The sequence below is a fragment of the Xanthomonas sp. NCPPB 1062 genome (assembly GCF_041481705.2).
GTDB lineage: Bacteria > Pseudomonadota > Gammaproteobacteria > Xanthomonadales > Xanthomonadaceae > Xanthomonas > Xanthomonas euvesicatoria.
Window position 1 is genome coordinate 342,453 of sequence record NZ_CM192987.1, and the last position, 57,671, is coordinate 400,123.

The window sequence follows — 57,671 nt, forward strand, 5'->3', positions numbered from 1 at the left end:
GGAGGCAGTCCTGTCGCCATCAAAGAGTTTTTTCGCGGGCTTGTGCTGCAAAAAATGCAACGCGGTACAGGCGCCCCGCTGGCCTGGTGCTGCCGCGGCAGGCATGCCCTTGCGACGACCTCATCCAGCGAATGCGTGCGCGTGCCAGCGGCACCTCGGCCACGGTCTTGCCCGCACCGGTTGGCGGCAACGCCGCGAATGCACCGCAACGCCGTGGGCGCTGCGTCACGCGCAGCCCATGCGCCACACGCCGCGCGAAGGAAAACCTCGGAACGTGCCCATGGGGCGGGGCGGCTGTTAATACGGTTCGGGAGGATCGCACCGCAACTGCGTCAGCTGATCGACTGCATGGCGTTGTTGCGGTCAGGCGCGCCTTCGCGCGCGTGCGGCAGCCAACGGCATGGCGGGGCTGCCTGGCGCCGCTCAACCGCCGTCCGCACATCCAAGGTCGTGCCGTAACGCAGCCACGCACTCGTCCACGAAGGTGCGCACCTTCGACGAGCCGCGGCGGCCTTCGACATGGACCACGTGCACCGGTTCGGGCGCGATTTCGAAGGCATCCAGCACGCTGACCAGCGTTCCGTTTTGCAGGTGTTGGCGGACCTGGTAGGACGGCACTTGCGTGAGGCCCCACCCATCCACTGCGGCAACGATGGCGGCGTTGAATGCGCTGACGCTCAGGCGCGAGGCAACGTCCACCTCATGCGCACGGCCATCCAGACGAAACGCCCACTTGGGCGCGCGTTCGGCCGCGGAGGTGGAAATCGTTGCGTGCTGCGGCAGCCTGTCCGGGTGCTGCGGTATGCCGTGTTCTGCAAGATAGCCGGGCGAGGCACAGACCATGCGACGGACGCTGCCGACCGGGATGGCAGTCAGCGACGAATCGGGCAACGTGCCGATCCGGATCGCCACATCGATGCCTTCCTCCAGCAGCGGCACGACGCGGTCCACCAGCAGTGTCCGTGCGCGCATCGCCGGGTAGCGGCTGAGGAAGTGCGCCACGACAGGTGTGACATGCAGTGCACCGAACATCTGCGGGGCAGTCACGGTGAGCAAGCCGCTGGGGAGCGTATGCAGCCCAGCGGCGCGGCTTTCGACATCCTCCAGCTCGGCCAACAGGCGCCGGCAGTCGCTTGCATACTGCTGGCCTGCCGCGGTGAACCGCATGGTGCGTGTGCTGCGCACCACCAGCAGCACGCCCAGCCGCGCTTCCAGCTGCGCGATGGTGCGCGTGACTGTGGCGGTGGAAATGCCGAGATGGCGTGCGACACCCGCAAAGCTGGTGTGCTCGGCCAGCGCGGCAAACAGCGTCATTTCCTGGATGCGGTCCACCTGCGCCTCGACTTCGACAATCACCTTCGACCGGGCACGCAGCCTAGCAGCCCGATGTGAGCAACCCCTGGATGCCGCATGCGCCATGCAGCGCATGCAAACGCAACAGTGGCCGCGGCATTGCGTGCGATGCAATGCTCAATTGAATCCCAGGGTGGTTCTCGTGCTGGACCGGCGCACCTAGCATGGCCGCCTTTCCACACGCTTTGCCGCACCAGCATGCACGCCGACCCACGCATCAATTCCCACCGGCAACATGCGCCGGCGTTACACGGGCGCCGCTCCATCCTGCGCCTGGGGTGGATTGGCACGGCACTGGCCCTGGGGGCCGGCAGATTGCGTGCAGCCGACACTTCCGGCTCATACACCCCACCACTTGACGGAGGCAGCATGTCCCACGACTCCACCCAGCGCATCAGGTATCGCACCCAGCAGGTTGGCGATGTCCAGGTGTTCTATCGCGAGGCAGGGCGCAAGGACGCACCGGTCCTGTTGCTGTTGCATGGGTTTCCCAGTGCCAGCCACATGTTCCGCGACCTGATGCCGCTGCTGGCAAGCCAATACCGTCTGATCGCCCCGGATCTCCCCGGCTTCGGCATGACCAAGGCACCGCCGCGTGGGCAGTTCGATTACACCTTCGAGGCGCTCTACAAGGTGATCGAAGGCTTTACCGACGCCTTGGGGCTGACGCGTTATGGCCTGTACCTGTTCGACTACGGTGCACCGGTCGGCTTCCGCCTTGCGGCCGCGCATCCGGAACGGGTGAGCGCCATCATCAGCCAGAACGGCAATGCCTACCTGGAGGGGTTCAGCGACCAATGGGACGCCTGGCAAGCCTACTGGCGTGAGCCAAGCGCCGCCAATCGCGAGGCCTGCCGTGCATCGTTGTCGCCGCAGACCATTCGTGAGTGGCAGTACGGTACCGGTGTCGCGCCCGGGGCACTGTCGCCGGATGGCTACATGCTGGATATCGCCTACATGGCGCGCCCGGGCGCCGAAGAAATCCAGCTCGACCTGATTCTGGATTACCGCAGCAACGTGGCAGCGTACCCGGCATTCCAAGCGTATTTTCGTACCCATCAGCCGCCATTGCTGGCCGTGTGGGGCAAGCACGACCCAGCCTTTATCCCGGCCGGCGCGCAGGCCTACCGCAAGGATCTGCCAAAGGCCGAAGTGCACCTGCTGGACACGGGGCACTTTGCACTGGAGACGCATGCGGTGGAGATTGCGCACTCCATCAGTGAGTTCTTGTCGCGTACGCTCGCGCCGTCTGTATGACGCGTGGCCGTGGCCGTGTTGATGCCACTGCATTGCCAACGTGCGCTGAGGTCCAACGGCGCTGCCTGACACAGGATCGCCAAATGCTGCCGTTCTGGAGCGGCCTTGCACTGCCTCGAGATGTGGTTGGTAGTCCAGTGTGAGATGGCGCACACTCACACTGGAGCAGACGGTACGGGGCTTGGAGCACCTAACAAAAACGACTGCGCAGCCGCCAGGCGGGCGCGGCCGGTGCCCGGAACCGGCATGTACCGCGCGTACACTGCGGTTCTGAGCGCCCCGTCCGCGCCCACCTGACGGCGGCGCGCGACGTGCTGTTGGCCGCGCTCAGTCTGCCGACAGCGACCCCAGGGTGAAGCCGGAAACCGCATTGACCTTGCCACGCCACAACACGCCACGGTTGCTTGGCAGCGGCTGGCCGCCCGGTGAGAAGCAACGCGCATCGATCAGGTGGATGAACTGCGGCGGCGTGCTGCTCTGCTGCGCATCGTCTTCGGAATCGTAGATGCTGGCGTGGCTGGCAAACGCGCGACGGATATCTTCTCTTTCATCGGCCGCGCCGGGGTAGGCCGCAGAGAACTCCTGCGCAAATGCCTCGAAATACCGCTTGCCGCTGACCAACTGGCCGGAAATGACGATGCCTTCGACAAACAGCGTGACGCCGAACTGCACGTCCGAGGTGTTGGCAATGCCGACCAGCTTCTGCAGATACCAATCCACGCTCTGGCCATCGAACGCCAGCTTGACGTCTTCCAGCGACGGTTGATGTTGATCTTGGTCTGTCATGTTGCTCTCCTTGAGTGGATTGGACGACGCGTTAGCCGTAACGCAGATGTGGATGGCGCGCCGTTGGCGTGCCTAAGCATGGCACACGGATCGCCAAGGTTGCCGTGGTTGGGTTCGCTACGAAGGCTCCGGCACGACGGTCTTGCGACACATGGACACTTTCACCCGGTGCATGCCCATGGCGCGCATGGGGCGAGCGACCGCAGCGGAACGACCGCCCTAGTCACCACCCCGCCACCACCCCATCGGAGCGCGGATCACTGGCGCCGCTGATCACGCCATCGACCTCACGCACCAAGGCACCGGCATGCCCCATCACCGCGCTGTACGCCGGCAGCAGTTCCACCGCATGCCCGGCGTTGCGCAGGGCTTGCACGACGGCCGGGTCGAAGCGGTCTTCCAGCTTCAACGCCGTGCTGTCTTCGCCCCAGGTGCGGCCGAGCAGCCAGCGCGGTGCGCTGACCGCCTGCTGCAGCGGCATGCCGAAGCGGGCGTAGCGGGAGAACACGGCGGCCTGGGTTTGCGGTTGGCCTTCGCCGCCCATGGTGCCGTAGGCCATCACGCGGCCATCGTCGAAGGTGGCCAGTGCCGGGTTGAGGGTGTGGAAGGGTTTGCGGCCTGGGGCAAGGGCGTTCCAGCCATCGGGGGCGAGGCGAAAGCTGCAGCCTCGGTTCTGCCAGGTGATGCCAGTGCGCGGCAGCACCAGGCCGGAGCCGAATTCGAAGTAGGTGGACTGGATGCAGCTGACCGCGCGGCCGTGCGCGTCGATGGCGCCGAACCAGACGGTGTCGCCTGCTTGCGAGGGCTGTGGCCACGGCAGTGCGGCGCTCATGTCGATGCGTGCGGCGAGCGCATCGAGTGCGGTGCTGTCGTCGAGCAGGGCTTGCGCGTCGAGCGTCATCCAGGCGGGGTCGCCCAGGTGTGCGTCGCGGATCAGGAACGCCTGCTTGCTGGCTTCGATCAGCCCGTGCAGGTGTGCGTAGCTGTCTGCGTCTTCCACCTTCAGGCGATCGAAGAGCGCCAGGATCAACAGCGAGGCGAGCCCCTGCGTGGGGGGCGCGTGGTTGTAGAGGCGCGCGCCCTGGATGACAACCGATAACGGCACGCTGACGTCGGCGCGATGGATCGCCAGGTCGTGTGCGCTGAGCGGGCTGTCCAATGCCTGCAGGTCTGCGGCGATATCGTGTGCGATCGCGCCACGATAGAAACTCTCCAGCCCTTCATCGGCGAGCCGCTGCAGGGTGCGCGCGAGCTGCGCCTGGTGCAGCAGCGCGCCTTCGCCCAGCGGGACGCCGTGCGGCTCGAAGATCTCGGCATAGGCGCCGGGTTGCAGACGCAGTTCTGCGCCCTTGCTGGCGGCGATCTGCGCCCCGCCCAGCGTGACCGGCACGCCGGCGCTGGCGTGATGGATCGCATCGCTCAACAGGCGTTGCAGCGACACGCTGCCGTTTGCCTGCTGCAGGGCCAGCGCCCAGCCGGAGACGGTGCCGGCCACGGTATTGGCCGCGCCTGGCCCGCGCCACGGAACGTGGGCGTGGCCGCGATAGAAATCCAGTGTTGCCGCCTGCGCCGCGCGGCCGCAGGCATCGATGGCATGCACGCGGCCATCGGGTTCGTGGATGAGCCAGAAGCCATCGCCGCCGATGCCGGTCATGTGCGGGTAGACCACCGCCAGGCAGGCGGCGGTGGCCACGACCGCTTCGACGGCATTGCCGCCGTCGCGCAAGACATCGCGCCCGGCCTGTGCGGCCAAGTGGTGCGGTGCGACCACCATGCCGCGGCGCGCGCGCAGGGTATGCACCATCAGCGTGACTCCGGCGGCGGGCTGAAGGCGAGCAGGCCGTCGCGTTCGAGTTGCGCGGCCAGCGCAAACAGGCGGTCTTCACGGCCGGGCGCGGCGATCAGTTGCACGCCCAGTGGCAGGCGCCCGGGACGCGGCAACGGTGCGGCCAGCACCGGGCAGGCGGCCAGGCCGAGTGGCTGGGTAAAAATGCCCAGGTTCGCGCGTGCGGAGACGGGCAAACCGTCGATCTGGATGGTGTCCTGGTCGATGCGTGGCGCCACGCACGGGGTGGCCGGCGCGATGAGCACCTCCACCTGGTCCCACAGCGCGTGCATGGCATCGGCAAACCATTGTGCGAAGCGGTGCGCATCGGCCACCGCGCTGGCGGGCAGCTGCAAGCCGGCGAGCAGGCGGTCGCGGGTGGCCGGGTCGAACTGCGCGCCGTGCGCGGTGAGTGCGCTGCGGTGACGATGCCCGCCTTCGGCAGCGGTCAGGACGAAGGCAGCGGCGCGTGCGCGTTCGGCCTCCGGCAGGTCGATCGACGAAAGGCTGTTGCAGGCGGTGAGCAGGGCCTGCAGCCCGGCCTCCAGATCCGGATCCAGATTGCGTTCAAACCAGCCGCCCAACCGCGCGACACGCAGGTTGCCGGCATGGCACGAAGGCAGCGGCTGCCCGCGCAGTACCTCATGGATGCGGCGCAGGTCGGCCACCGAGGTGGCGAATGGGCCGGCCACGTCCAGTGCGTCGACAAACGGGAACACGCCATCCAGGGGCACGGCGCCGTGCGTGGGGCGCAGGCCGTAGATGCCGCACAGCGCGGCCGGCACGCGGATGGAACCATTGGTGTCCGAGCCAAGCGCGAACGGCACCAGCCCGGCCGCCACCGCAGCCGCCGAGCCGCCCGACGAGCCGCCCGCCAGGTGCTGGAGATCGTGTGGATTGGCGGTGGTGCCGTAATGCGCGTTGACGGTGGCAAAACCGTACGCGAATTCGTCCATGTTGGCGGTACCCACCAGCACGGCCCCGGCGTCGCTGAGCCGTTGCACCACCGCCGCATCGCGGCTGGCCGGCGGGCAGTGCGCACGCACCGCGGCGCCGGCGGTGGTGACCTGCCCGGCGACGTCGAACAGGTCCTTGACCACGAATGGCACGCCGGCCAACGCGCCCCCGTCGCTGCCCCCGGCAAGCGCGGCCTGCACGCGCGCGGCATCAGCCGCGGCACGCGCCGGCAGCAGGCGGGTGATGGCGCACAGGCGGTCGTTGGCCTGGTTGATGCGCGTCAGCGTCTGGGTGGCCAGTCGCGCGGCCAGCGTGGGCTGGCTGCGCGTGGTGCTGACGATGGAGGCAATCTGGCCGCGCGCACCGCCGCCCTCGTGTGCCGTTGCAGGCGGCGCATGGAAGCTGGCCAGCAGCTGCGCGTGCCCACGCAGCACTTCGGTATTGCGATCGACGCCTGCCTGCCATTGCGCGGGGAGTTGCATGGATCACCTGTTGGAAAGCGGGGATTGGGGAGTTGAGATTCGCTTGTCTGCTTGTCTGCTTGTCTGCTTGTCTGCTTGTCTGCTTGTGTGCTTGGCGTACGGGTCGTGCAAACGTGCTGGCTGATGCGTTGAGAGCCGACACGAGGCTGTCGGGATTGCGCGTCACCGTTACAGCGGTCGTTGTGACCGCAGAGACCGTGGACGTGCAGCTTCCGGCATTCGATCTAATCATGCAGCAGCGTCATCGCGCGTCTTTCTGTCTCACGTCCTGATCGAACGGCTCTCCCGCGGAGCGAGAAGGCACGGTTTGCGCGCCACCGGTGCGCGTGCATGGGAGCGTTCGCATCGCAAACGCGGGCTGGGGCGCTGGCGGCGTTGGGCGAGGCTGTCACGGCAGTTGGAGATGTGCCAGGCATTTGTTTCCACATTCCTCACCAGCGACTCTACCGATGCAGCACTGTCATCCGCATATCGAACCTTCATTCGCCCTGCGGGCACCTTGTTCCATCAAGGGGACCGAGGTCCGATGGGAAAAGGGGAAGTGGTAACCCCACTGCCGGTGGTTGCGGCGCGGTGAGGCGGTCGACCAGCAGCTGTTCGAATGCCGGCACGTCCACCGCATGCACCACCGTCTGCGCCTGCTCGCCCAGCCCGGGCTGATACCCCGGTGCCCACGACAAGATGTCGCCGTACCCGGCATCGAAGGCGGTGTTGGTGTCGACGTACAGCGTTTCGGTGCGGGTGGCCAAGTCGGGGCGCAGCCACACGGCCGTGGCCAGTTCGTCCCACATCGGAAAGCCCGGCTCGCGGCGGCGCAGTGCATGGCCAATCGTGGTGTCGGCCGCACTCATGCGCGCCAGCAACTCGGCGGTGAGTTCGGTGGCGGTGGAGGGGTCGACCGGCACCATGGTGATCTGCCGCCACGGCGCGCGCATGACGATGCTGGCCGCTTCCGGGTCCCAGCGGATATTGAATTCGCGTCGCGGCGAATTGACGAACTCGCGTGCGAATTGCTGCGCACTCACGCTGTTGCGTTGCTGCCGTGGATTGAGGCTGCCACCCATATAGACCAGCTCGCGCGCCAACGTGGCAAAGGACGGGTCCAGCGATTGCGCCAGTGCCAGGTTGGTCAACGGGCCGGTTGCGATGATGCTCACCTCGCCCGGGTATTGACGCACCATGCGCAGCATGAACAACGCGGCCGGCTCGTCTGCTGGGCGCACCACGCTGGGATTGCCCAACGCCAGCTCGGGCACCACATCGTGGGCGTGATAGCGCGGCGCGCTTTGCACGGTGTCGCCGTCCACCCAGTGCCTGGTCCATGCGCCTTTCCAGACGAGTTTGCCGTACAGCGCTTCCCAGCGCTCGGTGGCCAACTCGCTGTTGAGCAGCGGATGCACCGGGCCGGGAAGCACTGGAATCTGCGGATGGCCAGCCAGTTCCAGCAGGCGGCAGGTATGCGCCAGCGCCTCATCGCGCCAGATATTGCCGCTGACGGCACTGATGCCCAGCACCTGCACGTCGGGCGATTGCAACAGCAGCAGCTGTGCGGGCGTGAAGCCGTCGATGTCGTCTTCGAGAATGACGCGGCGTCTGGATGAGGGGCGGTGCGGATCGGTCATTGCGTTCTTGTCGTGGAAGGTTGAAGGCGTTGCAACGGCGATGGAGAGAGGCATTTGTAGGAGCGTGCCTGCGCGCGACGGTGCGTACCGGTAAAGTGCGTTCGTGCTCGGGCGCGCTCCTACGTTGCATATGTCATGTCGTTGTCGGTGCTATCTGTGTTGCAGCAATAGCGTGCGCTCGTACTGGGCCAGGTCGGTTTCCAGCTGCCATTGCAACCGCGCCTTTTCGCTGCCCTGGCGGAATGCGCGACAGGCAGCGTCATCGGTTTCGCGCTGCAACGCCGTGGCGCAGGCCTGCGCAACTTTACCGTCGGCATCCCACAGGCTGGTGCCCGGCAGGAAGCTGTAGGTGAGGCCATTGCGGGCCAGCTGTTTGAGCGTGGGGTAGTCGAGGCCTTGTTCCTGCATCGCGCGTTGGTACTCGTGGGTCATGTCCGCACGCGAGACGCCGGCATCGTCGGTGGACAACACCACCGGCACGCCGGCACGCAGATACAGCGCCAGCGGATGCGCCATGCCCTTGACGCCCAGGATCACATCGTTGCTGGTGAGGTTGATCTCCACCGCAACCTGTTCGCGTCGCATGCGTTGCAGCAGTGTCTCCGCATCGTCTTCGTAGGGCAGGTCCACGCCATGACCGATGCGGCGTGCACCGGCATCCACCGCCTGCCGAATATGCGAGCGCAGCTGCGCCGGCGGCACCAGCCCCAGCGCCAGCTCGCCGGCATGCAGCGACAGCGGCACACCGGGATAACGCGTTGCGAAGAAGCGGAACATCGCCATGTGCCGCGCGTAATCGGCCAGCGCCACTGGATTGTCTTCCGGCGCGACGATGTTCAGCGCCACCGCGCGGCTGCCGCCGGCCGCGATCAGCGCATGCGCCAGCGCCATCTGCCCGAACACCATCGGCTGCGGCAGCACGCGCAGCACATACGGAACATAGCGGTACTCGACCGTGCAGCCGGGGCGTGCATCGGCCTGGTCGCAACGCAGTACGCGCCGGACCTGCGCGTCGATGTCGGCAAGATCGCGTTGCGCGGCCTGCACCAGCGGCGCCAGGTCGGGCTGCAACGCACGCAGATTCGCTGCGTCGTCCTCGCCCTTCCACGGCAGTAACTGCATGCGCTTGGCTGCCTGATCCATCTGCGGCGGGTTGGCGATGATTTCCACATACGGCACGCGGTCGCGTGCGGCCTGCTCCAGCACTGCGGCGACGGTGTCGGCAACGCGGGTGCGGACCACCGCGTCGAACTTGCCGAAGGTGCTGAAGAACTGATCGTGGCCGCTGGGGTGCGTTGGGCCTGGCAGGAAGTTGCGCATCGACAGCGAATTCACCATCCGCCCGTACAGCGCGGCATTGCGGGTCGCCAGGCCGCCCGCCGGCTCCTGGCCGGCCCCGCAGGGCGGCGCGCGCAGGCTCAGGTCGTCCAGTTGCACGCAGGCGCCATCGTCGCTGGCCCACTGCAGATAGTCTTCCGCATACACCGAACCGGAGAGGTGGTTATGCAGGTCGCCACCTTTCGGCATGGCCTGCAGCCAGGTGCGTAGCTGTGCCGGCTGCGCGGCCGCCTCACGGAACAACTGCGCCACCTGCAGTTGGCGTTGTTGCGCAGGCGCAGGTGCTGGTGTTGGCCGTGCGTGCACGGCAACGGGCAAGCACGCCCACACGCTCAGGATCAGACAGCGGCGAACAAATGGCATGCAGGAGACTCGTTTGGAGAGACGGTGGCGTGCGACGGCCGGCGGCCCCATAGCTTGCCCACCAGCGCGATCCGAAGCCACCCACGTACGCGCCGGCAAGCAGGCCTGGAACACGTGGAGGCACGCATCATTCCAGCGCATAGCGCAGCACGAACAAGCACGCGATGGCCCAGGTGGCCGGGTGCACCCCACGCCAGCGGCCGCTGCCGAGCCTGAGCGCGGCATAGGTGATGAAGCCGAACGCAAGCCCCGTCGCAATGGAATAGGTCAGCGGCATGGCGAGCATGCAGATGGCGGCCGGCAAGGCGTCGCCCACATCGTCCCACTGGATCTGCGTGCATTCGCGCAGCATCACCGAGGCCAGGTAGATCAGCGCGGGTGCGGTGGCGTAGGCCGGCACCATCGCGGCCAGCGGCGAGAACAGCAGGGCAAGCAAGAACAAGGCGGCAACCACCAGCGCGGTGAGGCCGGTGCGCCCGCCCACCTGCACGCCGGCGGCGCTTTCCACATAGGCAGTGGTGCTGGAGGTGCCGAGCAGCGAGCCGGCCAGGATGGCGGTACTGTCGGCAAGCAGCGCGCGGTCGAACTGGCGGCGCTGCGCGGGCGTGTGCAGCAGGCCGGCGCGTTGCGCCACACCCATCAGCGTGCCGGTGGCGTCGAACATTTCCACCAGCACGAACACCAGCACCACATGCAGCACCGCAGCGAGCGCACCGCCGCCGCCATGGCCGTGCAAGGCGCCGACGATATCCAGCTGCAGCAAGGTGGGCGCCAGGCTTGGCGGCAGCGCCAGGACGCCTTGGTAGCGCACCAGCCCCAACGCCAGCGCCGCGCCGGTCACCGCAAGAATGCCCAGCAACATGGCACCCCGCACGCGGCGCACTTCCAGCACGCCGATCAGCAGCAGCCCGGCCAGCGCAAGCAGCGGCTCGGGCCGGTGCAGATCGCCCAAGGTCAGCAAGGTCTGCGGATGCGCCACCACCAGTCCGGCCTTCTGCAGCCCGATCAAGGCCAGGAACAAGCCAATGCCCGCCGCAATGGCGCTGCGCAAGGTGGACGGAATGCCATCCACCAACCAGCGTCGCGCGCCGGTGGCGGTGAGCAGCAGAAAGAGGCAGCCGGAAACGAACACCAGCCCCAGGGTCTGCTGCCAGCTGTAGCCCAATGTGCCGACCACGCTGAAGGCGAAGAATGCGTTCAGGCCCATGCCGGGCGCCATGCCGATGGGGTAGTTGGCCAGCACGCCCATCAGCAGCGAACCCAGTGCGGCAGCCAGGCAGGTGGCCACGAACACCGCGCCGTGATCCATGCCGGTGGTGGCCAGGATGTCGGGATTGACGAAGACGATGTACGCCATCGTCAGGAAGGTGGTGCCACCGGCCAGCAGTTCGGTGCGCACGCTGCTGCCGTTGGCGGCAAGCGCAAAACCGGGCCAGCGCATCAGCATGCGCTCGGGGCGTACAGCCGGTTGACGGCAGGACAAACGAACATCGGCAGAGATCTCATCGATACGGGGCGGGGTGCGTGGCAGGGCGCGCACGCGGGCGGCCCATCTTGCCCTGTTGCGCTGCGCTTGCCACGGGCATCGGGCACGGATTGCGCTGCAGAAGCGCTCGCACACGGGTGCGCGGAAGCGTTACGCGGCATCGCGCATCGTTGAGGCGCATGCCGCGCCGCCGCTGCACGCATGGCAGCGCACGTGCCGTGGGCGATGGCGCGCTGTGTCGCCTGCCATCGTGAAGGGCAAGCGAGGCGTCAGGCTGCGCGAGGTGACTGCCAACCGCAATTGCGCCGCGACGACCGAGCTCAAAGATCCAGCACCAACCGTGGCGAGCGGCTGCGCGAACAGCACACGGTGATCTGCCGGTTGGCGGCGCGTTCGGCGTCGCTGAGCACGCTGTCGCGATGATCTGGCGTGCCAGTCAGCACGCCGGTCAGGCAGGCGCCGCACATGCCTTGTTCGCACGACAGCGGCACCTCGATACCGGCATCGCGCAGGGCGCTGGCGATGCTGCAATCGGCCGGCACCTGCACCACGCGGCCGCTGGCGGCCAGTTCCACCTCGAACGCGCTGTCGGCATCGTGGGCGAGGCTGGGCGCGGCGGCGGCGAAGTGTTCGCGATGCAGTTGCGCCGCCGTCCAGCCATGCGCCTTTGCCAGCACGGTGAAGTGGTCCATGAACGCCGCCGGCCCGCACAGATACAGCTGGTCGCGCGCACGTGCCTGGCGCAGTTCCTCGGGCACATGCACGCGTGGACTCTGCCCGCCATCGCTCAGGTGCAGGTACACCTGCCCATGCGTAAAGCCTTGTTGCAGCCGCTGCGAAAACGCCACATCCGCATGCCGGCGCGCGTAATAGTGCAGCACGAAGGCCTCGCCGCGCGCTTCCAGCGCCTCGGCCATCGACAGCAGCGGGGTGATGCCGATGCCGGCCGCCAGCAGCACATGGCGCTCGCCGGGGTGCAGCGGAAACAGATTGCGCGGTGTGGAGATGCGCAGGCGGTCGCCGGTTGCGAGCTGTTCGCACAGATGCCGTGAGCCGCCACGAGAGGCGTCTGCCAGCTTGACGCACAGCAGATAGTGGTCGCGCACATGCGGCGCGCTGGCGATCGAATACTGGCGAACCAAGCCATCCGGCAGATGCAGGTCCACATGCGCGCCGGCCTCGAAGGCCGGCAATTGCGCGCCCACCGGTTCCAGCCGGATCGCGCGCTGGCGGTGACCCTGATCGACGACCTCGGCAACGCGCACTTCATGCAGGCTCATGCGGGTGTCCTCGGCCGTCAGCGCAGGAAGAAGTCGCTATAGCCCTGGCTGCGCAGCCCGCGGCGATAGGCGATGGAACTGCGATCGGCGGGAATGTGCACTTCCAGCAGCGGGTCCAGCGGCAAATACTCCGGCCGCTGCGCTTCCACCATGGCGCGGTCTTCTTCGAACACGCGCAGGTTGAAGGCGTGCACGTCTTCCACCGGCAGATGGGTGTCGAAATTGCGCGCGATCGGCACCAGCAGCCGGGTGGCGTGCTTGGACACCGGGCTGGCGGCATTCATGATCACCAACCGCTTGCCCGGTACCGGGAAGTGGATGGTGAGCGTGGCGGTGAAGGGCAGATGCACTTCGAAGTGGCGTAGCCACTGGAAGTCCGGCGCCACGTCGGGCAGCGGCATGTCCACCGAATAGTTGGCCACGGTGCTCAGGTAATCGGCGTTGAAGCCGGTCGGCGTTTCGGTGGTGGTGTAGGCCGGCACTTCGCGCTTGTCCGGCTGTGCGAACGTGGCGGTGTGCACGAAGGCGAAATGCGCCACGTCGATGAATCCTTCCAGCTGCCGCGCGGCGCTGCCGCCGATGTCGAAGGCCGGGCAGACGATCTGCTGGAAGCCGTCCTCGTCCCAACCCGGCATCGGTGGAATCTGCACCTCGGCCTCGCTCACCCCGGCCGGCTTGGCCAGGCACACCCAGATCAGCCCGTAGCGTTCGGCCACCGCATAGGTGTGCAGACGCATCCTGGCCGGGATGTTCTGGCTGGGACTGGCCGGGATATGGTTGCAACGCCCGCCCGCGCCGAAGCGCAGCCCGTGGTAGGCGCACACCACGCCGCCGCCATCGGCCGTGCCCATGCTCAGCGGCACGCCGCGGTGCGGGCAGACGTCGCGCGCGGCCACCAACTCGCTGCCCAGCCGGTACAACACCAGCGGCTCGTCCAGCAGGGTGGCCTTGAACGGCGCTTCGCTCACCTCGCTGCTCAGCGCCACCGCATGCCAGTGCCGGGCCAGGCGCTGCCAATCGGCGGCCTCGAAGGTGCAGTGCAGCGGCAGGGCGGGGACGGCGACATCCATGGGCGGTCTCTGGCGTGGGGCGGGAGCGGTGCCGGATTGACTCTAGGAAGCCGGGGGTGTGTGATCAAACATCGATTTTCAGCCCAGCCATTGCAAAAAATGCAACGCCAACCGAGCCCCGCCGCATGCTGACCTTTTCGCGCTTTACCCGGTATTTCATCGAAGTGGCCCGCTGCGGCAGCATCCGCAAGGCCTCCGAGGTGTTGCACGTGTCGGCGTCGGCGATCGACCGGCAGATCCTCAAGGCCGAAGAAGAACTGGGCGCCCAGCTGTTCGAACGCCTGCCCGGCCGGCTGCGGCTGACCGCTGCCGGCGAGCTGTTGCTGGTGGACGTGCGCGGCTGGGAGAAGGCCTACGCACGCACCCTGGAGCGCTTCGACGAGCTCAAGGGCCTGCGCCGGGGGCATGTGGAGATCGCCATGATCGACGCGCTCAGCGAAGGCGTGGTGCCCGCGGCGGTGGCCGCGCTGGTGCAGGAGTACCCGGGCATCACCTTCAACCTGTCCACCGCGCGCAACCAGCGGGTGATGGAAATGGTGACCTCGGCCGATGTGGATATCGGCCTGCTGCTGGACCCGGTCAGCAGCGTGGACCTGGAGGTGCGCGCGTTTGCGGACATTCCGCTCGGCATTGCGATGCCGGTGGGGCACCCGTTGAGCACCCGTACCGAGCTGCAGCTGAGCGAGACGCTGGAGCACCGTCTGTTGCTGCCGGCCGCCCCGTTGATCGTCGGCGAGCACGCCAAGGTGCTGTACCAGCGCCAGCACATCGACGTGAAGCGGCTCACCCATTGCAACGATGTGCGCACGCTGCGTGGTTTGGTGCGGGCCGGCGCCGGCGTGGGGCTGATGTCGTGGCTGGATGCCGCCCCGGATGTGGCCGACGGGCGCCTGGCATTCGTGCCGTTTCGTCAGCACCTGACCAAACCGATGACGCTGGCGCTATGCGTGGCCCCGCAGCGGCAGCTCTCGCGCTCGGCGCAGCTGGCGATCCAGGCGCTGGCGGCAAAGATCGATGCGATGGCGGTGCCGGCGGTGGGGTGAGTGTGTCGCGCAGGCGGCCCTCATCCCTGCCCTTGCCCCGCAGGGGGAAAGATCGCGCGTTCGTGCAGGCTCGTGGCTGCAGGCACCGCTGACCGCATGCAGATCCCGTTGCGGATGTTCTTTCCCCCGCCTGCGGGAGCAGGTGCCCGCAGGGCGGATGAGCAACCTCACCCAGTACAATCACCCCTGTTCTTTCAGGCGACACCGCAGCATGCAATTGATCGATATCGGCGCCAACCTCACCCATGACGCGTTCGATCGCGATCGCGATGCGGTACTGCAACGCGCACGCGATGCCGGGGTGGCGCAGCTGGTGATTACCGGCGCCAGCCGCGAGCATTCGCCGCTGGCCCTGCAACTAGCGCAGCAACACCCCGGATTCCTGTACGCCACCGCCGGCGTGCATCCGCATCACGCAGTGGAATTCACTGCCGAATGCGAAGCGGAAATGCGCACCCTGCAGGCGCATCCGCAGGTGGTGGCAGTGGGCGAGTGTGGGCTGGATTACTTCCGCGATTTTGCGCCGCGCCCTGCGCAGCACAAGGCCTTCGAACGCCAGCTGCAGTTGGCCGCCGACAACGGCAAGCCGCTGTTCCTGCACCAGCGCGATGCGCATGAGGATTTCATCGCCATCATGCGCAGCTTCGAAGGCCGCCTGGGTGCGGCGGTGGTGCACTGCTTCACCGGCACGCGCGAAGAACTGTTCGCGTATCTGGACCGCGACTACTACATCGGCATCACCGGATGGCTGTGCGATGAGCGCCGCGGTGCGCACCTGCGCGAGCTGGTGCGCAACATTCCGGCCAACCGGTTGATGATCGAAACCGATGCGCCGTACCTGCTGCCGCGCACGCTCAAGCCGATGCCCAAGGACCGCCGCAACGAGCCGATGTTCCTGTCGCACATCGTCCAAGAGCTGGCGCGCGATCGTGGCGAAGATGTCGCGGTGACCGCCGCCAACAGCACGGCCGCGGCGCGTGCGTTCTTCCGCTTGCCGGAGCCTGCCAGCGCCACGAGCGGCTGACAGCATTTCGCAATCGTGCTGCAATCGCGCGCTGTTACCGCAGTGCACGCGTGCCGCACCGAGCCGGCCGTATCTGCCGGCGGTGAGCGCAGTGCTGCTGTGCGCGGCGCTGAGTGGATCGAGCTGCGCGCGGAAGTTTACGCGGCCAGCAATTCCCACCCCTGCGCATCGCGCAGGTGCAGGCCGGGTTCTGGCGCGTCCACGCTGATGCGCAGGCCGTCAGCCCAGGGCAGTTGCCGTTGTTGCGGAAACCACCGCCGGCGCTGGTCGACCACGATCAACAGGCCGTGGTCATCGCCCAAGGCCGCAAAGCCCTCCAGCGGCGGGGCGAACGGTTGCAGGCCGAAGTGATGCGCCAGGCTGCGTGTCACCACCTCGACATTGTTGCTAGGCAGGCCGATTTCGCTCAGGCACAGCAGTTCTTCGCCGCCGAACTGGCCGTCACCGACCGGTGCATCCTGCAAGGCATTGCGCGCGATCAACTCCAGCACTGCGCCATCGGGCCCGGCGAAGTACACCGAGTGCGACTGCCACACGCCGTCCAGGGCGAAATGCTCGCGACCGTGTGCATCGCTCAGCAAGGTGGCGCGTGCGCCAATCCACTGCGCAGCGGCTTGGAAGCGCGACGGGGCCACGTTGAAGGCCAGATGCACGCTGCCCACCGGCCGCTGCGCCTGCACGCATTCCAGTGTGCTCCAGCCGATGCGCACCGCGTTGCCATGGATGGGCAACTGCAGTACATCGCGGTAGAAGCGCAGGGTCAGGTCGGGGTCCAGGCAGGGCAGTACCAGATGACGCAGATGCATGGCGGCAATGTCGTTGGAAAACCGGCATTGAACGACCTCAAGCGCAGTTGAGGTCAAGCGTTTCACTCTGCGCGTCGTAACCGGTGGTGAGTAAGTGCCGGCCTGCGGGCTGACCTGGCTTAGTTTTGCCTGCAATTGCTGGCATCGATCGATTTCAATGTTCACAGCCACTCGTTAGTTGCCCGACAGTTCGCTGCTTCGCAGGCCGGGCCTTCGCATACGCAAGCGGGATTTCCATCGGCGTGGACGCGGCGTGCGCATCATTGCCTATGCTTTAGAAAAGCATGGGAGATGTACAAATGGGAAACTGCCTACGCATACCCTCTGCAAACATGGCGCCCGCGTTGCCGGAGCATGGCACTGCCGAAGCGTCCACCAGCAACCCCATGCCGCATGCAGGAAATATGACGGCTGGGCCGCAGGAGCACACTGCCGTCGAGGGTTGCGCAGGACGCCAGATTGCCGATATGTGGCTGTCATCCCTGGAGCGACCGGCCCGCAGACCCTCCGGGAGTAGGAGCCAACCCACCGCCCAGTCGCGCCCCCAATCGAAGTTGGAAAAGTTGACCGAGCAACGCCAATCGATGCTACAGCGCGCGATCATTCTGGAAGACCAGTGGCGGAGTCTTCAGGAACGCTGCGCGAGAACAGGTGTTGGCGGCCGGCAAGCATTCAATCTCGATATTCTCAAGGGAATCATTGACCGGGACAAACAGGCGTTGGAGCGCATGGGCGGTGAAGGTAGCTATATCGCTGAGCGCCACCTTCACCGAATCGAACGCACACTGCTGGATTTTGAGAAAAAAATCAGCAATCAAAAAAAACTGGAATCGCATCTTGCAAAAGCGAACGATTTCCTGGCCCGGCTGAAGCTGCTGAAAGACGAGCTCTCAAGCCGAGGCGAAAACAAGGGCATCTTGAATGATATCGATTTAAATATAAAAGACTTGGAAGGCATCTTGAATGAACTGACGAGGATTGATGCCAATGGTGCCGGCATCGAATACGACGGCTGCCGTGGGGGTGCCATCGCGTACTTCGATAGTGTCACTATATCGCTTGAAGCGATGCTTCGAAGCCATGATCCAGGCTATTCTGATTATCTGCGGCCTGCGCTGGCCAATGTCCTACAGGATGGTTACTCACCAAGCAGGCGGAAGGCGGTAAGCGATGCTGGGGTGCGCGGTGGCGCCAGCGATGGCATTTCTTGAAGAGCCAGCCCGCAGAGTCTCAATGGTCTCCATAGGACGGCGATTGGTCTTCCAAAGCGCAGCCACGTAACGTCTGCCTCGGTGTTCCCTGTGCGAGTAACAACCTGGCACTTCCCCGACGTCGATGATCTGGGAAACGATGGGTTGCTACTCGAACGATGTCTGCAGTGAGCGCCGGCCCCTCGCGGTCGGTGCATGCTCTCGTCAATGATCAGGGCCCAGGGTCAACATCGTTCCAACGGCATCAAGCAGGAACGTCGCTGTATCGTAGGTCGTGTGGCCAGCGCTAGATCAACTTGGCCAGCGCCCACAAATGCTGCACCAACGGTGTGGTTTCCAGTCCACCCGGCGCGGCGGCCAGGGCCAGTCGCGCCAGCGGCATATGGCCTTCGATATCCAGATAGCGCACGCCGGGTCGCTGCAGCTGCGCGGTGGAGGCGGGAACCACCGAAACGCCCAGCTCGGCGGCCACCAGATTGATGATGGACGACATCTGTGGCGCTTCCTGGGTGATGCGCAAGGTCACGCCGGAGTCGCGGCAGGCGGCGAGGATTTCGTCGTACAGGCTCGAGCCGAAACTGCGCGGAAACAGAATGAAAGGTTCCCCGGCCAGTGCGGCCAACGGCGCGCTGTTGCGCGTGGCCAGGGGGTGCGCGGCGGGGACGGCGATCTTCATCGGCTCGTCGGCAAAGCGCAGCAATTGCAGATCCGGTGGCGTGCTCAGCCCATAGCGCACGAACGCCGCATCCAGACGGCCATCGGCCAGCCCGACCAGCAGGCTGGCGGTATTGGTTTCTTCCAGCAGCAACTCCACCTGCGGCCACTTGCGGCGGAAGTCGCGAATCAAGCGCGGCACCACCGGGCTGAAGGCGGCAGAGGCGGTGAAGCCCAGGCGCAACCGTCCGGATTCGCCACGCGCCACCCGGCGTGCGGTTTCGGCGGCGCGTTCCACATCGGCAAGCACGCGCCGCACCTCGCCCACAAACGCCTCGCCAGCCGGAGTGAGCTCGGCGCCGCTGTGGGTGCGCCGAAACAACGGCGTGCCCAGCTCGCGTTCCAGGGTCTGGATCTGCTGGCTGAGCGGCGGTTGGCCAATGCCCACGCGCGCGGCGGCGCGGGTGAAGTTGCCTTCTTCGGCAACCGCGAGGAAATAGCGCAGGTGGCGCAGCTCCATCCATCTGTTCCAGATATGGCAACTGCCAGCATCATATATTGGACAGGGGGTGGCGGCAGGCGAATACTCCCCTTCCCACGTCACACGTGCACTGCCGTGTCTTCCTCCGATCATCGCCCGGGTTTGTTGCCTGACCCACCCACCCGTTCCGGCCCCGACGCCGACGCACCTGCAGCGGTGCGCATTCGCCTGGCGCTGTTTCTGGCCGGCTTTGCGACCTTTTCGCTGCTGTACAGCGTGCAGCCGCTGCTGCCGGAATTTGCGCGTGCCTTCAAGGTGGACGCAGCGACCGCCTCGCTGCCGTTGTCGCTGGCGACCGGTGCGCTGGCGCTGGCGATTTTTGGTGCTGGCGCAGTGTCGGAAAACCTGGGCCGGCGCGGATTGATGTTCGTGTCGATCGCATTGGCAGCAGGACTCAATCTGATTGCTGCGTTCCTGCCGCACTGGGGCGCGCTGGTGGTGGTGCGTACCTTGTCCGGCATCGCGCTGGGCGGGGTGCCGGCGGTGGCGATGGTGTACCTGGGCGAAGAATTGCCGGCCAGCAAGATGGGGGCGGCCACCGGCCTGTACGTGGCCGGCAATGCCTTTGGCGGCATGAGCGGGCGCATCGTGATGAGCGTGCTGACCGACCACACCGATTGGCGCACCGCACTGGCGGTGTTGAGCGTGTTCGACCTGCTGTGCGCGCTGGCGTTCTTCTGGCTGCTGCCGCCGTCGCGCAATTTCGTGCGCCGGCACGGCATCAACCTGCGCTTCCATCTGCGCGCCTGGGCCGGGCACCTGCGCGATCGCAATCTGCCGTTTCTGTTCGCGCTGCCGTTCCTGTTGATGGGTGTGTTTGTGTGCCTGTACAACTACGCCGGCTTTCGCCTGGGCGGGCCGGAATTCGGCTTGAGCCAGAGCCAGATCGGGATGATCTTCAGCGCCTATGTGTTCGGCATCGTCAGTTCCTCGGTGGCCGGTGCGGCATCGGACCGGTTCGGGCGCGGGCCAGTGGTCACGATCGGCATCGTGCTGTGCGGGCTCGGCGTGGCGCTGACTCTGGCGCACGTGCTGGCGTTGGTGGTGGCCGGCATCGTGGTGGTGACGATCGGGTTCTTCATCGCGCATTCGGCCGCCAGCGCATGGGTGAGCCGGCTCGGTGGTGCGCATCGCAGCCATGCCGCGTCGCTGTATCTGCTGGCGTATTACGCCGGCTCCAGCGTGATCGGCGCGCTCGGCGGCTGGTTCTGGCAACACGGCGGCTGGGCCGCGTTGGTCGGCATGTGCCTGACGTTGTTGATGCTGGCGCTTGCGTCGGCATACGTGCTGCGCCAATGTGCCGACGATGCACGCCCCTACGGCCGGTTTGCCCCGCATCCTGCGCGGGGCGAGTGATGCAGCGCGCCCGACGCTTCTAGCGCGCCCGCTGGCGCCGTGTGGCTTGCGCGGCTGAAGACGTGGCGGCCGTTGCATCCCCGGCTGCCTGCGCCAAGGTTGCCAACAGATGCGCACGCCGCCGCTCCAGATCGGCCAGCTGGCGCTCGATCAGCTGCAGGCGCGCGCGATGCGCCGGCGCGGTTTCCGGGCACATCTGCGCGCCTTCCACCAGGCGCATGCACTCAGGAAAGCCGACAATCTCATCCAGGTTGAAACCTGTTGCAATCAGGCGCTGTATCTGGCGCACCTGTGCGATGCATGCGTGGGGAAAGACCCGGTAGCCGTTGGCGCTGCGCGAGGATGTCAGCAACCCGTGCGCATCGTAATGACGGATCGAACGCACGCTGGCGCCGGTCTGTTGCGCCAGCGCACCAATGCGCAGCAAGGGTTCGGAGCAAGCGGCCATGCGCCAAGCATACGCTGCACGCACGGCTTGACCCTCACATTGGTGTGAGGCTGCACGATCACGGCTCTCATTCGTCTGGAGCTCACCCGATGTCCGTTCGCCTGTTGCCCGGCAGCCTCAGGCTGCCGCTGCGCTACCTGTTGGCGTGTGTGTTGTTGATATGCTCGATGTGGGCGACAGCCAACCCGGGCGACATTGCGGCCGCACGCAGCTATACCGTCACCGCACCCGATGGCGTGCGCCTGGCGGTGCAGGAGCACGGCGCCACCGATGGCACGGCCATCGTCTTCGTGCATGGCCTGCTCGGGAGTCGCATCAATTGGGATGCACAACTGGCCGATGTGCGCCTGCAGCGGTATCGGCTGATTACGTACGATTTGCGCGGGCATGGCGCTTCCGGCAGGCCGGCTGCCGCATCGGCGTATCAAGACGGCATGCGTTGGGCTGACGACCTGGCTGCCGTGTTGAAGGCCGCAAACGCGCGCCAGGCGGTCCTGGTGGGCTGGTCCCTGGGCGGCGCGGTGATCAGCAACTACCTGAGCCGATATGGCGATACCGGGCTTGCCGGCGTGGTGTACGTCGACGGTGTGATCGAACTGCGCGCAGAGCAGCTGGGCGCGCATCCGGCGGTCTATCGCGATCTGGTTTCGCCCGATCTGCGTACGCATCTGCAGGCGGTGCGGGATTTCCTGCGGCTGTGCTTTGCCACCCAACCGCCGGTGCCGGTGTTCGAGACCTTGCTGGCCAACGCATCGCTGGCCTCGTGGGACATGCAGCGTGCCGTGCAAGGCATGTCGATCGATATCGCCGGCCTGCAGCGCACGCGCCTGCCGGTGCTGCTGATGTACGGCGCGCGCGATGCCCTGGTCGCCACCGAGCCGACCGTGGCGCGTGCGCGCCAGCTCCAGCCGCGCGCGCAGACCGTGCTGTATCCGGATGCCGGGCATGCGCCGTTCCTGGAGGACAGTGCGCGTTTCAATCAGGATCTGCTGCGCTTTGTCGAACACTGAACGCGCCGCGCATTGAGCACCGGCAGCCACAACATGCCCCACCGCGGACGGCTCGAAACCACCCGCGCGGCCATGGCGTGATGCTGTACCGTCTGCGTGCCTGCATCCAGGACGGCGCGTTGCGCGTATTCGGTGTACATCTTCACTCGTCGACGACGGTGTGATGTGCACAGCTATGCGCGAACAAGCGCGCCGGTCTGGCGGCCGACACGGCGCCGCGGCGGGCCGGGCACGTGGCGCTGGCGCAACGTGCTCCCATGGCTTTCCGGAACTACCACATGACCGCTGTCCCTGCCCACGACGATCACCCGCTGCAGGACTTCATCGCGCGCCATCGGCGCCTGTTCGTGCTCACCGGTGCCGGCTGCAGCACCGATTCGGGCATTCCCGATTACCGGGACCTGCAAGGCGGCTGGAAGCGTCCACAGCCGGTGACGTTCCAGGCGTTCATGGGCGAGCTATCCACGCGGCAGCGCTACTGGGCGCGCAGCCTGGTCGGCTGGCCGCGCTTCGGCCAGGCACAACCCAATGCCACCCATCACGCGCTCGCTGCGCTGGAAGCGCGCGGCCAGTTGGAAGTGCTGCTCACCCAGAACGTGGACCGCCTGCATCAGGCCGCTGGCAGCCAGGCGGTGATCGATCTGCATGGCCGGCTCGATGTGGTGCGCTGCATGGGCTGCGAGCGCCGCATGCCACGCAGCGAATTTCAACTGTTGCTTGAGCAGGCCAATCCGGGCTGGGCAGCGCTTGAGGCCGCGCAGGCGCCCGATGGCGACGCCGATCTGGACGATGTGGCCTTCGAGCATTTCGTGGTGCCGCCGTGCCCGGTGTGCGGTGGCGTGCTCAAGCCGGATGTGGTGTTCTTCGGCGAGAACGTGCCGCGCGAGCGGGTGGAGCGCGCCTTTGCGCATCTGCACGCTGCCGATGCAGTGCTGGTGGTGGGTTCGTCGTTGATGGTGTACTCGGGCTTTCGCTTCGTGCAGACCGCCGCGCGCAACGGCTTGCCGATCGCCGCGCTCAACTTCGGGCGCACGCGTGCGGACGCGCTGCTGACGTTGAAGGTGGAGCAGTCGTGTGCGCAGGCGCTGGCGTTCCTGCACGGGCCGACGGACCTGCCGCGTGTACGTAGCGTCAATGACGCCGGTGCGCGCTCTGCATGACGCAGTGATCCATCGCAGCGGTTGTGCCGGCGCGCGCGGCGCAGTGCAATAAGCACCCCATGTCAGCTGTGGATGCCGCCTTGAGCCAGTTGTTCTCCCCCATCACCTTCGGTCCGCTCGCGCTCGCCAACCGGATTGTCATTGCGCCGATGTGCCAGTACTCGGCACAGGACGGCCGCGCCAGCGATTGGCACCGCATCCACCTGGGCACCTTGTCGCAATCGGGCGCCGGCTTGCTGATTCTCGAAGCGGCGGCGGTGGTGCCGGAAGGGCGCATCAGTTACGCCGATCTTGGTTTGTACGACGATGCGACCGAGCAGGCCCTGGCCGAGGTGTTGCAATCGGTACGACGCTGGTCGCCGATGCTGATCGGCATCCAGCTGGCGCACGCCGGCCGCAAGGCGTCGACCGATCTGCCGTGGAAAGGCGGGGAGGCCATCGCACCCGATCATGCGCATGGCTGGCAGACCGTGTCTGCATCGGCGCTGCCGTTCCGGCAGGGACAGCCGGCGCCGCAGGCATTGGACGAGGCGGGGATCGATGCCGTGGTGGACGCCTTTGTCGCATCGGCAAAACGTGCCGAACGGCTGGGCCTGGAGTTGATCGAACTGCACGCCGCGCACGGTTATCTGATGCATCAGTTCCTGTCGCCGCTGAGCAACCAGCGCAGCGATGCGTATGGCGGGTCGCTGGAAAACCGCATGCGGCTGACGCTGCGCGTCTTCGATGCGGTGCGTGCGGCAGTGTCCGAAAAAATCGCCGTTGGCGTGCGCATCTCGGCCACCGATTGGGTCCAAGGCGGTTGGGATGTGCAGCAGAGCATCGCCTTGTCGCAGGCGCTGGATGCACGCGGCGCGCATTACATCCACGTCTCCAGCGGCGGGCTTGATCCACGCCAGCAGATTCCGTTGCAGGCGGGCTATCAGATTCCGTTCGCGCAGGAGATTCGCGCGCAGGTGAACACGCCGGTGATTGGCGTAGGCTTGATCACCGAGCCGGCGCAGGCCGAGGCAATTTTGCAGGAAGGCCAGGCCGACGCGATCGCGCTGGCGCGTGGCATCCTGTACGACCCACGCTGGCCGTGGCATGCCGCCGCGGCACTGGGCGCATCGGTCACGCCGGCATTGCAATACCTGCGTTGCGAACCGCGCGATGCGCGGGGCGTGTTCGCCAACTGACTGCACCTGACGTCATACCGAACAAGGACACCGCATGCCGATAGGATTTCTGGGCTTGGGCACGATGGGCCTGCCGATGGCGCACAACCTGCTGCGTGGCGGGTTCGCGTTGAGCGTGTGGAACCGTTCGCCCGAACGCGCCCAGCCGCTGCACGACGCTGGCGCCACGGTGGTGGAGCGACCGCACGATGCCGCGCATGGCCCGCTGCTGTTTTCGATGCTGGCCGACGACAATGCAGTGCGCCAGACCGTGCTGGAGCGTGGCGTACTGGACGCGCTGCCGGCGGGCAGCGTGCACGTCAACATGGCCACCATTTCGGTGGCGCTGGCACACGAGTTGACCGCGCTGCATGCCGAACGTGGCGTGGCCTACGTGGCCGCGCCGGTGCTTGGGCGTGTGGATGTAGCCGAAGCCGGCAAGCTCAATATCCTGGCCGCCGGCGATGAAGCGGCCGTGGCTCGGGTGCAGCCGATGTTCGATGCGCTGGGGCAGAAGACCTGGTACATCGGTCGCGCACCGGAGCAGGCCAATGCAGTGAAGCTGGCCGCCAACTTCTGCCTGGCCAGCGCCATCGGCGCCATGGCCGAAGCCAGTGCGCTGGCACGCGGTCACGGTGTGGATGCCACGCAATTTTTGGGCATGCTCACCAGCACCTTGTTCGCTGCGCCCGCCTACCAGGGCTATGGCCGGCTGATCATGCAGCGCCAATACCTGCCGGCGGGTTTCACCGCCAAGCTGGGCCGCAAGGATGTGGACCTGGCCATCCAGGCCGGCGCCGACAAGCAGGTGCCGATGCCGTTGGGCGAACTGCTGCGCGCAGGGCTGGACGAGGCCATTGCGCATGGCGACGGCAACGCAGACTGGGCGGTCCTGGCGGACGTCTCGGCGCGGCGGGCAGGGCAGGTGGCCTGATCACCTTACGCAACGCGGATTGAGCCCTGCGCAAGGCACTTGGCTTCATGCCACGACGGCCCACCGCTTGCTCACCCAAACATGCAGCGGACCTTCTAAAATGCCGGCTCGTTACAGCCGCCGCTCCAGGGAGGATGCGATGCGACACCTGCAGATCACGCTCGGCTTGGCCGCGCGCGCGCCGCGCGCACGGGCTTGCGCCGGTGGCACGCGATGACCGACGCACCGGTCATCCACCAGGGCCCGGTGGGCCCCGACCATCCCGAGCACCCGGACCACTACCTGTTCGCACAGATCCGCGAAGCGGTCAGCGTGCTGGACGCCGAGTTAGGCAAGCCCGTGGACCAGGCAAGCGAGCGCATGGCCGCGCGCCTGCTGCCGCTGGCCAAGCAGCATGGCTTCGACCAGGTGGACTACGTGGTGCTCAGCCGCCATCTGGGCGAAGTCGGCGAGAACGTGTTCCTGGTGCGTGGCGAGCTGTCCGACCCCGCGCATCTGCGTGCACACATCACCACGCAGGAAGCCATGGAAACATCGGTGGACGCATCGCTTGCGCAGCTGGAGGAGATCAACCGGCGGCTGATGCTGCGTTTGCCGCCGCGCTGAGTGCCGATGCCGGACGTGCGTGGCGGTGCCGCGCATCCGGCATCGGTGCATGCATGGCCCTGCCGGGCGACACGTGATGTTGGCTGCACGTCATCTTGCAGTACGAGCGCAACGCCGCCACGGTCAGAGCGTCAAACATCGGCTGGACGGCACGCCGGTTTTTGCACCCGTTCGCACTGCAAAAGTTACCGACGCAAGCACTGCGTCGGTGATGTCGCGCATTGGCTATCATTGCGCCGATGCGCTCCGACTACATCCTCACCCTGTCCTGTCCCGACCGCACCGGTATCGTCTATCGCGTGACCGGGCTGCTGTTCGACCTGGCCTGCAACATCCTCGACGCACAGCAATTCGGCGACGACGAAAGCGGGCGATTCTTTCTGCGCGTGCATTTCCACAAACCGGCAAAGACCGACATTGCCGCGCTGGAGCAGCGCTTTGCCGTGCTCGCTGGCGAATTTCAGATGACATGGCAACTGCATGACGCACGCCGCCGCGCGCGCCTGCTGGTGCTGGTGAGCAAGCAGGGCCATTGCCTCAACGACCTGTTGTTCCGCATGCACAGCCGGCAATTGCCGGTGGACATCGCTGCGGTGGTCTCCAACCACACCGACTTCGCGCCGTTGGCAGCCTCCTACGGCATCGCCTTCCACCATCTGCCCGTGAGCGCCGACACGCGCGCCGCGCAGGAAGCGCAGCTGCTCGCCCTGGTCGATGATCTGCAGATCGATCTGGTGGTGCTGGCGCGCTACATGCAGATCCTGTCGCCGCAGCTGTGCCGGGCACTGGCCGGGCGCGCGATCAATATCCATCACAGTTTCCTGCCCAGTTTCAAGGGCGCGCAGCCGTATCACCAGGCGCACGCGCGCGGGGTCAAGATCATCGGCGCCACCGCGCACTACGTCACCGAAGATCTGGACGAAGGCCCGATCATCGAGCAGGACGTCGCCCGCGTGGACCACGCCATGACCCCGCGCGACCTGATCCGCCTGGGCAGCGACACCGAATCGCTGGTGCTGGCGCGCGCAGTACGCCGCCACGTCGAACACCGCATCGTGCTCAATGGACATCGCACGGTGGTGTTTCGTTGAGGCGGGGAGTCGGGATTCGGGATTGGGGATTCGCGAAAGCGGCTTGACCGATTGCGTTTCAGCCATGGCGCTACCGCTCTTGCCAATCCCGAATCCCGAATCCCGAATCCCCAATCCCGAATCACGGCTCGAAGCGATACCCCGCGCCATAGACGGAGCGGACCCAGTCCTCGCCGCCGGCGTCGGCGAGCTTGCGGCGTAGATTCTTGACGTGGCTGTCGACAGTGCGGTCGGTGACGATGCGGTGGTCGGCGTAGAGCCGGCCCATCAGTTGCTCGCGCGAGTACACCCGCCCCGGGGCGGCGGCGAGGGTGCGCAGCAGGCGGAACTCGACCTGGGTCAGGTCCAGGGCGCGGCCGTCCACGCTGGCGCGACAGGCATCCTCGTCGATATGCAGGCCCGGTGCCGGTGCGCCGTGGGGGTCGTGGCGATGACGGCGCAACACTGCCTGGACACGCGCCACCACTTCGCGCGGGCTGAACGGCTTGCAGATGTAGTCGTCCGCGCCGATCTCCAGGCCCAGCAGGCGGTCGATTTCCTCCACGCGTGCGGTGACCATGATGACCGGCACCGCGCTTTCCCTGCGCAGGTCGCGGCAGATGTCCAGACCGCCACGGTTGGGCAGCATCAGGTCCAGCAACACCAGGTCCGGCTGCTGCGCGCGGAATGCGCCCAACGCTTGCGCGCCATCGGCGATCCAGTCGTGCGAATAGCCGGCCGCGTGCAGGTACTCGCCCAACACCGCGGCCAGACGCGGTTCGTCCTCGACGATCAGCACATGCCCGATCGGGGACGCGCTGCTCATGCGGCCAGCGCCGGCAAGCGCAGCACCATGCGCAGCCCGCCCAGTGCGGAAGCCTCGGCGTGGATCGAGCCGCCGTGTGCCTCGGCGATGTTGCGACAGATCGCCAGGCCCAGGCCGCTGCCGCCGCTGGCACGATTGCGCGAAGCCTCGGTGCGGTAGAAGCGTTCGAACAACCGCGCGCGCTTGTCTGCATCCACGCCTGGCGCGCTGTCTTCGACCACCAGCTCCAGCACCGCGCCGCGGCGCACGCAGCGCACCTGCACCGTGCCACCGGCGTCGGTGTAGCGCAGCGTGTTTTCCAGCAGGTTGCCCAGCAGTTGCTGCAGACGGCGCTCGTCGCCGTCCAGCTGCAGCGGGCCGGCATCGATCTGCGCCTGCACCTGCAGCTGCGCGGCGGCAAAGCGCGCGTGCAAGCCGTCCAGCACGGTTGCCAGGATGACCGCCAGATCGACGGGAGCGCGCCGATACGCCAGCGCACCGACATCGGTCAGCGACACGTCGTACAGGTCCTCGATCAGCTTGCCCAACTGGCCGACCTGCTGGTGCAGCGACCCCAGCGAGGTGGGTGTCATCGGCCGGATGCCGTCCTGCAGTGCTTCCAGTTCGGCGCGCAGGACCGCCAGCGGCGTGCGCAGCTCGTGCGAGATGTCGGCCATGAAGTCGCGCCGCGCGCGTTCGTTGTGCTCCAACGCTTGCGCCAGCAGGTTGAAATCGCGCGCCAGCTGGCCCAGTTCGTCGCGCGCCGCAGCGTCGATGCGGGTGGCATAGTCGCCCGCAGCGAGCAGGTGGGTGGCCTGGGTCAGGCCACGCAGGCGCCGCAGCAAGGTGCGCGACAACAGCCAGCCGAGCAGCGCGGCGACCAGCAGGCAGGCGCCGCCGATCGCCCACCACGCGCGTTGCTGGGCGGCGTAGAAGCGCGCGTCCGCCGCCGCCAGCGCCTTCTGGAACGGCAGCATCGCCATCCAGCCGACGGTGCGGCCGCCAACCACCACCGGGCGCAGGATGTCGTGGCGGCCGACATCCGGATTGCCGATCACCGGCGTGTAGTCCTGGTCGAGCAGCGCGAAGCGAAACACCGCGCCGGTCTGGTCGGAAATCGGCGGTGCCTCGCGCGGCGGGCCGGGGCCACGCTCCGGGCGCATCAGGACGAACCAGGCATCGGGATTGTCGCGCACGAACTCCCAGCTGCCGTGCCGCGCGTATTCGGCCCTGACCCGTGGCAAGGTCTCTTGCATGCGCTCTACGCCCTGTTCGTTGAGGTAGTCCAGGAACTGGCGTTTGACGAAGGCCTGCACCGCGATGCCGTTGATCAGCAGCACTGCCACGCACGCGGCGAGGATGGCGAGAAACAGCTTGGCGGTGATACCCAGTTTCATCGAAGAGGTGATGCGAAGCGCAGTAACCGCAGCTGCTGCGTATTAGCCGGGTCGGGCCAGGGGAAATCAAGCGAATCGACGCCGCGGCCGGCAATCTCCAAATTTGCTGCACATTCGCGCCGTAGCGTGGCCACATTCGGATAAACCGTGAGTTCGTCGCATGTTGCCCGTCGCTACCCATCGTTTTCGCACTGCGTCCGTGCGCTTGCTGCTGCTCGCCGCCGCGACCACGCTCATGGCCGCGTGTTCTTCCAGGCAGCCGCCGCAGATGCCGCAGACGCAGGTCGGCGTGCAGACGTTGAAGGTGCAGCGGCTGGCCGTGGACCAGACCTTGTCCGGTCGCACCGTGGCCTACGTCACCTCGGACGTGCGCCCGCAGGTCGGCGGCATTTTGCGCAAGCGGCTGTTCACCGAAGGCCAGGACGTCCAGGCCGGGCAGGTGCTGTATGAAATCGATCCGGCCAGCTACCAGGCCGCGTACGACACGGCCAAGGGCGATCTGGCGCAAGCCGAGGCGGCGGTGTTGTCGGCCAGGCCCAAGGCGCAGCGCTACCAGACCCTGGTCGGGCTGGATGCGGTCAGCAAGCAGGACGGCGACGATGCGTTGGCCACGCTGCGCTCGAACCAGGCAGCGGTGGTCGCGGCCAAGGCGTCGTTGCAGACCGCGCGCATCAATCTCGACTACACCCGCATCACCGCGCCGGTGTCCGGCCGCATCGGCACCTCCAGCTACACGCCGGGCGCGCTGGTCAGTGCCGGCCAGAGCGAGGTGCTGGCCACCATCAACCAACTCGACCCGATCTATGTGGACGTGACCCAGTCCAGCGCCCAGCTGCTGCAGTTGCGCCGCCAGCTCGACGCCGGCCAGCTCAAGGCAGTGGATGGCAAGGCCGAGGTGACGCTGCAACTGGAGGACGGCAGCACCTACGCACATAGCGGCACGTTGGAGGTGGTGGATGCCGCGGTCGATACCGCCACCGGCACGGTGAAGCTGCGCGCGGTGGTGCCCAATCCCGAGCGCGTGTTGCTGCCGGGCATGTATGTCACCGCGAAGTTCTCGATGGCGGTGGACGAGCAGGCCATCCTGGTGCCGCAGCAGGCGATCAGCCGCAACAGCAAGGGCCAGGCGGTGGCGATGGTGGTCGGCAGCGACAACAAGGTCGCGCAGCGGGTGCTGACCACCGGCGATGCGATCGGCGACAAGTGGGTGGTGCGCCAGGGATTGAAGGCTGGCGACAAGGTCATCGTGCAGGGCCTGCAGAAGGCGTCGGTCGGCGCCGAGGTCAGGGCCGTGGAAGTGAGCCAGACCGCTGCGGCCGACTCGGCCGCCAACGCGTCGCCATCCACGCAGGGCACCGCCGCGGCGGCGCCCAAGGCCGACTGAGGAACCGCCATGGCCCGCTTCTTCATCGACCGTCCCATCTTCGCCTGGGTCATCGCCATCGTGATCACCCTGGCCGGCGCGCTCTCGATCCTGTCGTTGCCGCTGGAGCAGTATCCCAACATCGCCCCGCCGACGATCAACGTCAGCGCCACCTACACCGGTGCCTCGGCGCAGACCGTGCAGAACTCGGTCACGCAGATCCTCGAGCAGCAGATGACCGGGTTGGACCATCTGCTGTACATGTCTTCCAGCAGCAGTTCCGCCGGCACCGCCTCGATCACCCTGACCTTCGATTCCGGCACCGACCCGGACACCGCCCAGGTGCAGGTGCAGAACAAGGTGTCGCAAGGCGAGGCGATGCTGCCGGAGGCGGTGCAGAGCAATGGCGTGACCGTCACCAAGTCCACCGGCAGCAGTATGTTCATGGTGCTGGCCTTCACCTCCGAAGACGGCAGCATGGACAGCACCGACATCGGCGACTACATGGTGTCCACGCTGCAGGACCCGATCAGCCGGCTCAACGGTGTCGGCGGGGTCAACGTGTTCGGCTCCGAATACTCGATGCGGGTGTGGCTGGATCCGGACAAGCTGCGCACCTATGCGCTGATGCCCGCGGACGTGAGCAACGCGATTTCGGCGCAGAACGCCGACGTCTCCTCCGGCGCGCTGGGCGCGTTGCCGGCGGTGCAGGGTCAGCAGCTCAACGCCACGGTCACCTCGCGCAGCAAGCTCAAGACCCCGGCGCAATTCGAAGCGATCGTGCTGAAGTCGCAGCCCGACGGCGCCACCGTGTATCTGCGCGACGTGGCGCGAGTGGAGCTGGGTTCCAAGTCGTATGCATCCAGTTCCAAGTACAACGGCAAGTCAGCCTCGGGCATGGGACTGGAGCTGGCGACCGGCGCCAATGCGCTGGATGCGGCCAAGGCGGTGGAAGACAAGCTGGAACAGCTCAAGCCGTACTTCCCCACCGGGCTGAAGTACGAGATCGCCTACGACACCACGCCGTTCGTGCGCATTTCCATCGAGGAAGTGGTCAAGACCCTGCTCGAGGCGATCGCGCTGGTGGTGCTGGTGATGTACCTGTTCCTGCAGAACTGGCGCGCCACGCTGGTGCCGGTGATCGCGGTGCCGGTGGTGCTGTTGGGCACCTTCGGCGTGCTCGCCTTGCTCGGCTATTCGATCAATACGCTGACCATGTTCGCGATGGTGCTGGCGATCGGCCTGCTGGTCGATGACGCCATCGTGGTGGTGGAGAATGTCGAGCGCCTGATGAGCGAGGAAGGCATGTCGCCGCGGCAGGCCACCCACACCTCGATGGGGCAGATCTCCGGCGCGCTGGTGGGCATCGCCCTGGTGCTGACCGCGGTGTTCCTGCCGATGGCGTTCTTCGGCGGCGCCACTGGCGAGATCTACCGCCAGTTCTCGGTGACCATCGCCGCGGCGATGCTGCTGTCGCTGCTGGTGGCGCTGACCCTGAGCCCGGCATTGTGCGCCAGCCTGCTCAAGCCGATCGCGCGCGGCGGACACGTCTCGCGCCAGGGCGTGCTCGGGCGCTTCTTCGGCTGGTTCAACGCCCGCTTCGACCGCAGCGCCGAGGGTTACGGCCGCGGCGTGGGCACGTTGATCGGCCATCGCAAACTCGGCGGGCTGGTCTACCTGGCGCTGCTGGTGGTGATGGCGCTGTTGTTCTGGCGCCTGCCCAGTTCGTTCCTGCCCGACGAAGACCAGGGCATGCTGATGGTGATGTTCACCACACCGGCCGGCGCCACGCAGCAGCGCACGCAGCAGTCGATCGATCGGGCCACCGACTTCATCCTCAAGCAACCGGAAGTGGCGGGGATGATGACCATCTCCGGCTTCAGCTTTGCCGGCAGCAGCCAGAACTCGGGCATGGGTTTCATCAAGCTCAAGGATTGGGCGCAGCGCGATGCGCCTGCGCAGGAGATCGCCAACCGCATCACCGGCGCGATGATGGGCGCGCTGCCCGATGCGCAGGTGTTCGCACTGTCGCCGCCGGCGATCAACGGCCTGGGTACCAGTTCCGGTTTCACCCTGCAGTTGCAGGACGTGGCCGGCAAGGGCCACGACGCGCTGGTCACCGCCAGGCAGCAACTGCTGCAACTGGCCAACGCCGACAAGGACCTGACCGCCGTGCGCTTCAACGGCCTGGACGATGCGCCCACCTACCGCGTGCAGATCGACGACGCCAAGGCTGGCGCGCTCGGCCTGGATGCGGCGGACATCAACACCACGCTGGCCACGGTGATGGGCGGCAGCTACGTCAACGATTTCCTCAACAACAACCGGGTCAAGCGCGTGTACGTGCAGGGCGAGCCGAGCGCGCGCATGCTGCCTGCCGACATCGGCCGCTGGTACGTGCGCAACAGCAGTTCGGAGATGGTGCCGTTCTCGGCGTTCTCCAGCAGCGCGTGGGCGTATGCGCCGCAGGTGCTGAGCCGCTTCAACGGCGTAGAGTCGATGGAGATCACCGGCAGCGCTGCCAGTGGCATCAGTTCCGGCGAAGCGATGAACGGCATCGCCGTGCTGGTGGGCAAGATCGGCAAGGACGTGGGTTACGCCTGGTCGAGCATGTCCTACCAGGAGCAGGCTGCCGGCGCGCAGACCTGGATGCTGTACGCGGTGTCGCTGGTGTTCGTGTTCCTGTGCCTGGCCGCCCTCTACGAGAGCTGGTCGATCCCGATCTCGGTGATGCTGGCGGTGCCGGTGGGCATCGTCGGCGCACTGCTGGCAACGTGGCTGCGCGGGCTCTCCAACGACATCTATTTCCAGGTCGGCCTGCTGGCGACGATGGGCCTGGCCGCCAAGAACGGCATCCTGATCGTGGAGTTCGCCAAGGAACTGGAAGAAAAGGGCCAGCCGCTGATCGAAGCGACCTTGCATGCCGCGCGCATGCGCTTGCGCCCGATCGTGATGACCTCGCTGGCGTTCCTGCTCGGCGTGCTGCCGATGGTGGTCAGCAGCGGCGCCGGCTCCGGTGGACGCCATTCGCTGGGCACCGGCGTGCTCGGTGGCACCCTGGTCTCTACGCTGCTGGGCATCTTCTTCGTGCCGTTGTTCTACGTGATGGTGCGCAGCGTGTTTCCGGGCAAGGCGTCTGATCACGCGACAGCCGCTGAGACGTCCGAGGTGGCCCCGTGATGCGCTTTAGCTTTGCAAGTGTGGCAGCGGCCTGCGCCATCGCCTTGAGTGGTTGCGTCAGCATGGCACCGCATTACGCGCGCCCGGATGCGCCGGTGCCCGGGGTGATCGGCGACACCGGCAGCACCGGCAACGCAGGCACCGGTATGCCGAATGCAGCCGCTGTGGATTGGCGGCAGGTGGTGACCGATGCGCGTCTGCAGCAGGTGGTCGCGCTGGCGTTGGACAACAACCGCGACCTGCGTGTGGCAGTGCTCAATATCGAGCAGGCACGCGCGCAGTACCGCATCCAACGTGCGAGCCTGTTTCCCGCCGTCGATGCCACCGTCTCGCATACCGCGCAGCGCGCTGCGGCAGCGACCAGTTTCACCGGCGCCCCGCAGATCATCCGCAGCGCCAGCGGCGAGGTGGGCATCAGCAGCTGGGAGCTGGACCTGTTCGGCCGCATCCGCAGCCTCAAGAACCAGGCCCTGGAAACCTATCTTGCCAGCGAGCAAACCCAGCGCAGCACGCGTCTGAGTCTGGTCGCTGAAGTGGCCAACGACTGGTTGACCGTTGCCGCCGATCAGCAGCGCCTGGCGCTCGCGCAGCAGACCATGGACAGCCAACGCAAGACCTTGCGTCTGACCGAGCTGCAGCACGACAACGGCATCGTCTCCGGTCTGGATCTGGCGCAGATCCAGACCAGCGTGGAAAGCGCGCGCGCTGATGTGGCCAACTACACCACCCAGCTGGCGCAGTCGCGCAACGCCTTGAATCTGGTCGTGGGCACGCCGGTGCCGGCTGCGTTGTTGCCTGCCAGCGATGCGATCGAGACGGGCGTGGCGCTTGCGCCGTTGCCTGCGCAGCTGGAATCGCGGGTGTTGTTGCAGCGCCCGGACGTGCTGTCGGCCGAGCACACGCTCAAGGCCGCCAATGCAGATATCGGCGCAGCACGTGCGGCCTTCTTCCCCACCATCTCGTTGACCGCCAATGCCGGGCGCGGCAGCGATGCGTTATCCAGCCTGTTCGATGGCGACCATACATGGTCGTTCTCGCCCAGCGTGAGCTTGCCGATCTTCCGTGCCGGCGCGTTGAAGGCCGAACTGGATGTGGCCACGTTGGAAAAGGACATCACCATTGCGCAGTACGAATTGGCGATCCAGACCGCCTTCAGTGAAGTGGCCGATGCACTGGCCGAACGCACGCAGCTCGAAGAACGCATGCATGCGCAGCAGGCGATGGTGGACGCCGCACAACGCAGCTTTAGCCTGTCGGATGCGCGCTATCGCCACGGCGTGGACAGTTACCTGGTGACGCTGGATGCGCAGCGCACGCTCTACAGCGCGCAACAGACATTGATCAGCTTGCGGCTGACCGAGGCGAGCAATCGGGTGACCTTGTACAAGGTACTCGGCGGTGGCGCCGATGCGCAGAGCGGCGCGTCTGTGGCGGGTGCGGCGCGTTAGCGTATTGCCCGCACGCTCGTAGGAGCGGCGCAGCCGCGACAGACATTGTCGGTCATGCCTGTCGCGGCTGAAGCCGCTCCTACAACAAACATATTCCGATCAAACTGCACCAGCGTCAGCTTAGGCACTTGGTCAAATCGGCGCTGCACTGGGACGTGCCCGGGACAGCGCCTTGCCCAATCCCTGATCCCGATTCCCTGGCTTTTCAGTAGCCGAATGGCTGATCATCCCGGCCCTCAACGCGCCGCATTCGCATTCATCACCGCGTTGCGATTGGCATCCAGATACTGCGCCGGATCGCGCATGCCGGTGGTGTGGCATTGGCCGGTGGTGTGGCCGCGATTCACGCCACCCGGCAGCTGCGCATTGACCTGCTCCACCGTGCCGTCTTCCGGGTCGTTCAATACCAGGTCCGAGGCAGCGTTGCAGTAGTCGTTGGTGTACCAGTTGGTCTTGGCGAACGAGGTGGTGTAGTAGTTGACCTTGGCGCGTGCATCGGCCGGGATGCCGGCCAGCCAGGCCTTGGCGCCGTCGTAGGTCATGTCGCTATTGGTGCCGCAGCCCACGCCGAACCACGAACCCACCGCGGCCAGCACCCCAGACAGATTGGTGCCTTGATACGGCGTGCCCACCGATTGCATCACTCGCCCACCGGTGGCGTTATCCAGCCCGCTCCAGTAGTAGGTATACAGGTGCAGCGCCGCCATGCCGCCCTGGCTGTGCGCGACCGTGGAGAACGACGACCATTGGCTGGCGAACTGCGCGATTCGCTGCGCGAACTGATCGTTGCTGCGGTTCTGCTTGGCATCCAGGAAGGTCGAGGCGTTGGTGAATTGCGCCTGTGGCCATACGCCGTTGGAGCAATAGCCGTGCACCAGCACCAACTGCGAACCGGCGGCCTGAGGCTGTGCCGTTGTCATCGCAGACGCCAACGCAGTCGGGCGCGGGCCCATGCGCATGCTTTCATCGATTGCCGTGCTGGCGCGCGCGATGCTGGCGCGTCGCAACGCGGGCACCTGCAACGGTAGCGTGGCGGCCTGCACCAGCGGGATGTAATGGTCCGGGTCTTCGATGCGCAGGCTGCGCAGCGTAAACGGCGCACGCGCACCGGCGCGCGCAATCCAGCGTTCGTCCAGGCTTAGCGGGAGCTGGCCTTGTTGCGGCGTCAGCATGCCGCCGATCCAGGCCACCGGGATGTCCTTGCCCTTGGCATCGGTGCCCCAGACCTGGCCGAACACGCGGTAATGCGACGGCGCGTTGCCTCGCGCAGCCACTGGCAGCGCGATCGTCAGCCGCGTGCCCGCTGCAGCACGTGCGCCCAGGGCATTGCCGAGCAGACGTAGCGACGTATCCACCACCGGCACCACATGCTCGCTGGTCCGCACGAACGGCTGGCCGGCCTGGTCATGCCCATGCACGACGACCTGGGCAATCCAGGTACCCTCGCTGGTCGGTTGGAATGTGCCGCCGTACACGCCATCGCCAGCGGCGCCATCGTCGTGCTTGCCGTCGTCGGCCATCGGCAGGCTGCGCACACCGCCTTGCGGATCGATCACACGCAGGCTTGCTTCGTCGATCGTTCCGGCTTGTGCCGTCAGCAGCGTGGCGCCGCGTACATCGTTGCCGCTCAGCAACGCGTTGAGCGTGAGCGACTGGCCAACCTGCTGCTGACGCGTGCGCAGGTACGAAGCAAGCTGCGTGCGCGCATCGCCTTCCATCAGCACGTAGCCACGCTGCGTCACCGGCGAGGACGACTGCAGCGTCAATGACCAGGCGCCGTTGCGCGCCGACTCCACGGCGTAGCGCACGCCGCTGGTGCCGTGCTCGGCGGTGCCCAGCAGCGTGCGCTGCGCTTGCAGCGGCGTCGCCACGGCGGCGGTGCGCACGCCGGCAAGCTGAGGTGCAGCCACTGCCGCCTCCCAGGCCTCATCGCCGGACAGCACCATGAAGCGCAGGTGCCCGTTTTCCACCGGCAAGCTGCCTTGCCAGCGCGCGGATTGACCGGCCGGTGCCAGTTCCACCGGCAGCAATGCACTCTTGGACAGGATCGCCGACTCGGCCGGATCTGGCGCACGCATCTGCGCGAACTCTTCCGGTGGGCCAGCCAATTGTTTGGGCTGCAACTCGGCTGCCGCAAGCGGCGCGCAGAGCAATGAGAGGGAGCACAACAGCGACAACGGCGACGGCTTCGGCATGGCAGATCTCTCCGTGAGCATTGCAGAAGCGATGCCATCGCGCACGGCAACGACATCGGATGCAGCGCCCCCTCGCCGCGATTCGTCGACGGTTATACCGCGCTCTTGTGACAGGTCTGCTGTGCGCTGCAACACTCGCGGTGCCGCGCGCAAGTCGTTAGAAATCAAGCAATGCTGATGGTGATCGGGGTCGCGGACGCGGCGTTGTTTTAGCGAAACGCGTGCAGCGCAGGAACACGCAATTCTCTTTCAACCTCTTGCGATTTAGCTGGAGCGGCCAGATGGCCTTGACCCATGACGCATACGGCGCATTCAGCTGTTCTCATCCTCGTCGGCCTTGCCACGGCTGGATAGCCAGATTAGCAGCGGTGTGACCGTCTCAAGCCCGCGCCGATTCGCACACGGACAGGTTGCTGTCAGGCCTGATCGGCGCGCACGGAACGCATGCGATCTTGCTGCGAAGCACGCGAGCGATAGTGCGCAACCCACTCCACAGACTGGGCGATGCCGCCGAACGGAAACAGGTGCAGGCGGACATCTCCATGGGCTTCTGTCAGGCGGCTGGCGAGGCGATCGACAAAGCGATCCGGCCCCGCGTTGCCGAATAACTTGCCAATGGAAATGCCATAGTTTGAGAGCACCGACGCGCAGGCGCCGACACCGCAGCTTGCCGCATAGCGTGCGAGAACGGCGACACTGGCAGGACCAGGCACGCCCACCCGCACCGGATGCGTCATGCCACGCGCGCGCAACGCTTCCAGCCATGTCACCACGATGTCGGCGTCGAACCCGAACTGCGTCACGATCAGGGGCGCCATGCCGCGCTCCTGGATGCTGCGACACTTGCGTTCCAGCACGTCCCATTGTTCTGTCGTGCGCAGGATCGGATGCCCCTCCGGGTGACCCGCCACGGCGATGGTGCGGATGCCTGAGCGTTCAAACACACCCGTCTCGATCAGCGACACGCTGTCGGGAAACGGTCCCTTCGGAGTGGAGGGATCGCCCGCAATCACCAGGCAGCGTGTGACGCCGGCCTCATCGACCAGGCGCGCGATACATGCCTGCAGTTCCCCGAGCGAGCCGATGCGACGCGCGGAAAGATGGGGCACAGGTTCGAAACCAAGGCTACGCACCATCTGTGCTGCGGCCAGCCGCACCGCCTGGTTTTGGCCTGGCAGGTAGGGGATGAACATGGCGCAGCCAGGCAGGATGCGTGGGGCCGCATTGGTCAGCGCGCCGACGTCCTTGGCGCTGACCTCCAGCGAATAGGCCTCGGTCACGGTGCTCGCGAAGTTCGGCGTGTCGGTAGAAATCACGGGTCTTGCCGTCTTGTCATGATGATCGGGTGGCATCGCCACGACGCACTGATCCAGCGGAAAGGAGCCAAAATCCCCATGTGGTCTCCGCTGGACTGGCGAAAGGCTCAGTCTTCCGGCGCGTCATCGCCGTAGAACTTCACACCGAGTTGAATGCGCTTGCGGCCGCTGTCCACACGATGCCGATTGGTGTCGCGCAGGGAATAGACGCAGCCGCAGTATTCCTGTTGATAGAAGTTCTCGCGCTTGCTGATCTGAATCATGCGCGAGGCGCCACCGCCCTTGCGCCAGTTGTACTCCCAATACATCAAGCCGGGATACCTGGACGCGGCGCGAATGCCGCAGTCGTTGATCTGCTGCATGTTTTTCCAGCGCGAGATGCCCAGCGAACTGGTGATCACCGGAAAGCCGTGCTCGTGGGCATACAGCGCGGTGCGTTCGAAGCGCATGTCAAAGCACATGGTGCAACGCACGCCGCGCTCAGGTTCGTTTTCCATCCCGCGCGCCCGCTCGAACCAGTTGTCCCGATCGTAGTCGGCATCGATGAAGGGCACGCCGAACTGTTCGGCAAAACGCACGTTCTCATCCTTGCGCAACTCGTATTCCTTGCGCGGATGAATGTTGGGGTTGTAGAAAAAGATGGTGTAGTCGATGCCGGAGGCCAACATCGCCTCCATGACCTCGCCAGAGCACGGCGCGCAGCACGAATGCAGCAAGACCTTGGTATGGCCATCAGGCAGCGGAAGTGGCATGCGTTGGGCAGTGGAATCCATCAGTGGGGTCCTTGCGTGTAGGCAGTGGCATTGGCGGGCGCGCGCGCCAGTTCGATGAAGGCGCGCAGGTAATCGATCGCGATGTCCGCCTCGCGCGCGCCCAGATAGATCTGCTTGGGGATGCCGCGCGCACCCAGCCGCACCGGCACCACGTCCATCCTGGCCGCATATTCCTCCACCAGCCAGCGCGGCATGGCGGCCACGCCGCGGCCGCTGGCCACCATCTGCATCATGATGTCGGTGGTTTCGATGGCCTTGTGGCGCCGCGGCGTGACGCCGGCCGGCAACAGGAACTGGCTGTAGATATCCAGGCGCTCAAGATCCACCGGGTAGCTGATCAGCACTTCGCGTGTGAGCTGCTGTGGCTTGACGTAGGCCGCCGACGCCAGCGCATGGCGCTTGGCCACGACCAGTACCTGCTCGTAGTCGAACACCGGCTCGAACCTGAGCCCTGGCTTGAACAGCGGGTCGGGCGTGACCAGCAGATCGATCTCGTAGCCGAACAACGCGCCGATGCCGCCGAACTGGAACTTCTGCTTCACATCCACATCCACATCCGGCCACGTGGCCAGATACGGCGCCACCAGCTTGAGCAGCCACTGGTAGCAGGGATGGCATTCCATGCCGATGCGTAGCGCACCGCGCTCGCCCTGGGCAAACTGCCCCAGCCGCTCTTCGGCCAGATCCAGTTGCGGCAGCACCCGGTTCGCCACCGCCAGCAGGTACTGGCCGGCCTGGGTCAGCCGCAGGCTGCGCCCCTCGCGCAACCAGATGTCGGTGCCCAGCTGCTGTTCCAGCTTCTTCATGCTGTGGCTCAGCGCCGACTGGGTCAGATTCAGCACGCCTGCGGCGGCAGTCAGCGAGCCTTGCTGCTCGACCTGCTGGACGATGGTGAGATGGATGCGCTCGAGCATTCAATGATCCGAATTCATGGATTGTTGAAATAACACCATTTTACTTCATCGAATGCGAGCCCTAGCATCGGGACTCGTCGTTCAGCCGCTGCCGTGCGAACGGGTTCGGACCAAGGCGCGGCCGATGGGTCGGGCCGCAAGCGTCCTGGCGCACTGCACGACGTCCCCACTGCGTAAGGTTGCCCAGCATGACTGTCAAACACCCACTCCGCGTCGTTGCGGTCTCCGGCGGGATGCAACGCCCCTCCAAGGCCGTCGCCCTGGCAGAACACCTGCTGGAGTTAATCGCCGATCAGGTGCCGTGCGAGCGCCATTTGGTCGAACTTGGAGCGTTGGCGCCGCACTTCGCGGGCGCGCTCTGGCGTACCCAAGTGCCCGACACGGTGGAGCAGGCGCTCTGCCTGGTGGAGCAGGCCGACGTGCTGGTGGTGGCAACACCGGTCTACCGCGGCTCCTTCACCGGACTGTTCAAGCATTTCTTCGATTTCATCGATCAGGATGCCTTGATCGACACGCCCGTGCTGCTCGCCGCAACCGGGGGCAGCGACCGCCATGCGTTGGTGATCGACCATCAGCTACGCCCGCTTTTCAGTTTCTTCCAGGCACGCACCCTGCCGCTGGGCGTCTACGCAACCGACCGCGACTTTCTGGACTACCGCGTGCACAACGACGCGCTGGCCGAACGGGCCAGGCTGGCGGTGCAGCGGGCATTGCCGTTGATCGAGCTGACCGGGCATGCACGGTCCATCGCCGCGCCGGGCGTGGCTGCGGCCTGATGGCCCAGCTCGCGGTAGCCAGGGAACCGGATCGGTCGGCAAGCGCGCGCTGATCCACTTCCCGGCCTGCATGCCGCCGGCATGACCCGTTACACAGCGCATGCGCGCGTTCCCATCTTAGAAACAAGGCATCGGTTCGCAATGACTCACGCATTGAATTTCACCATCAAGAGCCTGCGCTTCGATGAGGACTACCGTCCCTCGGCCACGACGCGCAACACGACCAATTTCGCCAACCTGGCCAGGGGTCAGCGACGTCAGGAAAACCTGCGTAACACGCTGGCGATGATCGACAACCGCTGCAACGAGCTGGCGCACTGGGATAACCCCGACCGCGACCGTTATGCGGTGGAGCTGGACATTATCTCCGTCGAAATGCACATCGGCGAACGCGCGCTGGACGATGCGTTTCCGTTGATCGAGATATTGAAGCCCACCATCGTCGATCGCCACACCGGCGCGCGTATCGACGGCATTGCCGGCAATAATTTCTCCTCCTACGTGCGCGACTACGATTTCAGCGTGCTGCTGCCCGCGCACAACCAGGATGCGTCCGGCTTCAACGTCCCGGACGATTTTGGTGACCTGCACGGCAAGCTGTTCAAGCACTTCGTGCATTCGCCCGCATATTGCGCGCACTTCCGGAAGCCGCCGGTCATCTGCATCAGCGTCTCCACCAGCAGAACCTATCACCGCACCGGGAACCGGCACCCCATCCTGGGCATCGAATACCGCCAGGACGCGTTTTCGTTGACCGACCAGTATTTCGAAAAGATGGGCCTGCAGGTGCGCTATTTCATGCCACCCAACAGCGTTGCGCCCTTGGCGTTCTACTTCTTCGGCGACCTGCTCGGCGACTACACCAACCTGGAGCTGATCGGCACCATCGCCACGATGGAGACATTTCAGAAGATCTACCGGCCAGAGATCTACAACGCCAACGCTGCAGCAGGGCCGACCTATCGGCCGAGCCTGAAGCATCAGGACTATTCGTCCACCCAGATCGTCTACGACCGCCAAGAGCGCAGCCAGCTCGCCGTGACGCAGGGAAAGTTCACCGAAGAGCACTTCATCCGGCCCTACGGCAACCTTCTTGCGCAGTGGGCGTCCAGCCACGCTTCCTAATCAACCAGAACCCATCCCATTGCTCATCATGACAAAGCTGCTTCCCACCTCAACCGCCGGTAGCCTGCCCAAGCCGTCCTGGCTTGCCCAGCCCGAAACGCTCTGGTCGCCCTGGAAATTGCAGGGCGCCGAATTGATCGAAGGCAAGCAGGACGCGCTGCGTTTGTCGCTGCAGGAACAGCAGCACGCCGGCATCGATATCGTCAGCGACGGCGAACAGACCCGTCAGCATTTCGTCACCACGTTTATCGAACATCTCAGCGGTGTCGATTTCGAAAAGCGGCAGACGGTCAGGATTCGCGACCGCTACGACGCCAGCGTGCCGACCGTCGTCGGCGCGGTCAGCCGCCCAAAGTCGGTGTTCGTGGACGACGCCAGGTTCCTGCGCCAGCAGACCCGCCAGCCGATCAAGTGGGCGCTGCCGGGCCCGATGACGATGATCGACACCCTCTTCGATGCGCACTACAAAAGCCGCGAAAAACTGGCGTGGGAGTTTGCCAAGATCCTCAATCAGGAAGCCAGGGAACTCGAAGCCGCCGGCGTGGACATCATCCAGTTCGACGAACCGGCCTTCAATGTCTTCTTCGACGAGGTCAACGACTGGGGCGTTGCCACCCTGGAGCGCGCGGTGGAAGGGCTGAAGTGCGAGACCGCCGTCCACATCTGCTATGGCTACGGGATCAAGGCCAATACCGACTGGAAGCAGACGCTGCGCTCGGAGTGGCGCCAGTACGAAGAGTCGTTTCCCAAGCTGCAAACATCCTCGCTCGACATCATTTCGCTGGAATGCCACAACTCGCACGTGCCGATCGATCTGATCGAACTCGTTCGCGGCAAGAAGGTGATGGTCGGTGCCATCGACGTGGCAAGCACCACCATCGAAACACCGCAGGAAGTGGCCGAGACGCTGCGAAAGGCGCTGCGCTTCGTCGATGCCGACAAGCTCTATCCCTCCACCAACTGCGGCATGGCGCCGCTCGCCCGGCACGTGGCGCGCGGCAAACTCGGTGCGCTCAGTGCAGGTGCGCAGATCGTGCGTGACGAGCTGTCGGCTTAGGGCAACTAACAACACTCCTACGCAGCCGTCAGGCGGGCGCGGTCGGTGCTCGGAATTCTCATGTGCCGCTCGTACATTGCGGTTCTGAGCGCGCCGTCCGCGCCCACACTCACGGCTGCTCGCTACGTTTTATTAGCCGCTCCTAGTCCCATTGCCACAGCAGTGTGCCCCGTGCCGTCGGGCGGGCCCGGGGTGCGCGCAAACGCGGCAGATGCCGATTCGTGGACATCGTCCATATCATCGCCAGCGGCTGCGCACGGGCGTCGCCGGCGCTTGATCGCGCCGGCGCCATGCATGGCGCAACGCGCATGGCCCACGCATCCCATCGCAGGCCGCATGACGCCCGCCCGGCTCTCAGCCGCTGCGTGCACCGCCACGGCGTGCATACAAGGCCGTCAGCAACGGCACCAGCAACGAGGTGACGATGACCGCGCTGGCCACCAGCGCCGTCGCGGCCGGCGCGGCGGGTGCGAACTGCGGTGCCATGCCGGCGATCAGCGCCGGAGTGGCCACGGCGGCACCGGCGGTGCTGGAGGCCGCCACCCCGGCCGTGCCGTTGCCGCCGCCGATCCAACGGTCGGCCAGCAGCAGGGGTAGCCCGGTGATCACGATGACTGCCACGCCCAGCAGCACCCCGCTTGCGCCGGTGTGGGCGATGGTGGACAGATCCAGCGTGTTGCCGAGCGCGAAGCCGAAGAAGGGCACCAGCGTCTTGGTCGCCTGCGCGAAGAACTGCCGCAATTGCGCATCGAGGTTGCCGAGCGCAAAGCCCAGCAACAGCGGCAGCACCGCACCGACGAACAGCAGTGGGTCGAAGCTGGCCAGGCCGCTGGCACCCAGGATCAGCATGGAAATCAGCGGGCCCGATTCCAGCGACATCAGCACTACCGCCCCTGCGTCTTCGCTGCTGCCGTATTGCTGCATCAACGCGGCGTACAGCCCGCCGTTGGTCATGTCCATCGCAGCCACCAGCGCCAGGACCGACAGCCCGGCCAGCGGCCCGCTCGGCACGCCGCCGATGGGAAGCAGCGGTGCGCACATGACTGCCACCAGCCAGGCCACTGCGATCTTGGTCAGCACCAGGCTGCCCGAACGGCGCAGCACCCGTCCGGAGGCGCGCAGCTGGATGGTTGCCCCCATGCAGAAGAACCACACCGCCAGGATCGGAACGGTGCCGCTGATCAGCCCGTTGCTGAAAGATCCCAAGGTGCTGCCGGCCTGCGGCCAGAGCGTGTGGCAAACCGCCCCGAGCAACAGGGGGACCAGCATCATCCCGCCGGGAAGCCGCTCCATCGTGGCCTTGATGTGCATCTGCGTTCCAGTGAGCGCGTCACCACGCGCGGGGCTGGCAGCATCGCGCAGGCACCTGCGTGCATGCAGATCCCGGCGCGAACGCGCGCAGCCGCACACGAATGCGCCGGCCATGACCGGCGCTGCCGACCTTGCTCAGTAATTGACCTGCAACTGCAGGCGCAGCAAATCGCCTTCCACTACCGGATACGGCGCGGTGCTGACGTCGGTGCGCTTCATCTTCGAATAGGCGAACACCAGTTCCAGCGCATCCATCGGCTGCCATTCGACACCGGCTTCCACTTCGTCCAGACGCATGCGCGGGGCATTGGTGTCGAACTTGGAGCCGCCGCGGTAGGTCTGCCATTTCAGGTAGGGCAGCAAGGTGCCGTAGGTGAAGTCGTGCTTGAACATGGCCTGCACGTAGCCGCCGCTCAACGAGCGGGTGCGGATGCGGCGCTGGGCCACATCCAGTTCCGGGCCACGGCCCACCGTCCACTCCGCCTGCAGTCCGAACGGCTGCGGGTAGTAGATGATGTGCGCGGCCACGCGCTGGTCGGTATAGCCATTGGGCTCGGTGATGGCCGGGGTAAAGCTGCGGCCGCCGATATTCACTGCCGCCGCAGTCGGCACGAAGCGGCCGGCGTAGGCGTCGGCGCCCACTTCCAGGTACTGGCCGTTGGCGAACTTGAACGGGTAGGTGGCGTGCACCACCGCGTGCATGCTGTCGTTGCGCTCGGCGCGATTGGCGCCCTGGCCGTTGTACACACCGGCACCGATTACGCCGTAATCCCCGGACCCCTTCAATCCCGACTTGACCAGGTCCTGAAAGCGGCCCTTGGCCACGGTGGGGCTGTAATAGAACACCGCACCGATATCGCGTTCGTCGCGCAGGCCGGAGTTCAGTGCATCGGCGCGATCCAGCGAGAGCCGGTTCTGGCTGGACTGCAGATTTTCCCAGCCGTACGGCATTTTCGACTGACCCACACGCACACGGTATTCGCGCTTCTTGTCGAAGAAGATATCGGCGTAGGCATCGCGCAGCTGCGCAAAGTTGGAGGTGGTGGAGCCGGTGGGCGTGCTGGCGAAATCCGGCTGGAAATACAGCGACACGTGCTCGTTGAGATCGCCGCTCAGCACCAGACGCGCACGGCGGATGCCCAGGCTCTGGTCGTTGCCGATAAAGCGGTCGCCCGGCGCGCGCAGGTCCTGCGCATCGCCGCCGATGCCCTGGTTGTAGCGAATCTGGGTGTAGCCGCGCAGGCTGAGTTTGTCGTACCACTTCTTAGCAGTGTCGCCGGACTTGGCCGGCGCTGGCGTTGCAGCGGGCGCCGGCGCAGGCCCGGCCTGGGCAACGGCAGTGTCGGCGGGCGTTGCGGCGCCCGGCGCGGGCGCGAGCGGTTGCGCAGGCGTTGCCGGCATCGCCGACGCCGGCAGCTTGCCGTTTTCGTCCACCTGCACGAAGGTGCCCAGCTTGTCGCGCCCTGGCGCCGGCTCGGCGAAGATCTGCTTGGTCTTGCGGTCGACGTACAGCTCCAGCTCGGCGGCCAGCGTGCTGCCGCTGGCGGTCGCGCTGAGGGCGCACAGAACAGTGGCGAAATTGCGTTTTTTCATTGGTCCGGCTCGTGCAAGGGAAACGGGTCGGCGGCTGCGTCGATCCGGTGCTGCCAAGAAGGCGGCTGCACGGCGTGGAAGCGCCTGCCAGGCGCCGGTCGTCCTGACGTAGCGGCAATGGCAGCAGTTATATTTAGATTTGATGTCAGTTTGGTGACACTGGCAGACCTCGCTGTCGTGGCCCTTGTGTCACGGTCGTGTCGGGGCGATGGCAGTTCTGCGACCAACGTGAGGCGGGCCCAGCTGCGCGCGATGGGGTGCAGACGCTCGTACAGAACTGGATTCGGAAGGTGCGGTCGTGGGCATGGCGGAGATTGCGCACGGGCCGTCCAAGCTTTCGACGTGGCCCATCGCCGATGGCTGCGCGGCATGAGACCTGCTGGATTCGCCAGCGTGCGCAGCGTTTGCGCCACCATTGGGTAGCCGCAGGCACGTGTCATCGGCAGCGACATCGGCCCGGTCACGCGGCCGTCTGCTGCGCGGGGGGATATGTCGCGCAGCGCCAGGCTGTGCAGGTCTCCAGCGCTGGCAGCGACCCAGTGCCGCATCGGCGCGCTCACCGCGCCACGCGTTGACCAACCGAGACGCGCACGGCGGCTGATCGGCCGTTCAGAGCAGCGCCACACCCGAACGCCTGAACCAGTGCCACTGGTCCAACGCACTGGAGATCATCCCGACACACGCAGCCACGCCGACCAGCCGGCCATCGCCGCTGGTTGCATGCGGTGAAGCGCCACGAAGTTCGCCGGGTTCCACGTGGTCACGTCGCACTTGCTCCACGCTGCGCGAACCACTGCGTGCCGAACGGCTGGGCAGCACAGTGGTCCCGCCGTGACTCAGCGCGCCGCGAGTGCCGCCGCCACCGCGTCGCGCAACGGCGTGGTGGGGCGGCCGATCAACCGGCCCAGCGTCTGGCTCTCATCGAACAGGGCGCCGTCGCGCGAGGCGGCCGAGCACTGCGCCAGCACCTGCGCAAAGCCGGCCGGCAGGCCGATCTGCACCAGCGCTGCCGCGTAATCGGCTTCCGGCAGGTCGTGATAGGCCACCGGCTTGCCCGACTGCTGCGCCACCTCGGCGGCGTACTCGGCCATCGTGAAAGCGGCATCGCCTGCCAGCTCGTACACCTGGCCGGCCTGTGGGACATCCGAAGCCAGTACTGCAGCCGCCGCCGCGGCATAGTCGGCGCGCGTGGCGGCGCTGATCTTGCCGTCGCCCGCACTGCCGATCACCGCGCCGTGGGCGACTTCTGCGGCGATCGAGCCGGTGTAGTTCTCGGTGTACCAGCCATTGCGCAACAACGCGTGCGGCACGCCGCTCTCGCGCAGCAGCGCCTCGGTGGCCACATGCTCGGCGGCCAGCGACAGCGTGCTGGTATCGGCATGCAGGATGCTCGTATACGCCAGCAGCTCCACCCCGGCGCGCTTTGCAGCCTCGATCACGTTGTGGTGTTGCGGCACGCGCTGGCCAACCGCATTGGACGAGACCAGCAACACGCGGCCCACGCCGGCGAAGGCGGTGTCCAGGCTTTGCGGGTTCGCATAGTCGGCCTGACGTACCGCGATGTCGCGTTTTGCGAACTCGGCAAGTGACGCGGTATCCCTCGCCGTTGCTACGATGCGGTTGGCAGGCAGATGGCCAAGCAGCGCTTGGACAACCAGCGCACCCAACTGCCCGCTGGCGCCGGTGACAAGAATCAGGGGGGATGTAGATGTCATGACGGGCTCCGTTAGGTTTGCATAAGAGATTTGGTCTACTATCTAGACCTCATTGGTCGCCCGCATAGTGTCAGCCCCGCCCCGGCCTCCGCAAGGAGGCAGTTTCGCTCCCCCTGGTTACCGTGAGATACCCCACGTGAATGCGATTGCCCTGTTCCCGCTGCCGCCGTCCCTGGAAGGACCCTTCGACGCCACCAAGTGCCCGGTGCGCGATGTACTCGACCAGATCGGCGACAAGTGGACCCTGCTGATCCTGCTGACGCTGATCCCCGGCCCATCCCGCTTCAGTGCCATCCAGCGCGCCGTGCCGGACATCTCCAAGCGCATGCTGACCCAGACGCTGCGCAATCTTGAGCGCAACGGCATGATCACCCGCAAGGTCTACGCCACCAAGCCGCCGAGCGTGGAATACGCGCTCTCCAAGCTGGGAATTTCACTCCTCGGCCCGGTCTCGCAACTGCTCACGTGGGCGGGCGAAAACCACGGCAGCATCCGCGCCGCGCGCGAGCGATTCGATCGCGCGCAGCAGGCGGCAGTGGCGTTGGATCCCGACGAAGCGATGGCATAGGCGCAGTGCTGCGTCGCCCCGATTCAAGCCAATGCGCTGAGGTGGTGCAGCGGCGCTCCCGCGTGCGCATCGGCTGGGCTGTCGGCCGTGACTGCAGAAGGCACTCGTGGTGTCCCTGCTTGCATCTCTCTCATGTGCGGTCTGACGCGTGAGTCAGGCCGCGCTGTGAAGTACTGTCGGATGGAATGAAGTGTCAGGGCGCCAGCCGGCGACGACACAGCGTCAGTGCAGCCCAGCCAACCCCGCCGCCAGCGATGCCACCCCAAATGATGCCATCGGTGAAGCGATAGCCAGTAAGGTGTGCCACACCGGCACCGATGACGAAGCCGGAAAGCGAGAACCAGGCAACCATCCGACGGCCCGCCACGGCCCGATCTTTCGCGGCACGCCTGCGACGAATCTTTTCTCGTGCTTCCAGATCCGGCTGAAGTATGGCCTGCGCGATTGCCTCTGCTTGTGACTTATCCATGCACCGATTCCTGAAGAGCGCCAGCGCTTGAATTACGCTGCCGCCTGCCCGCGAGACGGGCTTGGCTTGAAAGAGTTGTTAGGCCGCATTCTGCGCCGCCACACGCGACCGGAACAGTAGAAACTCCAGGCGGTGATTGCAGTTGGCGCAGTATAGGTCCCGTCCGATGCCGGGGCGCTCAACCTTGCGAACAAGATGCAGCGGGTAATCTGGCCGTGGCTCCTCCGGCAGGCGCCCAGTAGTCCGGAAAGTACGATCCAAAATCTGCATAGCAGAAGTCGCAGAGGACACTCTCTTGGCCCCAAATTTCAAAGCCGTGGTACTCGTGTTTCTCTGCCAATGCACTGGTCTAGCTCGCCAGTTGCATGCCCCCAGTCGAAGCACGGGGCGACATCAATCTCTTGCAGTTGAAGTGAGCATGGGGCAACTGGTCATACGGCCTGATGCTTGAGGTAAGCCGAACCGCAAAGCGGGTGCGGTATGAATGATGGTTACGACGCATCGCCGAACTCGCGCAGATGCGGCACATACGCTGAGAGCACAGACACACAGAGGCACTCGGAGACTATGAGCCACTCCTGCATCGAGTCTAACGATGCGGTGACGTGCAGGAAGTGACCTGCGGTGCGATCCCGCCAGCCGCCGGAAATGACCTTGTAGAGGAGGTGGCCTGTAGTGAGCGGGCTTTCCCAGTACTCAAGCATGTCCCCTTCGTCCATCACCTGGAATGCCCGAACGAAAGGAAAGTGGATCTCAAGGTGGCGGTCGACTCCCGCCGGCGCCGCCACAACAATGCGCAGGCCAGAGCTGGTGCTGATGATCTCGGTAACGTCTGCGCCTTCATGCCACTGGACCTCGGAGCCGACAGGTTCTAGAAACGTCTGCATGCGGCCCACTGCCTCAATGAATTGTTAGCCGGCAACACTAACTGCAAGCAGCACGAGTTGCCAGATGAGCAGGAGCACAGTGGGATAGAAGGTCAGTGCGAACCCCAGCGCTCTGGCGCCACCACCGCCACTGTAGGTCGCAAAAAACGTCAGCCTTCCAAGCAAGAACGCACAAGCGCATGCCGGAACTGCGGCTTGGATGCCGCGGTGCGGGTTCATGAGGGCGGCGACGTAGACCGGCAGCGCAAACGCTAGCTGCTCTGTCGTATTTTGAAGCAAAGATTGCAACGTTTTAGCACGAACGGTCCCATCACTCATCGCGCTGCCGTCAATGTCTGCAGGCGTAACGAAGCGGTGTTTGGCCATGCGTGCGATAGCGACAAACATCGCCGTGGCCGGCAACAGCAAGCTGATAACTGTCCGCTCTGGTGTGTCCCAGCGCAAGAACGCTCGTGATAGTAGGAACACAACGAGTAGAGAAGCAAAAAGGCCAGATGCCATGCCGAGGACCACGCCTCGTTGCTTTCTGTCTAAATGCACCGTGGCTCCCTCTGCCGGCGAACGTTCGAGGACACCTTGGCGTAGGTTTCAGGCATTGATGCGCCTCAAGCGGTAGGTCATTTCTTCCGCGATTTCCGGCGACGTCCCCCCGCTCTGAGTAGCGGCCGGGTTTAGAGTCCGGGGTTGATGATATCGGTGTTGGCCAGCTGTTGGGCATACGCAGATGGCGTCATGCCGCCAATGGCCTTCTTGGGTCGCTCCTCGTTGTATTCGCGTCGCCAGCGTTCGATCTCGGTACGCGCATGCAGCAGGGTTGGGAACCAGTGCTCGTTGAGGCATTCGTCGCGCAGCCGGCCATTGAACGATTCGACGTAGGCGTTCTGGTTTGGCTTGCCAGGCTGGATCAGCCGTAACTGCACGCCACGCGCATGTGCCCAGGCCACCATCGCTTTGCCGCAAAACTCCTTGCCGTTATCTGTGCGGATCACCTGTGGCAAGCCGCGACTGTGCGCCAGCCGATCCAGCACGCGTGTCACGCCATGGCCCGAGATTGCGCGCTCCACCTCGATGGCGATCGCTTCGTGGGTTGCATCGTCCACGATCACCAGACACTTGATCACTCGGCCTTCGGCGCTGCGGTCGAACACGAAATCCATCGACCACACCTGATTGGCCTGCGATGGCCGCAGCAGCGGCTGACGCTCTCCTATCAGCACCTTTTTGCGCTTGCGGCGCCGGACCTGCAGCTGCTGCTCGCGGTACAACCGCTCCACACGCTTGTAGTTCACGATGCGTCCTTCCTGTCGTAATTTGAGATAGATCATCCCCACACCATAACGGCGATGGCGATGCGCCAACGCACAGATGCGTTCGCGCAGTTCGACGTTGCGATCTTCGCGCGGGCAATATCGCAGCGCACTGGCGCTCATGCCGATCACTGCCAACGCACGACGCTCGCTGGCACCACGCCCGATCCACTCGCGCACCAGCATGCGACGCGCCGGTGCGCTCACCACTTTTTTCGCAGTGCATCCTTGATCAGGTCGTTCTCGAACAGCTGCTCGGCCAGCAACTTCTTCAGCCGCGCGTTCTCGGACTCAAGGTCCTTGAGCCGCTTGGCATCGGGCACGCTCATCCCGCCGAACTTGCTGCGCCACAGATAATAGGAAGCCTCGCTGAAGCCATGCCGCCGGCACAGGTCCTTGATCGCCACACCGGCATCAGCTTCGCGCAGGAAGCCGATGATCTGTTCTTCAGAAAAACGCTTCTTCACGTCCAATCTCCTCGAGTTAGGGAATTGGACTCCAAACTGAGGTGCTACTCAAAATCGGGGGGGCGTCGCCGGGTCACTGCATTTCGCAAACTCTTCAATGACCGCAATGGACTCGGGTGTATCGATATCAGCGAGCGCATGGCTAAACCATTTCGCGATGACGCCTGGCTCAGAGCACGTGTACTCGAACATCTGAAACCCGTTCGCAAGCACCTGTCGAATGTACGTAACGCTGGATGGGCGACGAAGCAACTGGATTTCCCGCGTGATCTCTTGATGGAGCTCATGGCCGGGCATCACCAACAGCCTGTTGAAAACCTCAGCCCTCTGCTCCTGATCCGCAATGCTTTGAGCAAGGCAAAAGAGATCGTATGTGGCCTGCCAATCATTGTTGGCGATGGCTGCGGCCATCCCGTGCAGGACTTTTTCTTTGATCGTGGCCGATGGTTGGCTCATGCCGGATGACCTACGCCTAAGCTAAGCGGGCTGCGCGGTCTGGGTGGTGACCGAGCGGGCAGTTTACTCCACGCAGGTTTGCACGGGCGCATGGTTAGGATCTACGGCGCTGCGCCGAAGGGACTTGGCTTCTGTAGCAGCCCAAGAGCGTATGCTCGAACTGAACAATGGACACGGTCTTGTGATCGATCGTCTGGATTCGTGAGGCGGCCAGCGTTACCAGTGATTGTTCTGCACCGACAAGCCGCTCCTTGACTCCGAGGCTGAGCTGAAGCAGAGGAAAGACATGCTTTGAGTCTGCGATCCGGATGAAGTCGTGTAGAGGTGCATCACTCTCGCATTCGTACACGCTGAACCAGTGAGGGCGAAAGTCGCCAATCTCTCTCAGCTCCGAGCCACACTCGCTGCAGAATTTTGGCATGAAACTAACCCTGAGTTGAGCCACATTGGGGGCAACGCCGGCTTGTACGAAGTGCTAGGCACTTCCGCCGCGCCCCTCGGACCACGCCTGCCAATAAGTGGAGCTTGCCTGATCGAGGGACGCAGTTGCCAGTGGCTGGCCGGTGTCGAGCGCGAGCTCCAGTGCCCGATAGGCAAGTGTGAGCGTGCCTAGCGTTGTGTATATAGTCAGAGGTGCCTCACTCACGATCGAGAGCAGCTCAGGTGAGCGCTCAGCGATTTCGCGTGGATCTGCAAGCACCGCGCCATCATGCTCTTCGAGCTGAAACAGGGTGCAGCCTCTCAGCAGAAGCACGAACCCATCGCCCTCAGGCTGGAAAGCCCTGCGCAGGTAAGGGATTGAGATGGAGAGAGCCAGATCGCCAGGCACAGTTCCCTCGGCTCGATCCAGGGAGCCGTCGTGGAGATAATCCCAAGCTGCCGTATGAATCATGAAGCACCTAACGCTTGAATTAAGCCGCGCGCGATGCGGACTTGGGTTGAATGAATTTCTAGACGCCAGCCGAAGTAGCTGGAGCCTGCTCTAACTCTGACGTAAATATATCCGCTAGCCAGATGGTGTGGCCCTCCGAGCCGACACACTCGACGGCGAAAGCGGCCTCACCGCCTGGCTTAGCCGCATGCATCAGAACGACCGCTCCAAGGTCACCGATCTGGGGAGACCTTTGGCTGAAGTCATGGTCTATCCGAGCGTCGGGGATGTTTGCGATATGGTGCGCAACGCCTCGTCGCGTGCGATCTGGTCCGTTGCGAATAGGTCATCACAGACGGTTGAGTTATCCAACTCATCAAGAGCCCCAAGAGTCCAATCGGTGTCGAGCCGCAATAGATCTCTAAGCGAACAGTACAGCCATCGGTCGAAACGGAGCGGCATGGGGGCGGTGCAAAAAGTTGATAGTTCTCCTAAAGAGTCTTTGATGCATTTGCATCTGCTCATCACCCAACGCCTCAGTTAATCAAGGTTGCGAAACAACATCGGCCTTGATGAATTTTTAGGAAAAACTACCATCAAGGCATTTTGCTTTCGACAAGTTCTTTCAAGTACGAAAATACGTCAGGCCCAGCATCTTCGCCTGACGACTTATTTGGCGGGGAAGGGCGAGGGTCTTCCTGACGCACGAGCAAAGAGCTGCTTCCCTCACTTTCGGTCAGCTCGTAGGTCATGAGAAAGTAGTGCTCTGGAATGTCTTGCAGATCGGGGCGCGGGAAGAAGAGTGAGTACTTGAGGCGCGACTCCGGCAAGAACTCAAGAACCGTGCCTTTCTGTTCAAAGACTTGCCCGTTCCACTCGTTCCGAAAAATGATAGGGGTGCCCACTTCCCACGTGGTCAGCAGATCAGAGCCATATTGCCATTGCTTGACTAGCTCAGGCACGGTCAACGCTTTCCAGACTTTACTGGCAGGTGCAAGAATCCTTACGAGTGACTTCGACGTTTTCATCTGCATATCCCGAGGATGTTTCGTGTTGGCTAACCCCTGAATCAAACCGCGCCGCGAAGCAGCGTCGGCTTGAATGAATAGTTAGACGGTGGTGCCAGGAGGTGGTGCAGCAAGGACCGTGATACCCAGCACTGCTGCCGCGCACCGAGCATGCCACAGATTGCGGCTTCGGGCTCGCCCGAGATGCTAGCCGCTGGATGTGACCGGCACCGGAGGCAATGAGCGCAGCGGAGCAATGAAGACGCACGACGAAGCGGCGAGCGATCCGACGCAAGGGACGAGAGAATCAAGCAACGGAGCCGACCGCTGAAGCACAAGAGCTGTTGCAGAAGGCAGAAGTCAAGCCGCAAGTACAGCACTACCGCCTAACGCCCGAATTGAGCCGTGCCGCGAAGCGGCGTCGGCTTGGAAGAATTATTAGCCACTTAGTGGCGGCATCAGTTTTTTTTCACATTCACCGACATCGATCTCTGGGCGCTCCGACCACTCTAGTTGCGTCATAGGACTAAAGCAGATGTGGTAACAGCCACCTCCAACCCTAAAGCCGTCCGGGCTCATAGTGCAGGTGACCAAACAATCCGCCGCTTTAGTGCAATTCTTGAAGAGCAGCCGAATCTCACACTGCTCTTGCTCGTTCAAGACGCGACGGGGCTGCGCCTTGCAGGCATTGAAGTGGCTGATGTCGCCAAAGTCTTGAGGAGGCGATGGGATTGCGGTCTTAGGATTGACTGCGCCGTAGGATGTGCTGACATCTTGGACTTGGCATCCGCCAAGAGGAGCCGAAACCAGAAACAAGAAAAGAGTAGGTCTCACGTGGCTAACGCCCAAATTAAGCAGACCCACTAAGCGGTTTCGGCTTGAATGGATTGTTAGGCCGCGCCTGACAGCACGCGGCCAGTAGCTTTTGTATCACCCTCCCAGACCGTGAACTCGGTACCGACCGGGAAGTATCGAACAGCCTCTGGCATGAGCAGTTGTACCGTAGCCGGGAAAGTCTCTCCAGGCAAAGGATTGCCCGAGAAGAGCAGGCGAGCCGACCAATACTCGTTGTTGATGCCAAGGACTGCGCGCCACTCGCCGTGCACCAGGTGGCCAGTGCGTCCGCCGGCGTCTGTCGGTAGCAGATGAATCTCGGCAGCGAATAGAGGTGACATAGCGGCCTAACGCTGGAATTAAATCGAGTTGCGAAACAACTTCGGCGGGAATGAATTGTTAGGCTGATGGCCGGTGAGGAACATATTGCAAAGGCGCTCGCTGCAGGAACCATTTTGGTAGGTAGACGCGGCCAAATGGGGGTGACAAAAGCATAACGCCAGGTTCTTCAGTGCCGATGGTCTCCATCTCGGCTGCCGTCAGAATGACAAGCTCAACGGTGCCAGGAGTCTGGCCATGCTCTAGCAGCACCGAGTCTCCTATTTGAATTGGTGATCCGTCTGCGTAGGTGAGCATTGAATTTTCCCCCGAGGCCTAACGCTTGAATTAAGCCGATCCGCGAAGCGGGTTCGACTTGAAAGAATTGTTATGTGCCATCCTGCAACGGAAAGCCGTCCGGAAGCAATTCAACCTCCGAGAGCATGCAAATGCCATTGCCGCTACAGAGCGGCCTGACGCCAAGGATGACACCGGAGGGGCCGTGCTCAGCTTGGACTACGACGACGGGCTCGGACTCACCAGACTCAAGGCGCTGGAGAGCGCAGCACGGAAGCGCGAAGTCCACGGGCTCGGACCCGCCAGGGATGTAGAACACGGCTCTACCCTCTATCACATCGGCCTCGGTTGCGGGGCGGCGAGCCATGTGGGGAACGGACGACCAGCAGGCTTTTTCTACACGACCCCAGAGATTGTCCATGGCACTTAACACCTGACTTAACCCGAGCCGCGAAGCGGATTCGGCTTGAATGAATTGTTAGGCCTCATCATCTATCAGGCCTATGCTGTAAGGAAGTCCTGCAACGAAATGCGCGACGCGCTGGTCGCGTGATGCTGATTTGATGGCGACCGCCTCCTGTTCGCATATCCGGACAAAAGTCCTCCTCTCTTCTAAGGATGCGCCTTGTAGTTCTGCCGCCATCCCTTCCGCAGCTGTAATCACCGAGTTGCTATGCCGCCTGACGCCTGAGTTAAGCCGCATCCCGAAGCGGGCTCGGCTTGAATGAATTGTCAGGCGGCAAGCCGACGCAGTCTTCCCCACGACTGGCGAAGCCCCACAAGGTGCACTAGACCAATGGCGAGACGGGTCGCCAAGCTCACGACCCAGAACGTGAGGCTGTTGCCAGGGAAGTAGGCCATGACCGGGACAAACGCCACACCGCGAACGATGCAAATACCTGTGACCGCCGTAAGGACTGTTCGACGTAGCGGAAACGGCCGGAATACACCTGCAGCCGAGAGTGCGTATGCACCCCAGATGGCCAAGATGGTGGCGATTGCTAGTGTGACCACTGTCGGGTACCAGCTGCCTTCAGCGTGACGTTGCGCCATCTGCTCTCCGGCGCCCAAGAGGCGGAAGAGTGGTTCGCCCACTACCAAGCATGCAAGATGTGCCAGTGCTGCAACGCCACTCAGTGCGCCGCCGACGATGAGAAGCTTGTTGGTTGGGCCTTCCACGCGATCTCCCTTGCGGACTAACGCCCGAGTTAAGCCAATCCACGAAGCGGGTTCGGCTTGAATGAATTGTTATCGCGGAGGTCGTTGACCAAGTTGTCGAACGATTGCGTGCCCTTTAGAAGGTGCTGCGCATCCTGTACGAACTCTTCCAGCTCAAGGATTGTAATCCCAGCAAGGCGATGGACCTCTGCAGCGCTCTGCCCTAGGGACTGGTGCCCAACAACCTTGTTACGGACAAGGAAAATCCACCGAATGCGTTGCACCGCGCTGGCCATCCGAAGCCAGCTCGCCACGCCGCGCTCGCTGTCCCTAGCCGTCCAACAACGCCTTGTCCCGCACCGCACCCTTGTCCGCACTGGTCGCCAGCAACGCGTACGCCTTCAATGCAGTAGTGACCTTGCGCGGGCGCACTTCCACCGGCTTCCAGCCCTTGGCGTCTTGCTCGGCACGACGAAGGGCGAGTTCTTCGTCCGAGATCAGCAGATTGATCGAGCGCTTGGGAATATCGATCAGGATCCTGTCGCCGTCGCGCACCAGGCCGATCGCGCCGCCTGCGGCGGCTTCCGGCGATGCGTGGCCGATCGATAACCCCGAGGTGCCGCCGGAGAAGCGGCCGTCGGTGAGCAGGGCGCATTGTTTGCCCAGGCCCTTGGATTTGAGATAGCTGGTGGGGTAGAGCATTTCCTGCATGCCGGGGCCGCCCTTGGGGCCCTCGTAGCGGATGACCACCACATCGCCTGCGACCACCTCATCGGCAAGGATGCCCTTGACTGCCGCATCCTGGCTCTCGAACACGCGGGCCGTGCCTTCGAATACGTGGATGGATTCGTCCACGCCTGCAGTTTTCACCACGCAGCCGTCGCGGGCGATATTGCCGTACAGCACGGCCAGGCCGCCTTCCTGCGAGAACGCGTGTGCGACATCGCGGATGCAGCCGTCGCTACGGTCGGTATCCAGGCTGTCCCAGCGCGTGGCCTGGCTGAAGGCGATCTGCGTGGGGATGCCGGCCGGGCCGGCTTTGTAGAACGTGTGTACTGTTTCATCGTCGGTCTGGGTGACATCCCATTGCGCGATGGCCTCGGCCAGCGTGCGTGCGTGCACGGTGGCGGCGTTGGTATGCAGCAGGCCACCACGTGCCAGCTCGCCGAGAATGGCCATGATGCCGCCAGCGCGATGCACGTCTTCGATGTGGTACTTGGGCGTA

The 57,671-nt window shown here is 64.8% G+C and carries 48 protein-coding genes, 2 other RNA genes and 1 pseudogene (1 of these 51 only partly in view); 20 read left to right on the plus strand and 31 right to left on the minus strand.

Annotated features, from left to right (window positions below; all coding sequences use genetic code 11):
- Positions 1-423: 423 nt before the first annotated feature.
- The gene (locus ACCQ16_RS01450) at positions 424-1,356 is read right to left on the minus strand and encodes a LysR family transcriptional regulator (RefSeq protein WP_008572345.1); all 933 of its coding nucleotides are present in this window, start codon (positions 1,354-1,356) and stop codon (positions 424-426) included.
- A 366-nt stretch (positions 1,357-1,722) separates the two neighbouring features.
- On the opposite strand from ACCQ16_RS01450, the gene ACCQ16_RS01455 reads away from it, so the two are divergent.
- Together ACCQ16_RS01455 and ACCQ16_RS01460 are read left to right on the plus strand one after the other, a co-directional pair.
- Positions 1,723-2,610, plus strand: a complete 888-nt coding sequence (locus ACCQ16_RS01455; protein WP_011346013.1) for an alpha/beta fold hydrolase — start codon at positions 1,723-1,725, stop codon at positions 2,608-2,610.
- 246 nt (positions 2,611-2,856) lie between these two features.
- A non-coding RNA gene (locus ACCQ16_RS01460) (sX9 sRNA) lies at positions 2,857-2,933 on the plus strand.
- Between the two features lie 4 nt (positions 2,934-2,937).
- Here ACCQ16_RS01460 and gvpU read toward each other — a convergent pair.
- From gvpU to ACCQ16_RS01500, 8 genes are all read right to left on the minus strand, one after another.
- Entirely contained in the window at positions 2,938-3,396 is a 459-nt protein-coding gene (gene gvpU / locus ACCQ16_RS01465) for a gas vesicle accessory protein GvpU (RefSeq protein ID WP_277573033.1), read from the minus strand.
- 223 nt (positions 3,397-3,619) lie between these two features.
- Positions 3,620-5,200, minus strand: a complete 1,581-nt coding sequence (locus ACCQ16_RS01470) for a gamma-glutamyltransferase family protein (RefSeq protein ID WP_008572350.1) — start codon at positions 5,198-5,200, stop codon at positions 3,620-3,622.
- Positions 5,200-6,660, minus strand: coding sequence for an AtzE family amidohydrolase (locus tag ACCQ16_RS01475; protein WP_011346014.1), 1,461 nt, complete (start codon positions 6,658-6,660; stop codon positions 5,200-5,202). The genes ACCQ16_RS01470 and ACCQ16_RS01475 overlap by 1 nt, the downstream gene beginning before the upstream one ends.
- Before the next feature lie 479 nt (positions 6,661-7,139).
- On the minus strand, positions 7,140-8,282 hold the full coding sequence (locus tag ACCQ16_RS01480) for a nucleoside hydrolase (protein ID WP_071118469.1): 1,143 nt from the start codon (positions 8,280-8,282) through the stop codon (positions 7,140-7,142).
- 150 nt (positions 8,283-8,432) lie between these two features.
- Positions 8,433-9,983, minus strand: a complete 1,551-nt coding sequence (locus tag ACCQ16_RS01485; RefSeq protein WP_033478995.1) for an adenosine deaminase family protein — start codon at positions 9,981-9,983, stop codon at positions 8,433-8,435.
- 127 nt (positions 9,984-10,110) lie between these two features.
- Positions 10,111-11,424, minus strand: a complete 1,314-nt coding sequence (locus tag ACCQ16_RS01490; protein WP_372380178.1) for an NCS2 family permease — start codon at positions 11,422-11,424, stop codon at positions 10,111-10,113.
- 365 nt (positions 11,425-11,789) lie between these two features.
- A complete protein-coding gene (locus tag ACCQ16_RS01495) occupies positions 11,790-12,749 on the minus strand; it encodes a PDR/VanB family oxidoreductase (RefSeq protein WP_372380179.1) in 960 nt (319 codons plus the stop codon).
- Between the two features lie 17 nt (positions 12,750-12,766).
- Entirely contained in the window at positions 12,767-13,819 is a 1,053-nt protein-coding gene (locus ACCQ16_RS01500) for a Rieske 2Fe-2S domain-containing protein (RefSeq protein WP_218557613.1), read from the minus strand.
- Between the two features lie 125 nt (positions 13,820-13,944).
- Between ACCQ16_RS01500 and ACCQ16_RS01505 the strand changes: the two genes are divergently transcribed.
- Together ACCQ16_RS01505 and ACCQ16_RS01510 are read left to right on the plus strand one after the other, a co-directional pair.
- Positions 13,945-14,862: a LysR family transcriptional regulator gene (locus tag ACCQ16_RS01505; RefSeq protein WP_008575625.1), complete on the plus strand. Its 918-nt coding sequence runs from the start codon at positions 13,945-13,947 to the stop codon at positions 14,860-14,862.
- A 211-nt stretch (positions 14,863-15,073) separates the two neighbouring features.
- Positions 15,074-15,886 (plus strand): TatD family hydrolase, encoded by an 813-nt coding sequence (locus ACCQ16_RS01510; protein WP_031420743.1) that lies wholly within the window; start codon positions 15,074-15,076, stop codon positions 15,884-15,886.
- Positions 15,887-16,023: 137 nt separating this feature from the next.
- Here the strand turns inward: ACCQ16_RS01510 and ACCQ16_RS01515 are convergent, their stop codons facing one another.
- Positions 16,024-16,692 (minus strand): VOC family protein, encoded by a 669-nt coding sequence (locus ACCQ16_RS01515; RefSeq protein WP_031420745.1) that lies wholly within the window; start codon positions 16,690-16,692, stop codon positions 16,024-16,026.
- 332 nt (positions 16,693-17,024) lie between these two features.
- Between ACCQ16_RS01515 and ACCQ16_RS01520 the strand changes: the two genes are divergently transcribed.
- Entirely contained in the window at positions 17,025-17,903 is an 879-nt protein-coding gene (locus ACCQ16_RS01520) for a hypothetical protein (RefSeq protein ID WP_277573031.1), read from the plus strand.
- 286 nt (positions 17,904-18,189) lie between these two features.
- On the opposite strand, the gene ACCQ16_RS01525 is transcribed toward ACCQ16_RS01520, so the two are convergent.
- A complete protein-coding gene (locus tag ACCQ16_RS01525) occupies positions 18,190-19,077 on the minus strand; it encodes a LysR family transcriptional regulator (protein ID WP_277569235.1) in 888 nt (295 codons plus the stop codon).
- 96 nt (positions 19,078-19,173) lie between these two features.
- On the opposite strand from ACCQ16_RS01525, the gene ACCQ16_RS01530 reads away from it, so the two are divergent.
- Positions 19,174-20,454, plus strand: a complete 1,281-nt coding sequence (locus ACCQ16_RS01530; protein ID WP_277573030.1) for an MFS transporter — start codon at positions 19,174-19,176, stop codon at positions 20,452-20,454.
- Positions 20,455-20,473: 19 nt separating this feature from the next.
- Here ACCQ16_RS01530 and ACCQ16_RS01535 read toward each other — a convergent pair whose 3' ends face one another.
- Positions 20,474-20,902: a MerR family transcriptional regulator gene (locus ACCQ16_RS01535; RefSeq protein ID WP_008575614.1), complete on the minus strand. Its 429-nt coding sequence runs from the start codon at positions 20,900-20,902 to the stop codon at positions 20,474-20,476.
- Positions 20,903-20,991: 89 nt separating this feature from the next.
- On the opposite strand from ACCQ16_RS01535, the gene ACCQ16_RS01540 reads away from it, so the two are divergent.
- The 6 genes from ACCQ16_RS01540 (at position 20,992) to purU (ending at position 26,860) form a co-directional block, all read left to right on the plus strand.
- Complete coding sequence (locus ACCQ16_RS01540) at positions 20,992-21,912, plus strand: alpha/beta fold hydrolase (RefSeq protein ID WP_127168107.1); 921 nt, start codon at positions 20,992-20,994, stop codon at positions 21,910-21,912.
- A gap of 278 nt (positions 21,913-22,190) precedes the next feature.
- Positions 22,191-23,072 carry an NAD-dependent protein deacetylase gene (locus ACCQ16_RS01545; RefSeq protein ID WP_033479224.1) on the plus strand — a complete coding sequence of 294 codons (882 nt, stop codon included), beginning with the start codon at positions 22,191-22,193 and terminating at the stop codon, positions 23,070-23,072.
- An 80-nt stretch (positions 23,073-23,152) separates the two neighbouring features.
- The gene (locus tag ACCQ16_RS01550) at positions 23,153-24,250 is read left to right on the plus strand and encodes an NADH:flavin oxidoreductase/NADH oxidase (protein ID WP_506175336.1); all 1,098 of its coding nucleotides are present in this window, start codon (positions 23,153-23,155) and stop codon (positions 24,248-24,250) included.
- A gap of 34 nt (positions 24,251-24,284) precedes the next feature.
- Complete coding sequence (locus ACCQ16_RS01555; protein ID WP_218504683.1) at positions 24,285-25,163, plus strand: NAD(P)-dependent oxidoreductase; 879 nt, start codon at positions 24,285-24,287, stop codon at positions 25,161-25,163.
- A gap of 213 nt (positions 25,164-25,376) precedes the next feature.
- Positions 25,377-25,769 carry an XVIPCD domain-containing protein gene (locus tag ACCQ16_RS01560; RefSeq protein ID WP_008574877.1) on the plus strand — a complete coding sequence of 131 codons (393 nt, stop codon included), beginning with the start codon at positions 25,377-25,379 and terminating at the stop codon, positions 25,767-25,769.
- 239 nt (positions 25,770-26,008) lie between these two features.
- Positions 26,009-26,860, plus strand: a complete 852-nt coding sequence (gene purU / locus ACCQ16_RS01565) for a formyltetrahydrofolate deformylase (protein ID WP_014089076.1) — start codon at positions 26,009-26,011, stop codon at positions 26,858-26,860.
- 121 nt (positions 26,861-26,981) lie between these two features.
- Here purU and ACCQ16_RS01570 read toward each other — a convergent pair whose 3' ends face one another.
- On the minus strand, positions 26,982-27,665 hold the full coding sequence (locus tag ACCQ16_RS01570) for a response regulator (protein ID WP_031420758.1): 684 nt from the start codon (positions 27,663-27,665) through the stop codon (positions 26,982-26,984).
- Complete coding sequence (baeS, locus tag ACCQ16_RS01575) at positions 27,662-29,041, minus strand: sensor histidine kinase efflux regulator BaeS (protein ID WP_218490855.1); 1,380 nt, start codon at positions 29,039-29,041, stop codon at positions 27,662-27,664. The genes ACCQ16_RS01570 and baeS overlap by 4 nt, the downstream gene beginning before the upstream one ends.
- Positions 29,042-29,201: 160 nt before the next feature.
- Between baeS and ACCQ16_RS01580 the strand changes: the two genes are divergently transcribed.
- Genes ACCQ16_RS01580 through ACCQ16_RS01590 form a run of 3 tightly spaced genes read left to right on the plus strand, consistent with a single transcriptional unit; the run spans position 29,202 to position 35,032 of the window.
- A complete protein-coding gene (locus ACCQ16_RS01580; protein ID WP_218532577.1) occupies positions 29,202-30,425 on the plus strand; it encodes an efflux RND transporter periplasmic adaptor subunit in 1,224 nt (407 codons plus the stop codon).
- Positions 30,426-30,434: 9 nt separating this feature from the next.
- Entirely contained in the window at positions 30,435-33,584 is a 3,150-nt protein-coding gene (locus ACCQ16_RS01585) for an efflux RND transporter permease subunit (protein WP_277573028.1), read from the plus strand.
- Positions 33,584-35,032 (plus strand): efflux transporter outer membrane subunit, encoded by a 1,449-nt coding sequence (locus ACCQ16_RS01590; protein ID WP_277569238.1) that lies wholly within the window; start codon positions 33,584-33,586, stop codon positions 35,030-35,032. Before ACCQ16_RS01585 ends, ACCQ16_RS01590 begins: the two co-directional genes overlap by 1 nt.
- A gap of 236 nt (positions 35,033-35,268) precedes the next feature.
- Here the strand turns inward: ACCQ16_RS01590 and ACCQ16_RS01595 are convergent, their stop codons facing one another.
- The 4 genes from ACCQ16_RS01595 to ACCQ16_RS01610 form a co-directional block, all read right to left on the minus strand.
- Positions 35,269-37,227 carry a choice-of-anchor X domain-containing protein gene (locus ACCQ16_RS01595; protein WP_277573027.1) on the minus strand — a complete coding sequence of 653 codons (1,959 nt, stop codon included), beginning with the start codon at positions 37,225-37,227 and terminating at the stop codon, positions 35,269-35,271.
- A gap of 416 nt (positions 37,228-37,643) precedes the next feature.
- The gene (locus ACCQ16_RS01600) at positions 37,644-38,543 is read right to left on the minus strand and encodes a methylenetetrahydrofolate reductase (RefSeq protein ID WP_218555301.1); all 900 of its coding nucleotides are present in this window, start codon (positions 38,541-38,543) and stop codon (positions 37,644-37,646) included.
- Positions 38,544-38,650: 107 nt separating this feature from the next.
- Positions 38,651-39,316 (minus strand): epoxyqueuosine reductase QueH, encoded by a 666-nt coding sequence (locus ACCQ16_RS01605; protein ID WP_011346036.1) that lies wholly within the window; start codon positions 39,314-39,316, stop codon positions 38,651-38,653.
- Complete coding sequence (locus ACCQ16_RS01610) at positions 39,316-40,230, minus strand: LysR family transcriptional regulator (protein ID WP_008574897.1); 915 nt, start codon at positions 40,228-40,230, stop codon at positions 39,316-39,318. The genes ACCQ16_RS01605 and ACCQ16_RS01610 overlap by 1 nt, the downstream gene beginning before the upstream one ends.
- A gap of 188 nt (positions 40,231-40,418) precedes the next feature.
- On the opposite strand from ACCQ16_RS01610, the gene msuE reads away from it, so the two are divergent.
- From msuE to ACCQ16_RS01630, 4 genes are all read left to right on the plus strand, one after another.
- Positions 40,419-41,006 (plus strand): FMN reductase, encoded by a 588-nt coding sequence (gene msuE, locus ACCQ16_RS01615; RefSeq protein WP_008574899.1) that lies wholly within the window; start codon positions 40,419-40,421, stop codon positions 41,004-41,006.
- A 141-nt stretch (positions 41,007-41,147) separates the two neighbouring features.
- The gene (locus ACCQ16_RS01620) at positions 41,148-42,131 is read left to right on the plus strand and encodes a DUF1852 domain-containing protein (protein WP_029818355.1); all 984 of its coding nucleotides are present in this window, start codon (positions 41,148-41,150) and stop codon (positions 42,129-42,131) included.
- Positions 42,132-42,159: 28 nt separating this feature from the next.
- Positions 42,160-43,188: a methionine synthase gene (locus ACCQ16_RS01625; RefSeq protein ID WP_372380180.1), complete on the plus strand. Its 1,029-nt coding sequence runs from the start codon at positions 42,160-42,162 to the stop codon at positions 43,186-43,188.
- Between the two features lie 60 nt (positions 43,189-43,248).
- A non-coding RNA gene (locus ACCQ16_RS01630) (sX9 sRNA) lies at positions 43,249-43,326 on the plus strand.
- A 216-nt stretch (positions 43,327-43,542) separates the two neighbouring features.
- Here ACCQ16_RS01630 and kdgT read toward each other — a convergent pair.
- The 3 genes from kdgT to ACCQ16_RS01645 all read right to left on the minus strand — a co-directional run bounded on the left by kdgT (position 43,543) and on the right by ACCQ16_RS01645 (position 47,807).
- Positions 43,543-44,499 carry a 2-keto-3-deoxygluconate transporter gene (gene kdgT, locus ACCQ16_RS01635; protein ID WP_122273607.1) on the minus strand — a complete coding sequence of 319 codons (957 nt, stop codon included), beginning with the start codon at positions 44,497-44,499 and terminating at the stop codon, positions 43,543-43,545.
- Between the two features lie 135 nt (positions 44,500-44,634).
- Complete coding sequence (locus ACCQ16_RS01640; RefSeq protein ID WP_277573026.1) at positions 44,635-46,092, minus strand: OprO/OprP family phosphate-selective porin; 1,458 nt, start codon at positions 46,090-46,092, stop codon at positions 44,635-44,637.
- 836 nt (positions 46,093-46,928) lie between these two features.
- Positions 46,929-47,807 (minus strand): SDR family oxidoreductase, encoded by an 879-nt coding sequence (locus tag ACCQ16_RS01645; protein ID WP_218499095.1) that lies wholly within the window; start codon positions 47,805-47,807, stop codon positions 46,929-46,931.
- Between the two features lie 136 nt (positions 47,808-47,943).
- Here ACCQ16_RS01645 and ACCQ16_RS01650 point away from each other — a divergent pair, with 136 nt between their 5' ends.
- Positions 47,944-48,375: a winged helix-turn-helix transcriptional regulator gene (locus tag ACCQ16_RS01650; RefSeq protein WP_008576183.1), complete on the plus strand. Its 432-nt coding sequence runs from the start codon at positions 47,944-47,946 to the stop codon at positions 48,373-48,375.
- Between the two features lie 193 nt (positions 48,376-48,568).
- On the opposite strand, the gene ACCQ16_RS01655 is transcribed toward ACCQ16_RS01650, so the two are convergent.
- The 10 genes and pseudogenes from ACCQ16_RS01655 to ilvD all read right to left on the minus strand — a co-directional run.
- The gene (locus ACCQ16_RS01655; protein ID WP_127168096.1) at positions 48,569-48,844 is read right to left on the minus strand and encodes a hypothetical protein; all 276 of its coding nucleotides are present in this window, start codon (positions 48,842-48,844) and stop codon (positions 48,569-48,571) included.
- Between the two features lie 491 nt (positions 48,845-49,335).
- A complete protein-coding gene (locus ACCQ16_RS01660; protein WP_218504693.1) occupies positions 49,336-49,731 on the minus strand; it encodes a hypothetical protein in 396 nt (131 codons plus the stop codon).
- A gap of 24 nt (positions 49,732-49,755) precedes the next feature.
- Positions 49,756-50,118 (minus strand): MAPEG family protein, encoded by a 363-nt coding sequence (locus tag ACCQ16_RS01665; RefSeq protein WP_277573079.1) that lies wholly within the window; start codon positions 50,116-50,118, stop codon positions 49,756-49,758.
- 284 nt (positions 50,119-50,402) lie between these two features.
- Positions 50,403-51,505, minus strand: a protein-coding gene (locus tag ACCQ16_RS01670) for an IS3 family transposase (protein ID WP_094030629.1) whose coding sequence is annotated in 2 segments (ribosomal slippage) — positions 50,403-51,247 and positions 51,247-51,505 — 1,104 coding nt in all. Because the reading frame shifts where the segments join, the coding sequence is not laid out codon by codon here.
- 48 nt (positions 51,506-51,553) lie between these two features.
- On the minus strand, positions 51,554-51,961 hold the full coding sequence (locus tag ACCQ16_RS01675; protein WP_372380181.1) for a hypothetical protein: 408 nt from the start codon (positions 51,959-51,961) through the stop codon (positions 51,554-51,556).
- A 94-nt stretch (positions 51,962-52,055) separates the two neighbouring features.
- Positions 52,056-52,406 (minus strand): hypothetical protein, encoded by a 351-nt coding sequence (locus ACCQ16_RS01680; protein ID WP_277573025.1) that lies wholly within the window; start codon positions 52,404-52,406, stop codon positions 52,056-52,058.
- Between the two features lie 30 nt (positions 52,407-52,436).
- Positions 52,437-52,853 (minus strand): hypothetical protein, encoded by a 417-nt coding sequence (locus tag ACCQ16_RS01685; protein WP_277573024.1) that lies wholly within the window; start codon positions 52,851-52,853, stop codon positions 52,437-52,439.
- A gap of 575 nt (positions 52,854-53,428) precedes the next feature.
- Positions 53,429-53,860 (minus strand): SRPBCC family protein, encoded by a 432-nt coding sequence (locus ACCQ16_RS01690; RefSeq protein WP_277573023.1) that lies wholly within the window; start codon positions 53,858-53,860, stop codon positions 53,429-53,431.
- Between the two features lie 2,636 nt (positions 53,861-56,496).
- Positions 56,497-56,712, minus strand: a pseudogene (locus tag ACCQ16_RS01695) (hypothetical protein); the annotation flags it as partial.
- A gap of 64 nt (positions 56,713-56,776) precedes the next feature.
- Positions 56,777-57,671 carry the 3' portion of a dihydroxy-acid dehydratase gene (gene ilvD / locus ACCQ16_RS01700; protein WP_008577983.1) on the minus strand. 944 nt of this gene lie beyond the right edge of the window, so 895 of the gene's 1,839 nt are visible here — the last part of the coding sequence; its start codon lies off the right edge, out of view; its stop codon occupies positions 56,777-56,779.

Bases quoted from the DNA above. Each gene is read 5' to 3' on its own strand.
- ACCQ16_RS01585 (WP_277573028.1), top strand. From the start codon at position 30,435: ATGGCCCGCTTCTTCATCGACCGTCCCATCTTCGCCTGGGTCATCGCC.
- ACCQ16_RS01485 (WP_033478995.1), bottom strand. From the start codon at position 9,983: ATGCCATTTGTTCGCCGCTGTCTGATCCTGAGCGTGTGGGCGTGCTTG.
- ACCQ16_RS01655 (WP_127168096.1), bottom strand. From the start codon at position 48,844: ATGGATAAGTCACAAGCAGAGGCAATCGCGCAGGCCATACTTCAGCCG.
- ACCQ16_RS01525 (WP_277569235.1), bottom strand. From the start codon at position 19,077: ATGGAGCTGCGCCACCTGCGCTATTTCCTCGCGGTTGCCGAAGAAGGC.
- ACCQ16_RS01480 (WP_071118469.1), bottom strand. From the start codon at position 8,282: ATGACCGATCCGCACCGCCCCTCATCCAGACGCCGCGTCATTCTCGAA.
- ACCQ16_RS01590 (WP_277569238.1), top strand. From the start codon at position 33,584: ATGCGCTTTAGCTTTGCAAGTGTGGCAGCGGCCTGCGCCATCGCCTTG.
- ACCQ16_RS01640 (WP_277573026.1), bottom strand. From the start codon at position 46,092: ATGAAAAAACGCAATTTCGCCACTGTTCTGTGCGCCCTCAGCGCGACC.
- ACCQ16_RS01520 (WP_277573031.1), top strand. From the start codon at position 17,025: ATGGCGCCCGCGTTGCCGGAGCATGGCACTGCCGAAGCGTCCACCAGC.
- purU (WP_014089076.1), top strand. From the start codon at position 26,009: ATGCGCTCCGACTACATCCTCACCCTGTCCTGTCCCGACCGCACCGGT.
- ACCQ16_RS01555 (WP_218504683.1), top strand. From the start codon at position 24,285: ATGCCGATAGGATTTCTGGGCTTGGGCACGATGGGCCTGCCGATGGCG.
- ACCQ16_RS01560 (WP_008574877.1), top strand. From the start codon at position 25,377: ATGACCGACGCACCGGTCATCCACCAGGGCCCGGTGGGCCCCGACCAT.
- ACCQ16_RS01625 (WP_372380180.1), top strand. From the start codon at position 42,160: ATGACAAAGCTGCTTCCCACCTCAACCGCCGGTAGCCTGCCCAAGCCG.
- ACCQ16_RS01535 (WP_008575614.1), bottom strand. From the start codon at position 20,902: ATGGCCGCTTGCTCCGAACCCTTGCTGCGCATTGGTGCGCTGGCGCAA.
- ACCQ16_RS01645 (WP_218499095.1), bottom strand. From the start codon at position 47,807: ATGACATCTACATCCCCCCTGATTCTTGTCACCGGCGCCAGCGGGCAG.
- ACCQ16_RS01505 (WP_008575625.1), top strand. From the start codon at position 13,945: ATGCTGACCTTTTCGCGCTTTACCCGGTATTTCATCGAAGTGGCCCGC.
- ACCQ16_RS01490 (WP_372380178.1), bottom strand. From the start codon at position 11,424: ATGCGCTGGCCCGGTTTTGCGCTTGCCGCCAACGGCAGCAGCGTGCGC.
- gvpU (WP_277573033.1), bottom strand. From the start codon at position 3,396: ATGACAGACCAAGATCAACATCAACCGTCGCTGGAAGACGTCAAGCTG.
- ACCQ16_RS01610 (WP_008574897.1), bottom strand. From the start codon at position 40,230: ATGCTCGAGCGCATCCATCTCACCATCGTCCAGCAGGTCGAGCAGCAA.
- ACCQ16_RS01605 (WP_011346036.1), bottom strand. From the start codon at position 39,316: ATGGATTCCACTGCCCAACGCATGCCACTTCCGCTGCCTGATGGCCAT.
- ACCQ16_RS01515 (WP_031420745.1), bottom strand. From the start codon at position 16,692: ATGCATCTGCGTCATCTGGTACTGCCCTGCCTGGACCCCGACCTGACC.
- ACCQ16_RS01500 (WP_218557613.1), bottom strand. From the start codon at position 13,819: ATGGATGTCGCCGTCCCCGCCCTGCCGCTGCACTGCACCTTCGAGGCC.
- ACCQ16_RS01660 (WP_218504693.1), bottom strand. From the start codon at position 49,731: ATGCAGACGTTTCTAGAACCTGTCGGCTCCGAGGTCCAGTGGCATGAA.
- ACCQ16_RS01580 (WP_218532577.1), top strand. From the start codon at position 29,202: ATGTTGCCCGTCGCTACCCATCGTTTTCGCACTGCGTCCGTGCGCTTG.
- ACCQ16_RS01475 (WP_011346014.1), bottom strand. From the start codon at position 6,660: ATGCAACTCCCCGCGCAATGGCAGGCAGGCGTCGATCGCAATACCGAA.
- ACCQ16_RS01685 (WP_277573024.1), bottom strand. From the start codon at position 52,853: ATGATTCATACGGCAGCTTGGGATTATCTCCACGACGGCTCCCTGGAT.
- ACCQ16_RS01570 (WP_031420758.1), bottom strand. From the start codon at position 27,665: ATGAGCAGCGCGTCCCCGATCGGGCATGTGCTGATCGTCGAGGACGAA.
- ACCQ16_RS01545 (WP_033479224.1), top strand. From the start codon at position 22,191: ATGACCGCTGTCCCTGCCCACGACGATCACCCGCTGCAGGACTTCATC.
- ACCQ16_RS01470 (WP_008572350.1), bottom strand. From the start codon at position 5,200: ATGGTGCATACCCTGCGCGCGCGCCGCGGCATGGTGGTCGCACCGCAC.
- kdgT (WP_122273607.1), bottom strand. From the start codon at position 44,499: ATGCACATCAAGGCCACGATGGAGCGGCTTCCCGGCGGGATGATGCTG.
- ACCQ16_RS01690 (WP_277573023.1), bottom strand. From the start codon at position 53,860: ATGAAAACGTCGAAGTCACTCGTAAGGATTCTTGCACCTGCCAGTAAA.
- baeS (WP_218490855.1), bottom strand. From the start codon at position 29,041: ATGAAACTGGGTATCACCGCCAAGCTGTTTCTCGCCATCCTCGCCGCG.
- ACCQ16_RS01495 (WP_372380179.1), bottom strand. From the start codon at position 12,749: ATGAGCCTGCATGAAGTGCGCGTTGCCGAGGTCGTCGATCAGGGTCAC.
- ACCQ16_RS01595 (WP_277573027.1), bottom strand. From the start codon at position 37,227: ATGCCGAAGCCGTCGCCGTTGTCGCTGTTGTGCTCCCTCTCATTGCTC.
- ACCQ16_RS01675 (WP_372380181.1), bottom strand. From the start codon at position 51,961: ATGAGCCAACCATCGGCCACGATCAAAGAAAAAGTCCTGCACGGGATG.
- ACCQ16_RS01620 (WP_029818355.1), top strand. From the start codon at position 41,148: ATGACTCACGCATTGAATTTCACCATCAAGAGCCTGCGCTTCGATGAG.
- ACCQ16_RS01665 (WP_277573079.1), bottom strand. From the start codon at position 50,118: ATGTTTGTCGCTATCGCACGCATGGCCAAACACCGCTTCGTTACGCCT.
- ACCQ16_RS01455 (WP_011346013.1), top strand. From the start codon at position 1,723: ATGTCCCACGACTCCACCCAGCGCATCAGGTATCGCACCCAGCAGGTT.
- ACCQ16_RS01510 (WP_031420743.1), top strand. From the start codon at position 15,074: ATGCAATTGATCGATATCGGCGCCAACCTCACCCATGACGCGTTCGAT.
- msuE (WP_008574899.1), top strand. From the start codon at position 40,419: ATGACTGTCAAACACCCACTCCGCGTCGTTGCGGTCTCCGGCGGGATG.
- ACCQ16_RS01540 (WP_127168107.1), top strand. From the start codon at position 20,992: ATGTCCGTTCGCCTGTTGCCCGGCAGCCTCAGGCTGCCGCTGCGCTAC.